We start from the raw sequence: 57,671 nt of genomic DNA on the forward strand, positions 1-57,671 counted from the left end.
AATTCCCCAAGCTAGAGAAAATTATTGGGATGAGCCTCAAAGATATTATTGATGCGTTACCTGCGGGTTTTTGCACCCGACAAGAGCGGTGATCGTACTATCCTTATAGTTGGTATCCTAATGTTATCAACACAACATCTTCTAGTTGAGCTATTGTTTCAGTCCTAAGTAGTCCTAACCGCTGAATTAAACGGGTCTTATCTAACACTCTAATTTGAAAACAAAGTGCGACTGAATCCTGCGATAACCCGCCATCTCCCTGTCTAATCAACATACAGATTGGTAATAAAGCACGGCGTTGGTTTGTCGTTAGGGGAATAGCAATGGTTGTTGTGGAAAATTGAGAAACAATATCATTTTGAAAAATAATGATGGGACGAATACCTGCCTGCTCAGAACCTTGAGCAGGATTGAGGTTTGCTAACCAAACTTCCCCACGTTTAAGCTGTTCAGTCATTGATGATCTTCCTGAGCAAGCATCACTGCATAATCATCCATTCCAGCTTCGGCAAAGATACGGTCTTCCTCGGCGAAATCAGTCGCAAGGGAAACAAGTTGACTAGGATCGAGAATGATCCGGCGGCGTTTATCTTGGAACTTGAGAAAGGCAATGAAGTCAGCAACTTGCTGAAGTTGATCATTAGTTAGTTGGTCAAGGTCTTGCTTAAGAGCTTGGCGAGTGACTGGCATAGCAGCGAGTTAGAAGATTGTAAGCTTTTAATTTATTTTACCTTTTTCGTCCCTGAAACTGAACCTCTCTATTTTAACTTAAGCGATCGCATTTTCAGAAATTCATAGTTCTAGAGTAGCCCAAGTCAAAAAAGCCAAACATCTTCAACTTTTGATAACTGCTCTGAGTCCAGTTCACCTAATACCAATCGATTTTAGTTTTGATCCCCCCTGCCCCCCTTGATAAGGGGGGTTTGATCCCCCCTGCCCCCCTTGATAAGGGGGGTTTGATCCCCCCTGCCCCCCTTGATAAGGGGGGTTTGATCCCCCCTTACTCCCCCCTTGATAAGGGGGGTTTGATCCCCCCTGCCCCCCTTGATAAGGGGGGTTTGATCCCCCCTGCCCCCCTTGATAAGGGGGGTTTGATCCCCCCTTACTCCCCCCTTGATAAGGGGGGTTTGATCCCCCCTGCCCCCCTTGATAAGGGGGGAATCTGATAATTTTTAACGACTACCTACTTAACTCTAGGAAATGACAGGTTTCAATCATTTAATTAAAAAGAATACACGGCTGTTTTGATATTTTGGTAGTTATCATCTAGATCTGATTCTAGGAGAATAATCGCAGTAATTCTTCTCGTCATCTCGCTTACTTCCTGCACTTCTGCGATAGTTAATCCCCGTCCTAATAATTTTTCCTCGCGATAACTTAGCCATTTTTTAATGACTTGATAACCCCCGATAGTATATTCCCAAACCCGGGCCGGTATATTTTGCCAATAGGCTCGATCATTGAGATAAATATCATAGGTGGTCGTTCCTAATAATTTTCGCATTTCTGGGCTAATTACGCTCATTTCTGCGGTTGTATATTGTCTGGCGATCGCTTTTCCTTTACCCGGCATTGTCACACCATTTTTACCCCCATGTCCCCAACCGACGTTAATAATTAAATCCCCCTTATCTGGGTTTAAATTTCCCCCATCAGTGCAGGAAATCAAGGCGATTTTTTGCAGTGCAGGGGTCGGTTTTTTGGTGACTCCTATAACTGGGTTTTCTGTGTCTAAAAGAGAGGCGATCGCTTGTCCTAGTTGGGCAGATTTAATTAATAATTCTTGGCTATTAGGAAGGGGAATTCGTGGGAAGTCTTGACGAATACCGTCGGCATTTTCCCCAAGATACAAGGGAGAGTACCCAATCGCTAATGCGTGCAGCCAAATTAAGGAAGCATTCTCGATATTTTCATCAAGATTATTAATACCCAGTTGATTTAAGTATTGACGAGATTTTTCTGAGAGATTGGCTTTTGTTTTAACAGTTGTATAACTTTCAACATTAAATAATTTATCTTGTTTTTTTGCTTCATGTTTCGCAGAAGGATAAATTAACATGGGAAATGCAACTGCATGACCTCTCATACAATCCCTAGCAAAAAGACTTTGAGTAAATAGAAATGGAATTCCTTCTGGTTGAGCAACTCCTTTAGAACGACTTAATAAAAATAAATTTTTATATGTGTATTGTACATATAAATCTGGCCTTACTCTTTTCCAAACATTAGGGGCTAAAGTAATATAACACCATCTTGTATCATAGGGACGGAAATTATATCTTTTCAGGTTATTTTCTTTAAACGAATCTAATTGATGTGCTTTTTTTCGTACAGTTTTAGCATCAAAAGACGCACTATCTCGACTTAACCCAGTTTTTAAAGTTAAAAATTCATCCCAGTCAGTTGTTTTATCAAAATACTTTTGCATTCTTAATGATAAAATATCTTGATCATAATCTATCAGTGCATTTGCACGATCTTCATCCATACCCTGTAATGGAATAATTAATGATGAATCTTGACAAGATAAATCTGTTAACTTTGGCCATGCTAAATAGTGAGAAGAAACATCGGAGGGACGGAAAGAATAACGATTAGATTGTTCTGGGTTAGAGACTTGATAAAAAGCATCAAAATCTTGATTATTTAAACTATCTAATAACTGTTCTCGTTTAGCAACTCCCCAGAAATGGCGAAAATAGACATCAACATTTTTATTCCTTACTTCCTTTCTTACCATTAGTCCGATAGTTGTCCCGACTCGAATTCCTTCCTTATTGTATTGAGTAGAAAAAACACTAGGATCTGGATTACCTTCAGGGGTTAACTTTCCCGTTTCGCGACTATCCCCATTGAGACAATCAAACCAAAGACGATCAAATTCTTGTAAAAATCTTTGTCGCATCACCACAAAAGAAGGATCACCGAGATAGGAAAAATTAGAAATATAACAAACAACCCCTTTACCAGTATTTTCTGAAATACATCTTTCCGCTAAACGAAAAAAGCGCACATATAACTCATCCAAATTAAACTTTTTAATCCCCCAATCGGAGATTAAACCCTGTTTATACACTTCCACTAAACCTGCTTCTTCCGCGGGACTGGTTCCAGCAAAAGCATTGTAGGGAGGATTACCGAGAATAACTAAAATCGGTTTACCGCGCTTAACTTCATCGGCTGCTTCTCGTTCCTTATTTAACTCTGGAAAACTCAATTGTAGCTGTTGAATTTTCTGTTTACTTTCCTCATCGGGAGGTTGCCAACCGGTTAAAGCATTAGTCAGATAAATCCCCACCCGTTCACTATCTTCTATTAAAGGTACACCCAAACTTTGCAGGAATAAACCTAATTGTAGATGAGCGACGACAAAAGGAGCGGTTAAAATCTCGAAACCGAAAATTCTTTCTATGGCTGCTTTTTTCACCAAAGCCATGGCTAAAGCACCCGCCCCATTTTCCTGTAAAGTATCGGTAATATAGCGCAAAACCTCGACTAAATAAGCACCAGTTCCACAGCAAGGATCGAGAATATAAACATCGGGATTAGCTAAACCGTCCTCGATATTTAATTCTTCTCGTAAAACTCGATCGACTCGCGCTACCATATAGCGAACAATTTCCGGAGGAGTGTACCAAACTCCCAATTCTTTGCGTAAATCAGGATCAAAAGCTTGCAAAAATGGTTCATAGAAATACTGTACCGCTTGTCCCTCATCGAATTGACGAAAAAATTCCTCCCGTCGCACTCGATTTAAAGCTGCACCGGTCCAATTCAAAACTTCTACTAATCCCAAAGACTTTAACTTACTCGGTGCGGCGATCTGCTCGAATAGGATCGCTAACATGGGAACATGGAGATGGTGGGCTGCGGATTTCCAATCGAACTTATCCTCTTTATCCTCGCGATTGAGGTTTTGCTTGTGCCATAATACCCAAGCAGAAAATAAACCATAAAAGAGGGTTTGCACGAGGGTAGAACGAAAAAATTTATTCCCCTGTTCCCGTTCAAATTTGATACCGAGGGCATTTTCTAAAGCTTGACGAATATTGGCCAGAGCGGGAAGATCGGAATGATGTTCTAAGCGTGCTTTTGCGTCCCGCGCATAGGAAGCAAGAAACCAAGCAACATCGGCCGGTGAGGTGATAGGAGCCGCCTGTAAAAGCACTCTCTTTAGGTATTCTAAGAGGCTATCACCGTGTTCGGCGGCAAATTTGGATGGATTTGAGGTTTTTAGCCAAAACTCGGCTTCTGACGGGGCTAAACTATAGGCTTCTAATTCTACCGGTTGACCTTGGCTATTGCGACCGATGAGCAGAAAATCGCGATAATTGCTGACTAATACTTGACCGTATTTTTGCCAGTATTTTTGTACTTGTTCGCTGGCGGCGATTTTTTTGATATCTTCTTTGGTTCCCTTAATCTCGATCGCACCTCTTTCGGGAAAAATCGCCGTAAAAGGTTCTAATTCTTGATTTTTGGGGAATTGATCGACGTTAAAAAGTCCCCCGTCCGGCAATCCCGCACCCTGATTTCTGAGGTTGATAATGCAGCGCACTCGCGGTTTTAGGGTTTTACCGATTTCGTTGAGGAGAGTTTCAAGAGTGCCGTAGTAAGAGGTTTCTTTTACTGCTGCTTGGGAGGAGTGGATTTCTTGCAGGTTGCGAAAATAATTGACGAGGGGATTCATTAGGAGTGTTGTAAAAATCAAAAATTGTTGTTAGGGTTAGGAGTCAGGAGTCGGTCGTCAGGAGTCAGGAGAATTAAGAATGAATAATAATTAACTAAATAGTCTATTTGCATATTTTATGCCATTTAATCCTTATTTTTGCCATTTTTGAACTCTCAAAAATTAATTATCGGTCGCAACTAGCTTCTGAAGCCTAATCCTGGTCAGGCGTTTGCTTACTGGCCCTCTCTACTCGCACTTAGAAATTAATTGAATGGAAAGAGCTTCTACAGTACAGTGAAAGTTAACGTTACTGTTGGAAAAAACCTAATCCCATGAATCGTCGTGAATTTGTTGCCCTCGTTGGTGTTGGCGGAGCCATGGCCTGCGCCCCAGAAATCCTAGGGACGGCTACCGACCAAGAGATGACCCCGGCCCAAGCGGCGGATGGCTTTGTGAAAGTGACGGGCATTACCCTCAAAGAATTGGAAGCCAAAGGCAGTTTTCTGGATAAAAAATCCCCGGTCGGCTCCTTGCTCTTGATCTGGGAGAAAAAGACGAAAAAGATCAGTGCAGTAAACCCGACTTGTACCCATGAAGGCTGTACGGTGAAATGGAATACTGGCGCACAGATTTTAGCTTGTCCCTGCCATCCGGGGAAATTTACCGCCACTGGAGTCGTCACGAATAAACCCCCAAAAGGCAATCTAACCACCTATCAAGTCAAGGTCGAAAAAGACGTTATTTTCGTGAAAAAAGCTTAACGGGGTTGACGGAATACCATGCCTTTGGTGACACGGGTAGAATTAGTGACTCTCTACTCGCACTTAGAAATTAATTAAATGGAAAGCCTCCATAAGGGAGAGGGACAAGTAATTTAGCTTCACTCTCGCCTCTAAGAAGAAATTAAGCCGGGGATTTAGTCAATTTGGTCAAGAATAATCAGTTAGAGATGAGAAATCAGACCCCGAATTTCTTCCCTGCCTGAAATTTCTCAATTTCTCAGACTAAATTTGAGTACCAAAATCAGGGTAAATAGCCCAAATATAAACTTAATAAAGTTTTAATAGACATTTAAGCCCTAATAGATTAATCTTAGTTTTTTTTAAGCCGATATGCTGCCTCGCTAATCCTTTTCAGACTTGAAAACTGGCTATTCTGTTAGGGGTTGGCCGTCAGAGAGGTCAATTTTCAAGGATAATTTGTAACAGAGTGTTGAAAATTCCCTTAATCTTAGTCATGAGCGATCGCCCACCAGAACTAACCCTAGCCGACCAGGCCCCTGCCAACCACGAATGTCGCTCCTGCGGCTACGTTTACGACCCCAGCAAGGGAGATAGTAAAACCAACACTCCCGCTGGAACCCCCTTCGAGGAATTGCCAGAAACGTGGCGCTGTCCCGTGTGTGGTGTGCGTCGTTCCCAATTTATCAACATCGGAGCTAAAGATGCTCCTTCGGGATTCCAAGAAAATCTTAGCTATGGTTTTGGAGTCAACCGTCTGACTCCCGCACAAAAAAATATTTTGATTTTCGGGGCTTTAGCGCTAGGATTTGTTTTCTTTATTAGTTTGTATGGTTTAAACTAACTCAAGCACTCATTATCTTTAAATCTAACGGCTCTTATGAGCCTGTAACTCATCGGGTACAAACCTTAATCCGTCCCGATTCCTTGACCAATACCTCTGAACCATTGATGAGAAAACTGAAACAATTTGTAATAGTTCTAGCTGTAGCCTTTTTCTGCTTTAGCTGTAGTAGTGTGCCATCCCTGAGCAATAGTCCTTGGCAAATCCTCACCCTCGACACTGACTCCACTTTTGCCGATATCGCCTTTACCGACGACCTGCAGCACGGTTGGTTAGTGGGAACCAAATCTACCCTCTTTGAAACCAGCGATGGGGGGAACAGTTGGCAGCAAAAAGTCCTCAACCTTGGCGACGAAAAAGTTAGCTTTAGCGCCGTCAGTTTCCACGACCAAGAGGGTTGGATTGTCGGTAAACCCTCAATTCTTCTCCATAGCGAAGACGGGGGCAGCAGCTGGTCCCGTATCTCCTTAAGTGAAAAATTACCCGGTTCTCCCTACGGAATTATCGCTCTGAACGACAAAACCGCCGAAATGGTCACGGATTTAGGCGCTATCTACCGCACCAAAGACGGAGGCAAAACTTGGCAAGCTTTAGTGGAAGGTGCTGTGGGTGTGGCCCGGACAATTGTTCGTTCCCATGATGGTAAATATGTGGCCGTTTCCGCACGCGGGAACTTTTATTCCACTTGGGAACCGGGGTCAACAGAATGGCAACCCCACAATCGTCTTTCTTCCCGCCGTTTACAAAAAGTCGGTTATGGTGAAAAAGGGGAATTGTGGGCCCTGGCCCGGGGTGGTCAACTACAATTTACTAGCCCCAATGATCTCGATACATGGGAAGATAAGGTATTCCCCGAGTTTTCCACCAGTTGGGGACTTTTGGACCTCAACTACCGCACCCCCGAAGAAATTTGGGTCGCTGGTGGTAGCGGCAATCTCTTGGTCAGTCATGACAACGGCCAGTCTTGGCAAAAAGATCGCGCGGTGGAAAGTGTCCCCTCCAATCTCTATCGAATTGTTTTTATCAATTCCGACAAGGGTTTTGTCTTGGGACAAGATGGGGTTTTACTGAAATATAATCCCCCCAGCGAGCCGGCCTAAAACTTGTCTCAGGGTCAACAAAGTCTCTATTATAGAGATTGAATTTTTCAAGTCCTATCATTCCGAGGAGAACCATCCATGTCAGGTAGTACCGGCGAACGTCCTTTTGGCGATATCGTTACCAGTATTCGTTACTGGATTATCCATAGCATCACCATCCCCATGCTCTTTGTCGCAGGTTGGTTATTCGTGAGTACCGGTTTAGCTTACGATGTTTTTGGCACTCCCCGTCCCGATGAGTATTACACTCAAGAGCGTCAAGAATTACCGATCATTAATGATCGCTTTGAGGCCAAAAATCAAATCGAGCAGTTTAATCAGTAGTTTACTTTAATTAAGGATAAAAACAATGGCTAGTGGTAATCCCAATCAACCCATTTCTTACCCCATTTTCACCGTTCGCTGGTTGGCAGTTCATACCTTAGCGGTCCCCACTGTCTTCTTTATCGGTGCAATTGCGGCAATGCAGTTTATTCAACGCTAGGAGAACAATTATGGAAAGAACACCTAATCCGAATCGGCAAGCCGTCGAGTTAAATCGTACTTCTCTTTATCTAGGTTTACTCCTAGTTGCTGTCTTGGGAATTTTATTTTCCAGCTATTTCTTTAACTAATTAGTCCCGATTTATTGTCATCGCAATTAGGAGGTGTTATTCATGTTCGCAGAAGGTCGTATTCCTTTGTGGTTAGTCGCCACCATCGCCGGTCTAGGCGTTATCGCTGTGCTTGGTCTTTTCTTCTACGGAGCTTACGCCGGTTTAGGTTCCTCTATGTAATTCCATTACGGGTAATTTCCCCCAGCAAAAAGCCGTTAGTTATAGAAATAACTAGCGGTTTTTTCAGTATTCGGTGAAAAGTAAAGCTCGATCGAACTTTAATACCAAATCCGTTTTTAATAGTGTGATTAACTCTCAAGTTATGAATTGTTTTTCCCTGCTCCCCACTCCCTGCTCCCTTCTCCCCACACCCTGCCCCCACGAAAAACTTTTTCAGCATACCCTAATTAAAAAAAGGAGTCAAAGACTTGACTCCTTTAGTTATAGGGATGATTTAGCTAAAACTAAACTTCTTGTTTACGAGTGCTAAGATCACCCAATTTTTGGAATAAACCGAATTCCACTTGTTCTTCCAGATCTGGATCGACCCCGGCGAATACGTCGCGGTAGATGGTACGAGAACCGTGCCAGATGTGACCAAAGAAGAATAGTAAAGCAAAGACAGCATGACCGAAAGTAAACCAACCTCTTGGAGAAGTGCGGAATACCCCGTCAGACTTCAGGGTTTCGGTGTCAAACTCGAAAGCTTCACCGAGTTGCGCTCTACGCGCAAATTTCTTCACATCAGCAGGATCGCTGAAGACCTGACCATCGAGAGAGCCACCGTAGAAAGAAACGGTAACACCACTTTGTTCGATACTCAGTTTCGATTCCGCACGACGGAAGGGAATATCAGCGCGAACGATACCTTCCGAGTCAGTCAGGACAACGGGGAAGGTTTCAAAGAAATTAGGCATCCGACGCACGCTGAGGACGCGACCTTCGCCATCTTTGAACACGGGGTGTCCTAACCAAGATTTAGCGATACCGTCACCGCTATCCATGGCACCAGTACGGAATAAACCACCTTTAGCGGGGCTATTACCGACATAATCATAGAAAGCCAGTTTTTCGGGGATTGCTTGGTAAGCTTCGGCGATGGTGGCTCCATTGGCGATGCTGGCCTCCACACGACGCTCAATTTCTTCTTGGAAATAGCCCTTATCCCATTGGTAACGGGTCGGGCCAAAGAGTTCGATCGGCGTGGTAGCATTACCGTACCACATGGTTCCAGCCACGACGAAAGCGGCAAAGAAAACGGCGGCGATACTGCTAGAAAGCACCGTTTCGATATTACCCATTCTCAGGGCTTTATAGAGTCTTTCGGGGGGACGAACGGTTAAATGGAATAAACCGGCGATAATCCCGACGATACCCGCAGCAATGTGGTGAGCTACCACACCCCCGGGGTTAAAGGGGTTAAAACCAGCAGGTCCCCATTCCGGAGCTACGGGCTGCACATGACCGGTTAAACCGTAGGCATCGGAAACCCACATCCCGGGACCCCAAAGGCCTGTTTGATGGAAAGCACCGAAACCAAAGCAAAGTAAACCAGATAAGAACAGGTGAATACCGAACATTTTCGGCAAATCGAGCGCAGATTCGCCCGTGCGGGGATCGACGAATAATTCTAAATCCCAGAAAACCCAGTGCCAAACCGCCGCTAGGAATAGCAGACCGGATAAGACGATATGAGCGGCGGCAACGCCTTCAAAAGACCAGAAACCGGGGTCAACACCAGTTTCGCCGGTGACGCTCCAGCCACCCCAAGAACCAGTGACACCTAAACGGGCCATGAAGGGCAGCACGAACATTCCTTGCCGCCACATCGGGTTTAATACGGGGTCGCTGGGGTCGAAAATAGCAAGCTCATAGAGGGCCATGGAGCCAGCCCAACCCGCTACCAGTGCGGTGTGCATCAGGTGAACGGAAATTAAACGGCCCGGGTCGTTGAGAACGACTGTGTGTACTCGATACCAAGGTAGTCCCATTGACTACGCTCCTCCTATTGACAATTTAGTGTCCACTTAGACGCTTTTTATATTCAGGGTCAAAATATAAGCCCAACAATCTCGACTGTTAAGTGCAAGAGTTAGCCAACCTACATTATCCCTTGAAAAGTGTATCTATTCTAAAGAAGTGTAACTATTGTTAGAACAGATTTCAAGTGCTTGCGATCGGTCTTCCGCCAGAATATTCCAGATCAGGGTGTAGGGTGTAGGGTGTAGGGTGTGGGCTGTCGGGTGTGGGCTGTCGGGTGTGGGCTGTGGGGAGATGGGGAATTATGACTGATAACTGATAACTGATAACTGATAACTGATTACTTCCTCAGTAGTTCTTCGGCATTTTGCAGGATTTCGAGGACTTGTTCGGCACTAATCAAGCGTTTTAGCACCACTTGCCCGATGGTGGGGACAGTATCAGCAATTTCGGCACTCTTGGGGGCAACTTCCACCATAATCACGGCTTCTTCCACCTTATAAAGCCATAAAACCTGTTCTCCTTCCAAAATACCGATATTTAATCGCTCTATCTGCGGTGGTCGTCGCCAACTACTCGCATGGTCCCACAAACCCCCAAATTCCCACACCCGTCCTATTGTCCAACCTGCCGTTAAGAAAAAATATTTCACTTTGTTACTCAATCTAGAATCAATCTCTAGCTTTCTGGCTTAATTAGTTTTCAGCCGTCAAATTTTATCAGCTTTTTAGCCCCCAGCCATCAGTCAGAAAAGGCAATAGGCAATAGGCAATAGGCAATAGGCAATAGGCAATGGGCAATGGGCAGCTTTGTTCTCCCTGGGTGCATCCCACATTTGCAGAAATACCGACAATCAGTAATTATCAGTTGGATGAAACGGACTATCTGCTTTCCACAGAAGCTAACCGTCAACATCTCCAAGAGGCAATAGAATCTCTTAAAAATCCTGATAGTTATATTTATGTAGATGCTGCTAACTTATGAGGAAAGTCGCCTTTCTAACCCGAAGTTTTGATGAGTTTAACCAATGGCGATCGCAGACAAGAAAGTTTACGCTAAAATTGTCAGCCTTATTAAAGATGTTCAAAGAGAGCCTTTTTCTGGACTAGGAAAATCAGAAGCATTAAAACATAAACTATCAGGATTATGGTCACGACGCATTACAAAAGAACATCGCCTAGTTTATAGCGTGTCTGATTATGACACAAAAGCTAGAACCTCTGGAAATGCGTTGCAAGGGAGTTCCTTGCAACGAGATAGAAATGAGAAGAACCCTTTACTGATTAATTTTCCACAAAAGTAAATTTACCATTTTTACCATCGGCATCCATTTTAATTTGTGCCACGGAGAATTTATCCTGAATGATTTCCCCTTCGGGAGTAAAAGCAATATCTCCCAGGACAGTCACATACTTACCCGCTAAAATTTCCTGATTTAATTGTTGGCGAATTTGTTCGAGGGAAAGTGTACTGAGTTTATTTTTATCATCTACCCGTTTTAGGGCCTCGACAAAAACTTGAATTCCCGTAAAAGCTTGAGCGGTAAATTGGGGCGGTGCTTTTTTATTTTCTGCTGTATAATCGGCGACAAAATCCCGATTAATAGGATTATCTAATTCCGGGTTATAAGCTTGAGCGATGAGAATACCATCACATTGAGCTTGACAAACCGGGAAAATATTAGAAGTATTTAAACCATTGCCCCCAATAATTAACCCCTGATAGCCTAATTGTCGCAACTGTTTGACCAAATTGCCCCCGTCAGCAACCAAACCAGAAATAATCACTAAATCCGGTTTAATATTAATAGCGGCGGTGGCTTGGTTTTGAAAATCTGTATCGGTGGTTTGGAATTTCTGCACGGTGACAATATCAAGATTTAAACTTTTTAGGGTTTCTTGAAAAGTTTCCGTTTCCGATTTACTAAAAGCATCATTTTGGGCAAAAAAGACAGCCACTTTTTTAATCTTGGGATCGATTTTTAAAGCGGTTTTAACTGCATTGGGGGCGACCACAGCCACAGGAGCGGACACCCTACCCACATATTCACCGATCTGGGGAATACCTTTAGCCGTGTTAGACGGGCCGAGAATGGGAACTTTAGCTCGATCGGCGATCGGACTAGCGGCAAAAGCTTGCTGGGACAAGGACGGACCAAGAATACCCACCACCTTATCTTGAGTGATTAGGGTATTAATGGCGTTGATTGCGCCCTGTTCATCCCCGGCCACATCCTGGATAATAACTTTAATCGGTGTTCCATTAACTCCGCCCTTTTTATTAAAATATGTTTCAGCCATCTTGACACCGATCACCTGTTCCTGTCCCAATAGGGCGAGATTGCTGGTTTGAGCTAAAGCTGCACCGATGGGAATAGCAGCAGTGGCGGCGTTTTCTGCGGGACTGGGGTTAGTTTGACTGGTGGGAGTGCCGGAATTGCAGGCCACCACTAGACCGAAAGTGACTAGGGATAGTATTAAGGGGATTAATAAACGTTTTCTGAGCATCTTAACTCTCCGGGGACTGATATTGTTGATGACACTATTATTTCGCTAATCGGGTTGATTTCAGCGATAATTCTCGACGAGATCGAAGCAGATTTTGCTCCCTTAGCGCCTTTTGTTTCCCCTAATTTTGTCGATTAACCTCCCCGTCTCACCTCCCTTTTCAGAAAAACGATTTGCCTTTTCTGGTTCTGTCGCCTAACCTAGTAGTTAGGGAATTTATTATCGCCTTTCCCGTCCACAAACCCCGAAGCGAAAACATCCATTTAAGATTATGACTAACCCGGTTATTCACGCCTTTTTCCTCGGACGAGCGATCGCTGAAGTAGTCAGTGAACAGCTAGAAGATGCGTTTACCAACGCTTTAAGCGAATTAGGCAAATTTGATGCCGAACAACGGGAAAACCTGCGGCAATTCGTCGAAGAAGTGCAAATGAGAGCCGATCGAGCCATGGAAAAGGGAGTATATGCTGAGACAGACTCCAGTGGTTCCTCCAGTGCCGATGTGCAGGAAAACATCGACGAAATGCGGGCTGAAATCGCCCAATTGCGCTCGGAACTAAAAAACTACCGAAATTAACCAAAAACCCTCTTTTAGTCGCTTTAAAGCCCCAAAAATTGCGTGTCAGCCCTTCTACCCGTCCCCGTTACCCTAGAGTTAAACCCAGCAATGCCGGCCCTTCAAGTCGCCAAAAATAGCTATCGTTGGAATCAAGAAAACTATTCCATCAATCGTCGTCGTCTAGATATTTGGCGATTCGTTCTGACTGTACTTTATCAATTCTGGCTCAACGGTAAAAAATGGAGCTATAACGGCAGCTATAGCGAGGAAAAACTCGCCAGCAGACGCAGAAAACAAGCCGCTTGGATTCGGGAAACCATGCTAGAATTGGGACCGACTTTTATTAAAGTCGGTCAACTGTTCTCCACCCGGGCCGATCTTTTTCCCCTCGAATATGTGGAAGAACTCTCGAAACTACAGGATCAGGTTCCCGCATTTACCTACGAACAGGCCAGCAAAATTATCGAGGTATCCCTCGGTAAACCCCTCAATCAACTCTTTAAAAGCTTTGATCCTATTCCCCTGGCAGCCGCTAGTTTAGGGCAAGTTCACCGGGCCCAACTGAAGAGCGGGGAAGATGTGGTGGTCAAAGTCCAACGGCCCGGATTAAAAAAATTATTTAGTATCGATCTGACCATCCTAAAAAAAATCGCCCAATACTTCCAAAATCATCCCAAATGGGGTAAAGGTCGCGATTGGACGGGTATTTATGAAGAATGCTGTAAAATCCTCTGGGAAGAAACCGATTATCTCAATGAAGGTCGTAACGCTGACACTTTTCGCCGTAATTTTCGCGGGGAAGATTGGGTGAAAGTACCGAAAGTCTATTGGCGCTACACCGCTCCCCGGGTTTTAACCCTAGAATACCTCCCCGGCATCAAAATCAGTCATTATGAAGCCCTAGAAGCGGCCGGACTCGATCGCAAATTGTTGGCTAAACTAGGGGCAAAAGCCTATCTAATTCAACTACTCAATAACGGCTTTTTTCACGCAGATCCTCACCCTGGCAATATTGCCGTTGATAGTGATGGCTCCTTAATTTTCTACGATTTCGGCATGATGGGACAAATTAAAACCAACGTGCGCGAAAAATTAATGCAAACTCTCTTGGGAATTGCCCAAAAAGATGCCGATCGCGTGGTCACTTCTCTGGTGGATTTAGGAGCATTAACTGCTAATGGTGATATGGGAGCAGTGCGGCGATCGATCCAGTATATGCTCGATAACTTCATGGATAAACCCTTTGAGGAGCAATCCGTGGCCTCTATCAGCGATGATCTCTATGAAATCGCCTACGATCAGCCTTTTCGCTTTCCCGCTACCTTTACCTTCGTCATGCGAGCATTTTCTACCCTAGAAGGGGTAGGCAAAGGACTCGATCCCGAATTTAACTTTATGGAAGTGGCCCAACCTTTTGCCCTGCAATTAGTAAATGATATGACAGGAAATAATGGCAGTAATATCCTCGATGAGTTAGGACGACAAGCAGCCCAAGTGAGCAGCACCGCCCTGAGTTTACCCCGACGCATCGATGATACGATCGAAAAATTAGAACGGGGTGATATCCGTGTCCGGGTACGTTCCAGCGAATCCGATCGACTTTTGCGGCGATTGGGTATGATTCAAATGGGAACTAACTACACTTTACTGATCAGTGCTTTGCTGATCTCAGCGACGCTTCTATTCGTCAGTGGTTTTGGTTGGTTAACTCTAATACCGATGGCGATTTCCCTGCTGCCGGGGATAGCTCTTGTGAGACTTTGGCGAAAAATTGAACGTCAGGATCGTATGATGTAATTGATTGCGGGATAATAAATATTGTGTTAGCACCAAAAATTTCCATGAACAATCTTTCTTTTGGAGGAATGACTGATCCAGGTGTAGTGCGATCGGTTAATCAGGATAGTTATTATATTGACCCCGAGCAGCGCTTTTTTATCGTTGCTGATGGCATGGGAGGTCATGCGGGGGGCCAGGAAGCTAGTCAAATCGCCACTGAAACTATCCAAGCTCATCTAGAAGAACACTGGAATTCGCCCCTGACTGCTGGGGAATTGCTGCAGGAGGCAATTACTGCCGCTAACGAGAAGATTATTGAAGATCAACTAAAACATCCCGAAAGACAGGACATGGGGACAACCCTAGTCATGGCTATCGTCCGAGATGATGGCTCTTGGTACACGCATATTGGTGATTCCCGTCTCTATCGCTTTCGTGAGCAAAAATTAGAACAGGTGACGGAAGATCATACTTGGATAGCTAGGGCGATAAAAATGGGCGATCTGTCCAAAGAAGATGCGAAAAACCACTCTTGGCGACATATTTTATTTCAATGTCTTGGTCGTCGCGATTTGCCCCCAGTGACGGTATCTCCCCTCGATCTGCAATCCGGCGATAGTTTAATTCTCTGTAGTGATGGTTTGACGGAAGAACTGTCCGACCAGGAAATTAGCGATTATTTGCAAACTGGTGCTGATTGTCAGGAAATTGTCAAGAATTTAGTGGCAGCGGCCAAAGAAGCCGGCGGTTCTGATAATATCACCGTGGTCATGGTAACGCAGAATTGAGAGGAAATAGCGATCGCTGATCGCTAAACTTGCACTTCTACTCGATCGCTCCTGCTTGTTGTAATAAAGAAACGATCGCCTGATGGTGATTAAATTTAGCTAACATTAAAGCGGTCATTCCCCCTTGATTTTTCTGATTTAAGTTCACCTTTCCCCCGTCTAACAAAACTTTAACCGTGTCGAGACAACCGTGATAACTGGCCCACATTAACGGGGAAGCACCGCTAAAATCGAGTTTATTGACATCAGCGCCGATATCGATTAACCAGCGCACCAATTGACTATTATTGCCCTCACAAGCTTTCATGAGGACGGTTTTGCCATCGGGATAAACGGCGTTGGCATTGGCCCCGTATTCGAGGAGATAACGGCAGATTTCCGTAAATTGGCGCTGTAGAGCTAAAGTTAACGGTGTTTCTCCCTGCTGAGTTAGGTTAGGCTCCGCCCCCTGTTTTAACAATTCTAAAACGATCGCTTCGTATCCCTGCACCGTGGCGATAAGCAAGGGTGTATCCCCAAAATGGTTGCGGTGATTGACAAAAGCACCGGCTTGTAGTAGGGCCTGAACGATCTCTAAATGTCCTTCGATCGTGGCTAAATGCAGGGCCGTTTCTCCGGCCTGATTTTGATTGTCAACACTGGCCGCCTGAGCGAGTAAAAGTCGGACAATATCGAAATATCCCTCAGCAGCGGCGAGCATCAGGGCAGTTTCTCCCTCCTCCGTGCTGATATTCGGATTTGCTCCCGCTTGCAGTAAAGTTTGTACGCTGCCGAGATTTCCCCTCTCTACAGCCAAAATGAGGGGAGTTTCCCCGGATAAAGTGGGAGCATCGAGAGGCATACCACGGTTAATAAAAAATTGGAGGATTTCTGGACGATTAGCGTTGAGAGCCTCTAACCAAGCTTCTTGACGGATTTCTTCATCTACACCACTATCGAGCAGTAAACCGACAATTGCATCGTAATTTTGGCTAATTGCTACAGATAAAGCCGTATCTCCATCCCGATCGCGCATATTGACCCAAGCGCCGGCGGTTAATAACTGTTCTGCGATCGCTGTATAACCCTTATAAGTGGCGATCATTAGTGCTGGTGTACCATCTTGATTAACCTGATTGACATTAGCACCGGCGGCGATTAATTGAGCGAGGATTTCACTGTGATTGAGGGCAGCCGCTAACATGAGAGGGCTTAAACCTTGAGGTTGTTTACTTTTGTTGATATCTGCCCCAAATTCTCGCAAAATTGCCACAATTTCCCGATGACCCCCCTGCACGGCATAGATTAAAGCCGTCGTATTTTGGCCATCGGTGGCGTTGACATTTGCCCCCTGACTCAGTAAAGCTTGAACCCGCGCCAGATTGCCCTGACGTGCCGCTTGTATTAACAAGATATCCCAATTAGAAGCCATTAACAGTGACCGATCGGCAGAAAGTATTTTTTCTATTATCGATCGTTATAGGCGGGTAAACGGACAGAAAAGCTACTACCCCGTTCTAATTCTGAGGTAAGGTAATTCTACTAGCTGTGGTACTTAGGGTTTGCTGAAAAAGTTTTTCCTGGGGGTAGGAGTCAGGAGTCAGGAGTCAGTAGCCGGTCGTTTCAGGCTTTGTTGCCCTTGTTTTTTGTACCAATTGATGTACTACAAGAAGGATAATGCAAGGTTTTTGAAAGTCCCAATCCTATTTTCGCAGCATGAACATCGGATTTTAACAGGTCAAAAGCCTTATTTTAAAAGGGTTTTACCATTATTCAGTAAGCCCTACTTAAGTGTTCTGATAATTAGAATAGCGATCGCAATATATTCGATATGCTATAATCTTGAACAGTTTCGTTAGTAGTTAAATCCATGCTAGTTTTAGCCGGTGATATTGGTGGCACTAACACCAGGTTGTGTTTGGTAGAAACGGACGGAAAAAATGAATCAACTCTCCGAGAAGAAATTTATCCGAGCGGCAATGAGGGTTTAGTTCCTTTAGTGCGACAATTCCTAGGTGATGAGTCTAATGTTTATAAGGCTTGTTTTGCTTTGGCTGGCCCTGTTCTGAACAACAAATGTAAAATCACTAATTTACCTTGGCCAGAATTAGATGCGGCCCGGTTACAAGAAGAATTGAACATTGCTAAAGTGAGTCTTATTAATGATTTTGTAGCAATTGGCTACAATATTGTCTTAGAAAAAAATAAATCTTTAGTTACTTTACAGGAAGGTGAATTTTTGCCTGATGCGCCGATCGCTATTATTGGGGCGGGTACGGGTCTGGGAAAGGCGTTTGCAGTTCCTGAAGGTGATAGCTATCGAGTGTTTCCAACGGAAGGAGGCCACGAAAGTTTTGCTCCTGATAATTTGTTAGCTCAGGAGTTATTGGCATATCTTCGGGCCGACGGCAAGGTTGATGTGGAACGGGTGGTTTCTGGCCCAGGAATTGTTGATATTTTTCGTTTTTTGCAGGATCGCAAGTTTGCTTCTGAAGATGTGGGTGATTTTTTAAGTCAATTTGATCCTGGGGCAGCAATCGCTAAAGGAGCAGCAGCAGGTCATTTTCTTTGTCAGCAAACAATGGCAATTTTTGTAGAAGCTTTTGGGGCTGCGGCAGGGGATATGGCGGTGAGTTTTTTACCGTTTGGCGGTTTATATATTGCGGGGGGAATTGCAGCCCAAAATATTGAATTGATGCGGAATGGCAGTTTTATTAAGGCATTTACAGATAAGGCACGGGTTAATCCTGTTTTGCTAGAAAAAGTTCCTGTCCATATTGTTTTGAATACCCTGGAGGGATTAAGAGGTGCAGTAAAATACGCTGCTACAAAAATGTAGAAGCATAGGATAGACAATCCTAGAAGTTGTCTTGATTGTGAGGGTATTCAATGCCCTTTTTGTTGATTTGCCCTCATAATTGCAAATCTACCATTAGTTACAAAACCCGCCTCAATAGCGTGTCGAGCTGCCCCCCACATGACAATGCTGTTATCTTGAAAAACTTTAACAGAAATGCCTTCGTTATAAGCTTTGAAATTTCCCTCTTTATCAATAAAGGCATTGATAAATTTGCCTTCTTTCAAGATTTCAATGGGAATATCAATACCGCCAATATAAACTCCGCCACTGGCTTTATAGGTAAGAGCCAAATTCCCTGCTTGCGCTCCCCAAATAGAGATAAAAAAATCCAAAACTTCTTTACATAATGGATTCCCTTCCTGGGCAGCTTGAATGATAGCATCAGCATCATTGATATTTGGCTGATTTTCCCATTCAGAAAGACTTTGAAAAAAATGATAAATTCTGGTTAAACCAGGAGCAGATAGAACATACTCATAACTAACGGGGCTATTATCCCCCTGCTCTTGTTTCAGTTCTTTCAGAAATTGTAAAAGTTCCCAATCTTTATCTATTCTAGCACCGAAGTCCGCATGACCACCTTCCGAGGAGATTGGTTTTAACCCTTTTTTTTCATCATGGCTATACCATAATGCTTGACCTAAACCTCCACTCACTAGCATTAATACTCGGCGATCTTCAGGATTTGGGTGAGATTTACCAGGATAAAGTTCTTTTAGCTGATCTTCTCCATTTCCCAAAAAAATACCATAGCCAATTGCTTCCATATCATTGATAAAAGAGACAGGAACATTGTTATAGGGAAGTTTTTGTCTGAATTCATGCTCTGTAAAAGTTGCTTTAAATTCCTTGCGATCAACTCTAGCCTCGCCATGATCAACAGGTCCTGCTATACCAAAACAAGCACCATAAATATCTTCATTATCACTATATTGCCCATAATAATATTGCTCTAAAAATGTCTCTATCATGTTTTCCAAGCCTTGAGCATAATCCTTAGTTGTATAAGTTTCATGGGCAATTAAGGCATCCAGCATCACTTTTTTTTGAGAGTCATCTTTTTTGTGAGTAAAAAGACCGAATTCGCTTTTATCACCTGCAATTTTGCCAGCGAGAATGACCATAAAATTGACTCCTTTATAGTAAATATATCTAAATGAAAACAGCAACCAAAAAAAGACTAAAAACCTAATTCTTCTAGCTCATTTTTAATCTCCTTAATTTTTGCTTGTGAGCGTGTTACAACCAGTCCTAAATTAATTCCATCAGGAGCGATAAAGCAAATAGCAAAAGGTGTTGTTAGTTCGACAAAATAAACCATCATCGTTCCCCCCGCCAATTTAAAAATTGAGTATGTGAGATTGCCAAAGGCAGTTACCTTGCCAAAATTATCTAAAGCTTCTTGAATCTTGCTGAGGGATTCAAATCCTTCAATTGCTTCTCCTACTGCATCACCACCGTCTGCAAAAAGAGCACGATAAAGCTCTGGATCATCAGATTTGAGTCGTTTATTGTGATACAGTGGTAGTCCATTCTCTAGATTAAAAATAAGGATTGATTTTAGGTGTCCTTTTGAGGTGGTAACAGTCTCGTCCAGAAGAACATCAAGTTTTTCTTGTTCGGGTCGTTGTTGTGTCATAAGAGAGATTCTCGCAATTTTAGTCTTGAGGAAGTTAAATACTAATTCCTGAAAATAATTTTCGTTTAAATTTTGATATTTGTCAAGTATTTTTCCGCATTCTTTTAGGGGTTCTTGGATTTGAGATTGGTCTATTTCCCCAAGACAGTATTGGTCGAAGGTAATAAAAATTCTTTGTTCTCTCTCAGGGTAAGAGCTATGGGGAGCAAGAGCAAAGTCAAATAGTTCTTGATAACTCCAGTTTTTGATCTGCGATCTAACAAGAAATTCTAGGTATTTACGGATATTTTCGACAGGAATATCAGACTCATTTACCCATTCTAAAAGCTTTTTTAAGGCAGCAGTTTGAGAGGTTGTCCATTGTAAAATCTCTCGGAGTAGAAAGTCAGAGTAGTTATTTTTCCCTTGTAATGATGGTCGAGAAGTTGTGATCAATGAAACAGCTTCAGATTGAACAGAAGGTGAAGCAGTTGTCCAGACTTCCGCCACTAAACTGGTCATTACAAATTTAATCTCTCCCTCCTCTAATGTCGGTGTAGGCTTTTTCCCTAGCCATTCTAGGGCCAGTTTTAGATCATTATTTTGTAATAAATAAGATGATTCTTGACGATCCGAATGTTGCCAATCTCGAAAAGCTTTTGTATAGGGACGGAGTCCCGCCATGACTTCCTTGATCCAGTTTTGATCTAGAATTTTTTCGTAAATCTTGTTGAGTATTCTTAAATTATGCTCCTTATCTAGAATTATAAAACACATATCTTTTAGTTTACGATGTTGTGGATTTTTTTCATCGAAGAGAATCGGCTCGTTTTGAGTAATTTTTTCAAAGAGAGAAATTAACTCAAAACTGTCGTCCTGATTTAAAAATTGGTCTCGATCTTTCTGAAACTGATCATATTCCTCAAAAAGATTGAGATGTGAGAAAACTAAATCTTCTAGCCGACCGTGAACTTCATTCTGTTGTAAATCTACAACGTTATTGTTTTTAGCAATAATATCAAAAATAATATTACTAAATTGATAAAATCCCCCTGTAAGGTTATTAATCGCTTTAACAATTGTTTCCCATTTATCCTCAGATTCGTTAGGAAAAATGTCCTGAACTTTATTCCAAAATTGCCTAGATTCTTCAAAAAATCTATTTTCTAAATGTCTAACGATGTTTTCATGGTCTTTTGCCCATTCTAAAGTACGTTTTAATATTTTTCCAGTAAGTAAATAAAGTTCTTTTTGCCGTTCATCAGCGTTATGGTAATTATCATAATCGTCTCTATAAAAAATAAATTCTCTTTGTTGAAGTTCAATCCAATTTAGATTGAAGATTTGTTTGTATATCTCACAATAAGGCTTAAGAACATGATCTTCTTCTAACACTAATCCCAAAAGCTTAAGCTCAATTTGCAGCATATCACTACTTTTTGAACGTACTGTAGAACAATTATTCAAGCTACTTAGCACGATTTCCTTGTATAAATCTAATAAATCCATAGACCTTTTGTTTGGTTCTGATAGAAATCTTATTATTCTCTGAAAATGCTCTTCACAATCTAAATTTCGCCAACCTCTGATAATTTTTTCTTCAACTAATTGATCAATATTGGTATCAGTACCAGTATTGGTGTTGGTACTTTCCTCAATAACTAATTTACAAAGGCAATGTGTTAAGTATGGGTGTCCATTTGTAAATGATAAAATTTTTACCATTGCCTCTGTAGCTTTAGCTTCAGAATAGTTAATCTCTTTGACTAATTTATCTTTCAAGGGAGTTATTTCGTGAGGTTGAAAGGGCCTCAATTTAATATTTTTGCCAACGTCAAAAGGACTAATCCTTTCATTTGGACATAGCTCTGAAGGAGTAGCAATACCAAAAAGTGCAAAAGTCAGACGTTTGTAATCGGCTGTCATCTCGCGACGGTTATAAAATAAGCGAATTAATTTAAAAAAATCACTCCGAGACTCGAAATTTAAAGTACAATTAATTTCATCAACAAAAATGACTAATTTTTGAGAAGTTTCTTGCAGTATAATATCAGTAATAAAACTTTTCAGACGATAAAGAGGACCTAGGCTACTCTTTGTCAGCCACCAGTTGTCTAGATCAAAACTCGATAAAATTTTATTTTCTGTTAAATTGTTTAATAATTCTTGACTAAAATCTCTATAAAATTCATCAGAAGTATAATTTATCTTTTCTACAAAAGTTAAATCTATTGATATACAAAGAAAGCCCTCTTTTTTCAAATCATTAAATATTTGAACCATAAGACTGCTTTTCCCAGTCTTCGGAGAATTTAGAACACAACAAAAATCCCCATTTCTAAGGGATCCGAGCAATTCTTCATCCGCATTGCGCTTGATATAATCAGGATGCTTATAAGGTAACGCAGAAGGTATAGAGGAAGTTGAAGGGTTTTGGGCGTTCATGCTCTTCTAATTGTATTTTGAAAGAAAATTCTATATAGCTCACAAGAAGGATCAGCATAATGGCTTCCCAACTTAATTAATCCCATCTCCTCTAATTCCTCCGCAATCAGGGGGCTTATGTAAATTGGTTTCGGTGTAGATATAACCCTATATAGTGCCTCTTCTAATGATTGATCACGGATAACTTGAATTTTTCTGAGTAATTTATTTAGATGCGGTGTATAAATACCTTCCAGTTCTTTATGCACTGCATCTAGTAATGATTGCTCACCTGGTGATGATTGCTCACTTTGAATTTTTCTGAGTAATTTATTTAGGTGATTTGGGTTTTTTAGATGTTCAAAAGATAAACTGATCAAATAAGGGTGTCCCCCAACTAATCGCATGATTAGGGAAATGGTTGTGAAATCCATCTGAATTTCATACTGACTGGCAAGAGATTGTACCTCATCAACAGTGAATTCAGGTAATCGAATTACTTTTCCCACACTAAAAGGAGATTCGTTCTCGTTCAGGACTGGCATTCTTGAGTGTGCAATAATTAATCCAAGCCTGCTCCAACTTCCGTGATCTTGAGTACTACTTCTTGCACATCTATTGTAAAACGCTCTTAGCATTGAACAAAACTCTTTATAGGTTGGATCCTTGTCAAGTTTGTTCAGATCGTCGATAACTATAACGATGGGAGAGTTTTTAGAAGGTAATAAAAACCTTTCAAAATATTGAATACATTTTAATTTATATCCTGAACTCCTTATGCTTTTCCAATCGTCTATAAAATTGTGGTGTAAATCTACTTTATTACTAATTTCTTGACAAAAACGATAGAAAAGCCTTCCCGCCTCAGCTTGGTCTTGTATATCGAATTCCTCCATGCTTAATAGAACCTTTCGATAATTGTTGGAATTGAAAGAATTAAAAATATGATTAACTAGCCGAGTCTTTCCCATTTTATCTGGGGCTTTTATATGGATCAAAGAATGTTCTTGGAGAAGTGATTGGTAGTTTTCTAAATAAGGAGCCGTGTTTATGTGGGGGCGGCAAATTACTGTTACTTTGTTGGCTGCTTCGATGACATCAGGCATTTTGTCTATGCCCGCTTCTTTCAATAGCGCTTCTAAAAGAGGTTTATTTTGCTCATCAGGATTATCCACTAAATCTACCGCTTCGTTGTGATCTTTTTCCTTAAGCTTTTTCTTAAGCAAACCCTTGAAGTAATCATAAGCATCCTTTGCCGCCATCTTGACAGGTTCCTGAACTGCGGAAGTTACCCCAGCCGCCAATGCTGTCAAAATAAGAGCTATGGGTTCCATTGCATTAACACCTCGACTTAACAAACGCTATTTTGAGTTATGGGTTTCAGTATAGCAAAATTGGGCAGTTCAGCAATTCCCCCTTGAAATACAGTTCTTCTCCAGAGCAACTGATCTTTACACCGGTTGCTTTATTACTTTGGCACAGCCAATTCCCTATTCGATAAACTTTTTGATCGCTGTGGACGAATCTGGTTAGAAGCGGGTAAATTTAGCTAATATAAACAAAATTTGGGAGCATCTCACCTTTGTAACCTTTAAATCAGGTTTTTATGTCAAGCTATTTTGAAAGCCTTGCTAGAAAACAGTTTTAGTGACAAGTATAATTACTCACCTGGATAAATGAGATGCTCCCCAAAATTTTGCCCGAAAAGGAGTTATAGATTTAGCTAAACAGGTTTTATTACTGTAACTGATGACCACAGCTACTACAAAAGCGATCGGTTGCCGCTACTTTTGCCCCGCATTGACTACAAAATCGCGTTTTACTGACGGTTTTTGCGTCTCCCATACTCATTTTCATATCTCCCATTTGCATTTCCATGGGGGTAAAATTCATCGACATATTACCCATTTTCATGGGTTGCATCGGTTGCATTGGTTGCATTGGTTGCATCGGTTGCATCGGTGAGGAGGAGAAACTGGTAGCAGTGGTCGATTGAGAGGACTGAGAAACTCCAGAGGTATGAGGAGAGGAAAAACCGATACTGCTTCCTTGAATTTGGATTCTGTGGGGTCCGGTTTCAGTGATAATTTCAATAATTGCCCCTTGGGGAATTATCTCTATTTGGGGTTCTTGTGTCCAAACTCCGGTGGCAAAACTACTGCTAGACTGCTGTTGTTGTCCCACTGCACCACTAGCGAGGGTTACAATCGTCTGCAGCCCTTGATTATCGAGATAGAGACGTTGTCCTGTGGGTAATTCACTATAAATAGCCATATTTTTGACAGTGAAAACTAAAAAGTAAAAAGCTAGTTAACACCCCTAGGATCCAGTCTAGCGAGGATAAAAATGTTAGAGGATTTTCTTAAGAATTTTATCGACAAAAAAAGGGTGGTTTTACCCACCCTCACCATGTCTCAAGAAAACAAACTTTTTAACGGACGCTACCGGCTAATTTATCGACCCGAATCGGTTTCATCAGGTACAATTTGAGGAATTGCCAAGCGTTAGAGGCGAAGATAGGCAATTTCTTCAGGAATTTAACTGGTGCGGCACTGTTTTCGCTATCGATCGCCCGTAATCCCTCGTTATTGCGAACACAAATCTCTAGGCGATCATAAAATTCAGGACTATCCACATCAAGAACAATCGGGAAGACGCGGCCGGCGGTTTCATTGGTCTTCTCGATTACATACTTATCGTACTCGCGAGCGTCCAAACCGAGAATGGCGTAGAAACCGGAACGCTGAGTATCATTGAGATACATCGTAGCGAAGACCGAAAGCAGGAAGAAACGACACCAGAGACGAGCGCGCCAATCATTAAGAATATCAGGCTGCGCACGCATGATCGCATCAAAGAAGTCCCCGTGACGGTTTTCGTCTTGACACCAATTCTCGAAGAAGTTAAAAATCGGATAAACCCGATCTTCGGGATGTTGTTCGAGATGACGATAAATGGTGATATAGCGCCAATAACCGATTTTTTCGGAAAGATAGGTGGCGTAGAAGATAAATTTCGGTTTAAAGAAGGTGTAGTTACGGCTTTTGGTTAAAAATCCCAAGTCAAGGGAGAGGTTAAAATCCGATAAAGCCTTATTAAGGAACCCAGCATGACGCGCTTCGTCCCGGGACATGAGGTTAAAGCATTCTGCGAGGACGGGATTTCTGTTTTTTAAACGTCTGCCGAGTTCTTTGTAGAGAAGAAAGCCAGAAAATTCAGCCGTGCAGGATCTTTCCAGAAATTCCACGAATAAGCGGCGAGTTTCGCCATCAATATGCTCCCAAGAGCGATCGAATTCTTGATTGCGAACGAAGTGATGCCGGTTATAATCGGTACGGAATTCCTCTAAAATCGCTTTCAGTTCTTCCTCGTTAGCGGCGATCGACATTTCCGCCATCGCTTCAAAATCAGTGGTATAGAAGCGGGGAGTGAGGATCGTTTCTTTAGCGGGAACTTTTATACCCGGACGGATTTCCTCGAATTCTGGTTTTTGGATCGTGCTGACCATAGGGATTATTGATTTTACTCTGGGATGATGATTGAGACGAGTAAAGGCTCTGAGATGATAATGACCAGCCGTGAAAAAACGGCTAGGATTCACTATAGCAAGCTCTCAGCCCTAGACTCCCTTCCTGTTCATTAAAAGTTACAACTCTTAATTAAGCTGTGTGAACAAACGCGGATTTTTCGCTGGGAGTCTTGACAAATGTTCGGGGGTGTGGGGTTTGTTCGGTGATTGGTAAACAGTCATGGCTCTCTTATTCTTTGTGTGATCAGTTTAACTTACATCGGATCGATCAATCTTTGTGTCCTTTGTGTCTTTGTGGTTCCTTCCACCCCCTCACTAGGAGGAATGTATCTTAGAATACATTTTACCCACCAAATCCAAGAGAGCCTTTAAACCTCTAGCTTGATCATGACTTTTCTGATAAATATCTTTTTCTGGCTTCTGTCTGGCTTACTGAAATATCAGTCTAGCACCGAACAAAATCCCCCCTTCACCTCTATTCCCCTGTCCTAATTGTGGTTCTCATTATATGATTAAGAATGGTTCTATTCATAATGGAAAACCCAAACGTCAATGTAAAGAGTGTGGTCAACCGTTTGTAATCAATCCCACTAATAAAACCGTCTCTGACGAAACCAAACAATTAATTGATAAACTCTTGCTCGAACGAATTTCCTTGCGAGGAATTGCTAGAGTAACAGGGGTAAGTTGGTCATTGTTACAAAATTATGTCAACAATAAACTGGCGGCTGTACCCCGTCAAATAAAGGTTTCGGACAAACTAAAAGGTAAATTAGTTATAGAATATGATGAGATGTGGTCTTTTGTTTTTTCTAAGACGATAAATATTTATATTTGGCGGTTAATTGATAGAAAAACAAGGGAAATTATTGGTTGCTATGCGCGGAGATAGGAGTTGTCAATCAGCTAAAAAACTTTGGGGCTAGTTTACCAGGTGTTTACCGACAATGCGCGGTTGCTTACACAGACTTTTGGGAGTCCTATAAGACAGTAATTCCTAGTAAACGTCATCGACCAGTCGGAAAAGAAACTGGTAAAACTAATCCTATTGAAAGATTAAATAATACCTTTCGACAAAGGATTTCTCGGCTGGTGAGAGAGAGTCTATCTTTCTCTAAAAAAATGGAGAATCACCTTGGGGAACCCTTTGGTATTTTATCCATGACTACAATGCACAGCAAAGCAAAGGATTAAGCCGCCATCACTACTACCGAATCACCACCAATAATCAGTCTTTAATAACCAGATTTAGTATTATCGCTCTTCCTGGACTTCTGGAAGGGCGATAACCCGAAACTCTCAACCACGGACAAAACCCTTTCAAGTCTATCAATGGCTAGGTGAGGTGAAGAGAATCAAACCCGACAGCAACCCCGAAAATCGTGTCAGAATAGATCAGTGTAGTCACTGATTATCTTTGAGAAAAATATTTATATGTTAGGACGGGACAACTACGATTTAATCATTGTCGGGGGTGGTATAGTCGGAACCACCCTAGCGGTGGCTTTAAAAAATACAGGATTAAATATCGCTATGATCGAGGAACGTCCCCTAGAGGTGGCCGCCTCCCGTCGTCAAGCTTATGCCCTCTCCTTGATGTCCAGCCGGATTTTTACAGGCTTGGGTATCTGGGATAAAATATCGCCCAGTATCGGTAAATTTCGTCATATTCGCCTTTCTGATGCCGATTTTCCGATTTTTGTCCCCTTTGTGGTCGATGAGCTAAAAACCGATTATTTGGGCTATGTGGGCGAACATCAAGTGATTTTAACCGCCCTGCACAATGCCAGCCAAGATTGCGATCGCATTGATTGGTTATCCCCTGCTAAAGTGTTAGAAGTGGAGTACGGAGCAGAAACAGCCACTGTCACCTTGGAAGAAGCTGGTCAAACCCGAAAAATCACCGCAAAATTAGTTATCGGGGCTGATGGAGCCAAATCCGCTATCCGGCAAGGGGCGCAAATTAAAACCAAAGGTTGGAAATATTGGCAATCCTGTGTCGCTTTCACCATTAAACATCAACTCGATCGCAACGATACCGCCTTTGAAAGATTTTGGCCCACCGGTCCGATGGGCATTTTACCGCTCCAGGGTAATCGCTGTCAGATCGTTTGGACCAATCCCCATGAAGAAGCGAAAAAACTGCAAGAAATGCCCGAAGCGGAATTTATCGACAAATTAGAAGCATATACAGGGGGATTACTGGGAAAAATAGCATTAGTTAGTCCCCGCGCTCTCTTTCCCGTACAGTTAATGCAGAGTGATACTTATGTTAAACCCCGACTGGCTTTAATTGGTGATGCCGCTCACTGTTGTCATCCCGTCGGTGGTCAAGGTTTAAATTTAGGCATTCGCGACGCAGCCGCTTTAGCGCAGGTATTAAAGGAAGCAGCGGAAAAGCAAGAAGATATAGGAGCGCTTTCTACCCTAAAATCCTACGAAAAATGGCGTATATCGGAGAATTTAGCGATTTTAGGCTTCACAGATTTTCTAGATCGCCTGTTCTCCAATAACTGGCCGCCTATCGTTCTCATCCGTCGTCTCGGATTGGCAATTATGCGCGGTTTCCCCCCGTTGAAATTGTTTGCCCTGCAATTAATGACGGGATTAAAAGGACGTATTCCCCAATTAGCTAGATAGCTGGCCGCTAATTCCGGGGATGGGGGAGAAAGGAAGAAAAAAAAAGCTTGCAAAATGCCGCGATTATCGCTATGATGGTTAAGGTTCAATATCGGGGCGTAGCGCAGCTTGGTAGCGCACTACTTTGGGGTAGTAGGGGTCGTGGGTTCGAATCCCGCCGCTCCGATTGCAGGAAAACAGAGAGTCAGGTAGGGATGCACCTAATCCCTACTTTGTTCTGTTTACTCGGAATTTTCTTAATTTATCAGCGTTTCTGATCAAGTTAGTTCACCATTAGAATCACTGCTTTAGTCGAAAATGTCTCATCAAATATCAGCTTACGGTTCCTGGAAATCACCGATTACCTCCGATCTAATTGTGGCAGCATCGATTAGTCTTGGTGGTGTAACTGTAGATGGAGAAGATATTTATTGGTTAGAAGGCAGACCACAGGAAAAGGGGCGAAATGTTTTAGTTAAATTAAACCCCGACGGCACAACTACAGACATCACTCCAGTGCCTTTTAATGTGCGAACTCGTGTCCATGAATACGGGGGAGGTTCCTATCTAATTGTTGCCGGAATTATCTATTTTTGTAATTTTGCTGACCAAAGAATTTATCGCCAAACTGCTGATAGTTTACCCCAACCTCTGACCCCAGAAAATTCCTGTCGTTATGCGGATTTAATTCTCGATAAATTTGGCAATCGTTTAATCTGTGTTTGTGAAGATCATAGCCAAAAAGATCGAGAACCAGTTAATAGTATTGTCAGCATCGATGTGGATACAGGAGAAATAAAAACTTTAGTATCAGGCGACGATTTTTATACCTCTCCTCGCTTAAGTGCCGACGGTTCTCGATTAGCTTGGATTAGTTGGAATCATCCTAATATGCCCTGGGATAGTTCTTTTCTCTGGGTGGCCGATATTAATAATCTTTATTTGAGTAATATTCGGGTCATTGCTGGTGGTGAAAATGAGTCAGTATGTGAACCGCGCTGGTCTGCCGATGAACAGTTATATTTTACCAGCGATCGCAATGATTTCTGGAACTTTTATTGCTTTAACCATGATGAACAAATCGAACCAGTTCTCGAACCAATAGAGGCTGAATTTGCCTATCCTCATTGGGTTTTTGGTTTATCTAACTACGGCTTTGCTGGGGAATCAAAGATTATTTGTAGCTATACAAAAGATGGTCGTTGGTATTTAGGAAGTATCGATACTGTTAATCGAGAATTTCAAGAAATTATTACTGATGATACTAACATTTCTTCCCTACAAGTTAGCGAGAACAAAATAGTTTTTATTGGCGGTTCTTTCAGGGAAGTAACAGCAGTTATCTCACTGGATTTAGTGACAGGAATGAGAGAAATTCTCAAATCTTCCAGTAATTTAACTATTTCTAGCGATTATTTCTCGATTCCAGAAATGCTCGCTTTTCCCACCAGTCAGGGACTAACGGCCTATGCTTGGTATTATCCCCCCAAAAACCCCGATTATACCGCCCCCAATGGCGAATTACCGCCCCTTTTAGTCAAAAGTCACGGTGGACCGACGGCTGCGGCGACCTCTAGTTTAAGTCTGCGGGTGCAATACTGGACCAGTCGCGGTTTTGGCTATCTAGATGTCAATTATGGCGGTAGTACGGGTTATGGTCGTCAATATCGTCAGCGTTTGCTGGGAAATTGGGGAATTGTCGATGTGGAAGACTGCATCAACGGGGCAAAATATTTGGTTAATCAGGGATTAGTCGATGGGGAAAGATTGGCAATTTCTGGAGGCAGCGCCGGTGGTTATACAACTTTAGCAGCCTTAACTTTTCATGATACTTTTAAAGCAGGAGCTAGTTATTACGGAGTTAGTGATTTAGAGGTTTTAGCCACCGATACCCATAAATTCGAGTCGAGATATTTAGATAAATTGGTGGGACGCTATCCTGAAGAAAAGGAAATTTACTATCAGCGATCGCCCATTCATTTTACCAGTCAGTTATCCTGTCCGGTGATCTTTTTCCAAGGTTTAGAAGACCGAGTGGTTCCACCCAATCAAGCGGAAATGATGGTAGAAGCTTTAAAAGCGAAAGGTTTACCCGTTGCTTACGTTCCCTTTGCTGGAGAACAACATGGATTTCGTCAAGCTGAATCGATAAAACGAGCATTAGATGCAGAATTTTATTTTTATTCCCGTCTCTTTGGTTTTACTCCTGCTGATAATTTAGAACCCGTAGAAATTAAGTAATCGTGCAAAGTTAATTTCCTAGGTCAGTAATCGGTGAACAGCAGCTCTAGACGTAATATTATCTAAAGACTAAAAGTCTTTTTAGTTAAGAAACTTCCCCGAATAGAAATAATTTTAATTGTCCCATGTTTTTCTTAGAGGATGTTTGAAAAGTCAGGAGACCACCAGGGGTAGTGTAGTGATATATAGCGGTTCTCACACCTGTGTGGCACAGTTAAACCTTTGCTAATTAAGCTTTTTAACATCGATAATATACCTCTTGCGAACAGGAAACGCTATAGGCGCTTTTAGGCTTCTGTTATTGAAAAGAGAGGCAATTTTTCGAGGTTGCTTATATTACAATGTTTCATTATACAGCTTTAAATACTTAGATGCTTGAATCTCAAGAGTAAATTCTTGCTCCACTTTTTGCCTTGCCCGAATGCACAATTGGTTATACCTTTCTGTATCTTCTAATACCCAATTAATTCCCTGTGCCAAGTCTTCCACCTACAAGGGTTTGGCCAGATAGCGTAGCCACTTAAAATGGAAAAGTCATAATCTGATTGATCCATTCCTCAGCCGTAGATGCTTCCCACACTAAGATAATTGCATCGATCGCTTCGCCGATTGGAAGATTCTGAGAAAGAATTAGAACACCAGAACTCGTTTGCGACAAGATGAATTGACCAAACTCAGTCGGCATGGTTTTGCGATCGTGCGTGACCAGCACCCTACCATCCCGTGCTGCAATGGTTAAAACTTCTGGATCTTTTATTCCTTCAAGCCCTGCTTCATTGGCTGACTGAAAATCCAGATTTGGTTGTCCGCGGATTGCGCCAGTCACAATTGCCTGTCTGAGATCGGCATCAGCTTGAAAGCGAATTTTTGTCATGCTGCTTTCTACTTCTTGGCTTGAGCCGCCTTCAATTTTTGGTACAGCAAAGGACTCTTTTCTCTACAAGACTGTTGTAGTCGCTGAAACTCGGCTTCACCCTTTTTCAGATAGGCATCGACAAGCTCTCGATTGGCCAGATAGAAAGCGATCGCACCATAAACCTGTTCGAGGGAAAGGATTGGGAAATTTTGGGCAATGCTTTCGGGCGATTCTCCGTTTAAGAAAGAATAGACAACTGAATCAAGGGAGATACGAGTTCCTTCGAGCCAATATTCTTCGTCTCGTTGCTCGATGTACTGTTTTGTTGGGATGGGGGCTAATTTCATAGGAGCAATGTTGCTGTTTAGCTAAAGGGATAAGAAATCGCATTACCAAGTAGGAATACCATTGCTAGGACTGGAGCATAGATTTTTGGAGATGTCTATTTCTTATGATGATATTAGCGTCGAGAACGAGGAATTTGAGTCTCACCCGCCTAAATCCTTTCTCTGATTCGCTCTGTCCGCTTCACACATCTGACGAAACTCACGAACAATATCGTCCTCGGAAATTCCTTTTTGACTTAACAGGTACTCAAATTGAGCGGCCACCGCTTGTAAGGCAGCGATATCGGCGCTTTTACTCCCCTGTTTAACGGGGAAATAGAACCCAACAGTATGACCGTGACGTAGTACCTCAACGGGAGTCTCACCGTATATGTATTTAGGGAGTTCGCTCCGAAATTCTCGCACCCCAATTTTCTCAATGTCATGCTTATCCATAGTCTCTCTCGTTGTGTACACATTGTGTACATAGGGTAGCACTATTTGAGAAAGGATATCAACAAACAACTTTACTCATGTTTTACCAGATTAAATTTTTAATCTGGTTTAAAGAAAATGCCATCCATTTGCAACATCCTTCCAAATTTTATTATTTTCATTTATTACTTATAATCTTTTTGATTAAGAGCTTCATTTTTGCTTTAGTTGCTTGAACAAGGTTTCCAATATAATAAAAATCTCTTAATTGTTTATAATACAGAAATCTCATCACGCTTTTAGCCCTTCCCTGACAATGAATGCACAAAAATTTTATCTCTTTATTTAAATTTTTATTATATCCATAAGGAATTCCATTTTTGAATATAAGTTTTTTTAAACCAAATTGCATTTGGTATTCATCCTCTAAGTAATTAGTTGATGAATTAATATTGTGATCTAGTGTCATATTATTATTTATGACTGTAGTAAGATTAGCCACTTTGGGATTGTCTTTAGACCATAGATACAATAGAGTCATGTCTATAATTCCTCTTAGCTTATGATTATCAATATGCCATTGCCATTTAGCTTCTAGCTTATCTCGTATGTTTTTATTGCTGTATGCTTCAATACAAAAATCCGTAAAATCCTCCAATGCCTCAAGGGTTCAATATGAAAAATGAGGAGAAGATGCCCATCTAAAATTATCTTGATTTTTAGGAGTAGATGTCATTAAAGCAGCTATACAATCATTAGGTAAGATTGGATAAACTTCCTCTGAATAATTTGCAAAGGTCATGGCATCACTATCTACTAGAAATATTCATCTATGATCGTTCTCTTTCATCCATTTTCCCAACACAAACATACGTTTCCAAACGGGAATCTCATATTTTTTCGAGTAATCGGACATCTCAACGTAGCATTTCTGAAAATTTTCATATTTATCAAACTCTACTAGAGTGGTATCCCAATGATTTTGCCAAAAATCTTTATTAGTGTCATCTCCTATAAGCACAACTTTATTATTAAAGTTTGCCGCTGATTTCAAGGCAAATTTTAAATAATTTGGCTTACCACCAAAATGGGCAATAATTACAGGAATTTCTAAGGTTTCTATTGATTTCACGGTTTAATAACCTCCATTTTTTGAATTAAGTTCTGAGTTCTGGAATCTGGTCGTTGCGCTGTTAGGACACTTCAAGGAATCAAGGTTATTGAGAATGATCGAGGAATTTATGCGCTTTTAGGCTTCTGTTATTGAAAAGAGAGGCAATTTTTCGAGGTTGCTTATATTACAATATCTCATTATACAGCTTCAAATACTTAGATGCTTGAATCTCAAGAGTAAATTCTTGCTCCACTTTTTGCCTTGCTCGAATGCACAATTGGTTATACCTTTCTGTATCTTCTAATACCCAATTAATTCCCCGTGTCAAGTCTTCCACCTCGAAGGGTTTGGCCAGATAACCATTCTCTTGATGTTTGATCATATCGCTCTTCTGGAACTTTCGGAAATCCCTGACCGAATCCAGATTCTGAAACCCTTGGTTGACGAGTGATCGCTAACTTTTTTTCTAATAAAAACTCAAATTTCGGGTTTCTGTTAGTTAGCGATAGCTTGAAGGTGGGTCTATTGGACTGATGGTGATCGGACTGGCTTGACTGGCAGCATGAATGATAAAATCTATTTTCAAGTCTAAACAAATCGGACTAGAAACATCCTGCTCAATTAACTCTAAATCGGTTCTATTCTGGTAAAACTCCAATCGTTTTAATGCTTTCTCCTTATTTCTGACTAAGCCAATAACTTTGATAGAAGAATGTCTTTTTTGTTCATTCAAATAGAGCAAGGTTTCCACGATGTAAGCTGGTAAAAATCCATTGGCTCCCGAAATAAAAACTGTTTTCCCTGCCAAAGTTTGCCAAGGTAAATCAGCTGCAATAATTTGCCTCAAATCTTGTTCAACAATTTTATGTCTCATAATTTTCTAACTCAGAAAAATATTGGTTTGTGATCCCGAATAATATCTAGTATCCCATCGAGGATAGATTTCCTTGTCGATGCTTTTAAGTCTAGCTGATCATTAGCCCAGATAAAACTTTCTAATAACCAACAGCCAAAAAAGCCTGTACCTCCGGTAATAAATATCCGCTGTCCCCGCAATTCTTCCCAGAGGTCTTTAGTGTGGGCAAGAATGTGATTTAAGTCATTTGTTAGGTTAGGTTGCATCTTTAGCCAATCCATTTCGTAGAAAAAGACAAATCGACACAAAAATCAAAAGCAATAGATTTTTACATTCACTTTATCCAATGGGATAAGAAAAGGGTAACTCAAAAAAGAGATAACAAACAAGTCCATTATATTGTCTAATCATAAAAAACATCCAAAAAAATAAAAATGTTCCAAAAAATGCCAACAATGCAAATTTACCTACTCTAACATCTCCTCCGTTAATCCTAGAAATACCCCGATCCAGAAGATACATTCTATGATTTTATCAGCATTTGACAAGTATGCTACAAGGTTTCCGGTTCAACGCCTAATTCTCTTAATTTTTCAGCTAATTTTTGTCGTAACATTCGCTCCTGTTCGAGTTGATATTCAGTTTGTGTGACTCGTTCACTCCCCCATAATAACAGATTTCCAGACTTATCCCACCAGCGCAACCAATTAGTAGTAAATTCAGCTTTGCTTCCTTGCCAGATACCGATAAACAAATTAAGTTCTTTTATCCAGTAACGATTATTCTCATCTGGCAACTGCTGCTCATACTTTCCTGCCACTAAACAATAAACATCTAATTCTCCTGTTTTTGGCTGAAAAATTCCATAGACAGGTACTTGTAAGATTTGCTCGTAAAAATACCATTTTCCATAGGGATAGTGAGGGTTGATGGAATATTCACCCTCTTCGGTTTCCGAGATAAACTCTAGGACGATGGTAGGAATTTCTCCTTCAATGTGGGGAGTATAACTGCGCCGAATTGTTCCGCTAGGAATCGGTTTTACCGAGGGAATATAAACCCAATCAGGCGCTTTGACAACAGTTTGAGTTTTAACGGTAGCACACAAGCCAAAATTAGAGGCAATTAGCATCGATTCTAGAATTAATCCTGCTAATTCTAGGGATTCTCGTAAAGCTGCTGCTAAGAGAGGTTGCAGGTTATTGTCCACAGGTTCGTCAGGTAGAATAAAATCATCTGGCAGTTTTTCCCAAGTAATAGTTGGTAAGGAGTTTGACTGAAGTAGTTGCATGGCTGTCATAAGTAATTTTACTAATTCAAATATCTAAAATGGGCTATAGATTCTCAGGATTAACTCCCAACTCTTTTAACTTTTGCACCAAACGTTGGCGAGAAATTTGTTCTCGCTCAAGTTCTAACTCAGCTTGTTCGGCTCGTTGCTTTTCTTGTTCGGCTCGTTGCTTTTCCTGCTCTACTAACTCATTGCCCCATAATAACAGATTTCCCGACTTATCCCACCAGCGCAACCAATTAGTAGTAAATTCAGCTTTGCTTCCTTGCCAGATACCGATAAACAAATTAAGTTCTTTTATCCAGTAACGATTATTCTCATCTGGCAACTGCTGCTCATACTTTCCTGCCACTAAACAATAAACATCTAATTCTCCTGTTTTTGGCTGAAAAATTCCATAGACAGGTACTTGTAAGATTTGCTCGTAAAAATACCATTTTCCATAGGGATAGTGAGGGTTGATGGAATATTCACCCTCTTCGGTTTCCGAGATAAACTCTAGGACGATGGTAGGAATTTCTCCTTCAATGTGGGGAGTGTAACTGCGCCGAATTGTTCCGCTAGGAATCGGTTTTACCGAGGGAATATAAACCCAATCAGGCGCTTTGACAACAGTTTGAGTTTTAACGGTAGCACACAAGCCAAAATTAGAGGCAATTAGCATCGATTCTAGAATTAATCCTGCTAATTCTAGGGATTCGCGTAAAGCTGCTGCTAAGAGAGGTTGCAAGTTGTTGTCCACAGGTTCGTCAGGTAGAATAAAATCATCTGGCAGTTTTTCCCAGGTGATTATCGTTGATTTTGTCGGTAAATCAATAGCAGATGGTGTCATGTTTATCTCTTTTTCATTAAGAAAAGCCAAGAATACTTAAAAAGTCGGTTTTCCCTTAATCACCCTTGTCAAATGGTTTATCTAGGCAATCAAGTGTTTTTTTGAATGACAATATATCGATTTTCAATGTCGTAGTTTCGGCTATTTTTTTTCGGCATTTCTCTATACATAGTCATCAAAAAATATCGAGGCAATAAAACAATGATCGGCTTTTTTGCGATTACTTGGATAATTTTTATCTACGCTTCCTCTAATTATCCTGATGAGCATTTTTATTCCCATCGTAAAATCTTACTCTGGTTTGCTTCTATACTTCTGGCGATCGCCAGCCTAGCCTATCTAAACTTGACTAAGACTTTCCACAGGATCCTCGCTCTAGTTCTAGCAATTATCATCGGCTATTCTATCGCAACTAATCTGTATTTTAATCAACGTTATCTTGCTAGTAAATACGGTTCCGAAAGACTCCTATCCGTGGCCGATACAGTGGAAATTATCAATCAGATTCCGGTCGGTTCAACCCTTTGCGATCCAGCTAAGAAAGGCAAAAGAAAAGAGCATGGTCAGTATGATTATATCGATACCTTTATGACCAAAAGAGAGCTAATGATCACCAATGCCTGCCCATCGGGTAGTTATTACATACAGCCGAAATTTAAAATGGCTATGCAAATGAACGATTTATTTCCAATTTTTACCCTCGTCAAAACTCCCCCTATCGCCCGATGACTTCCCTTCTGGAAACCCCAGAAGCCTATCTCTATAAAATCGAGTAGAAATACCTCAACCATGATAGCGGAATTTGCTTGGGATATTCTTAGGAAGTTTTCCTTTTAGGGAGTCGGTTGTCAGCAATTTCATAGCCAAGACGAAAAGTCCATTAAAAAGGGTGCATCTCAATAAACTCACTGACCACGATGCGCCCCTACCATAATATTATGGTAAGGGCGCATTGCATTCGCCCTCTTTTAATAACTGCTGCTGATCACTACAAGTACGAGAGAGCCACAAATATGAGATGCAGCCGATTAAAATGGACTAAAGTTCTTTTACCTAGTCGGTGACTGACTAGAGCCATCGGACAAAAAATAAATTCCCTAACTGCGGATGATTAGCTCACCTTGGCGGCGTATTATTGACAATATTGAGCGCATAAAGGCGAAAACGCTCTAGATCAGCTTGCAGGGTTGATTCCACCACTCGACCGAGGAAAAGATTATCCATCAATTTTCCTAACCAACCCGGTATAGCATAGGCTGCTGTCAGTCGCACAATACTCCTACCATGACGGTCATAAAAACGAATCGCCCCGCGGTTAGGCAACCCGTCCACGGATTCCCATTGAATCATCTGATGGGGGACAATTTTCATTATCCGTGACAACCAAGTAAATTCTAGACCACCACTGGCTAACTTCCAACGGGAAAGTTCTGGCTCCTCCTCGAGAATTTTCACCGATTCGATCCATTTCATCCAGTGGGGCATTTGTTCTAAATCTGACCAGAGTTCCCAAACCAGATCGATCGGCGCGTCCACTTCTACCTGTACACTATGTTCTAACCAAGTCATTCGTTAATTCTGGCGATGCTGAATATTTCTATGATAACGGCTATTAGTCTTTAGCTTTTCACTCAATGATAAAATAAAAACAATCTTCGAGGTTTAATTTTACTATGTTAATCAGAAAACTGCTCGAATGTGAGGAATTCATCGCCGGTGATCATACCCGATTGCGTGAGTTATTGCATCCCGATAAACAGCCGTTAAATCTACGTTATAGTTTAGCCCACGCGCGGGTAGATGTGGGGGAAACTTCTACTCCCCACGCTTTAAAAACTGCGGAAGTTTATTATATTCTCCAAGGACAAGGAGAAATGCACATCGATGAGGAAGTGCAATTAGTGACTGTCGGTGCTGCCATTTATATACCTCCTCTAGCTAAACAATATATTCATAATTGTGGAGAGGAACCCTTAATTTTCCTGTGCATTGTTGATCCAGCTTGGCGACTGGAAGACGAAATTATCTTTGAGTAAAAATAATGAATATTGGGATTATTGGACTGGGTTTAATTGGTGGTTCCTTGGGGTTAGATTTCCGCGCACAAGGTTATAAGGTTTTGGGAGTTTCCCGTCAACCATCCACCTGTGATATCGCTGTACAAAAAGGAGTGGTAGATGAATCTAGTATCAATTTAGAATTATTAGCCACTGCCGATTTAATCTTTATTTGTACTCCCATACATTTAATTGTGCCAACTTTGGAAAAATTAACTCCCTATTTAAAAACCGAAGCCATTGTCACCGATGTGGGATCAGTTAAAGGGGCAATTGTGGACAATTGTAGTCAATTATGGCCGAATTTTGTCGGTAGTCATCCCATGGCTGGGAAAACCGAACAGGGAATTAATGCTGCACAATCGGGTTTATTTGTCAATACCCCATATCTGATTACTCCCCTTGAATCTACTCCTAACTGTGCCGTGGAAATCTTAACCGAAATAGTACGACAATTAGGCTGTAAAATTTATTATTCCTCCCCCGAAGAACACGATCAAGCCGTGGCATGGATTTCCCATCTGCCAGTAATGATTAGTACCAGTTTAATCCAGGCTTGTGGGAAAGAACAAGATCCGAATATTCGCCAATTAGCGGAAAATTTAGCTAGTTCTGGTTTTCGCGATACCAGTCGCGTCGGTGCTGGCAATCCCGAATTAGGTTTAATGATGGCTAAATACAATCGTCAAGCTTTATTGATATCCTTGAAAAATTATCGTCAAAATCTTGATCAAATTATTGACTATATTGCAGGAGAAACATGGCAGGAACTAGAAGAAATTCTCATATCGAGTCATCAATATCGAGCCAATTTTCTTCAATCAAAATAACATTTTTTCTAACAATTATACCCCAGCACTGTATTATAGATTTATCCTCAGTAAATCAATGAAATAATATGAACACCTTTTTTGACTTTGAAGCCGAATTTGTTGAATCCTTACGTTGCATACCGATGGCCGTGAGAATGAAACTAGATACCTGTGGAGTTAAATTAAAATTATCCCATTGGATGCAGTTGAGTCAACCAGAAAGAATGGTGTTAGTTAATATGGCTTGTACGACGGCAGCAGAAGCTGCAATTTATCGAGATTTTCTACAAAAATTAATCACGGAAAAAACTGGCAATCCCGCAGGAGAACTAGCAATAGATCCCCATCCTCCTTGGCTAAATGATAGCCAGATTCCTGATACAGTCCGAGAAAAAGCTAGAGAATTACAGATTGAAATTAGTTTAGAACAATGGCAAAAATTGCAACCATTCCAACGTTTTGCCCTGATTAAACTCAGTCGTCCCAGTCACGAAAATCTCAACTTTTATCCAGCCCTCAAAGAGTTCCATATAGTCGATGTCTAACTCAAGAACCTATGCCAGATTAATTAAGTCCCTTCCTATCTTACTATCATGACAAGCAAAAAGGCGATCGAGTCGATAAATTAGTATTTTAGACCAGATCGATCTCGATTATACCGTTTCCATCCAGTCAAAAACTTGATTCAATTGCGACAAATCAATTAAACCGTACTGCCATAAAACCATCGGCAAAGAACCCACCGATGCTTCACAGAGACGCACAGCCATATCGAGGGAACGGGGGGAAATTGCTAATTTTTCCAAGAGGAAAGTGCGGAGTTGTTTTTGTTGATGAGCTTCCATGATTAAAGATCATTTATAATGACAATCTGATTATTGAATAACTTATCCTCTATTAAAAAGAGATGCTTCCCTCACGGGGATCACCCAATTGGGTGATTTTGTCCAGCAATCACAATAATTTAAGAATTTATCCATAATATGTCCTACTATCCCGAAATTGCTAGTGGGGATATCAACACTTTATTTACTTAGAAAAACGATAAAGGGGAACTTTTGGGATAAGCTATTGATAACCTAGTTTTTGCTCGAGTAGGAGAGAATTGCCCCCAATGAGTCATGCTCCTCAAGTTTCCGTGATTATTCCTTGCTATAATCACGGTCGCTATCTTGATGATGCGATCGCATCTGTTTTAGTGCAAACATACCAAAACCTTGAAGTCCTTGTCATTGATGATGGATCCACAGAACCAGAAACCATCGAGGTTTTACAAAATTATCAACAGCCAAAAACTAGGATCATCCGCACAGAAAATCAAGGGGTTGCCGCAGCCAGAAATCTAGGAATTGCCCAAGCGCAAGGAACTTATATTCTTCCTCTCGATGCCGATGATAAAATTGCCGATTCCTATCTAGAAAAAGCGGTTACTTTGCTAGAAAGTAATCAGCAATTAGGTATAGTTTATTGCGAAGCGGAGTATTTTGGGGATAGACAAGGAACTTGGCCGCTGCCTGAGTATAAATTTCCCGATATATTAGTAGATAATATGATATTTTGCTCCGGTTTGTTTCGGAAATCCGATTGGGAAACTGTGGGGGGATATAATAGCAATTTAATTTATGGTTGGGAAGATCACGATTTCTGGCTATCGCTGATCGAATTAGGTCGAGAAGTCTATCGTATCCCAGAAGTGTTATTTTTCTATCGACAAAAAGCTGATTCTATGAGTCGCTCAATGACCGCAGAACACTATATCTATTCCTACACCCAACTTTTTTATAATCATCCCCAACTTTACTCCCAAAATATCCAAGCCATTTTTGCTGCTTTAGTCACCTTAAAAGTTGATATATTCGCTCAGTTGGAACAGGCTAGAGAACGAATTAAACAATTAGAAATTCATGAACAAGAATTGCAACAAGACTTGCAAAAAAACCAATTAGATTATCGAGAAAGAGACGAGGAATTACAAAAAGCTGAGAGTAAAATAGCCGCCATGGAAAAAAGTAAATTCTGGCAAATGAGAAGGGCTTGGATTAAAATGCAAAAATTGCTAGGTTTGCTGGAAAAAGACCCGATTTACTCCTAAAAGTCAGGTAAAAATGGCCATGGATCAAGACGGGGGTGGGTTGCCCTTCCCTAACCCACCCGACTTTGTTAATCGACGGCAATTAAGGAACGATTGCGAAGATAAGCCAAATCTTTTAATAACTGTCCGCTATCACCACCGTTATTAAGATTAATCCCCAAAGCCGCTAAATCCGCATCTACCATTAATTTTACCAGTCCCTCGAACGTCACCGACGGCTGCCAGCCTAATTTCTCTCTGGCTTTTGTAGAATCTCCTATCAATAAATCCACTTCCGCTGGACGCAAATAACGTTGATCAAACTCCACATAATCCTGCCAATTTAAATTAACGTATTGGAAAGAAATATCGAGAAACTCCCGGATAGAATAGGTTTCATTGGTCGCCACCACATAATCATCAGGTTCTTGCTGTTGTAACATTAACCACATCGCCCGCACATAATCCTTAGCATAACCCCAATCCCGTTTAGAATCGAGATTTCCTAGATAGAGTTTTTTCTGTTGTCCGGCAATAATTCGGGCCAAAGCGCGGGTAATTTTGCGCGTGACAAAAGTTTCTCCCCGACGGGGGGATTCATGGTTAAATAAAATGCCGTTACAGGCAAATAAGTCGTAGGATTCCCGATAGTTGATTGTTTGCCAGTGACCGTAAACTTTGGCGCAAGCGTAGGGACTGCGAGGATAAAATGGCGTGGTTTCTTTTTGGGGAACTTCCATGACTTTCCCGAACATTTCCGAGGAACCTGCTTGATAGAAACGCACTTCGATGCCGGTTCTTTTTTGGTAATCCCGAATTGCTTCTAGTAATCTTAAAACTCCCACCCCCACAGCATCAACGGTGTATTCTGGAGCATCAAAACTAACTCGCACATGGGATTGGGCCCCTAAATTATACACTTCTACCGGTTGCACTTGTTCGAGGATACGCCGCAGGGTTGTCCCGTCGGTGAGGTCGCCATAATGAAGAAATAATTTAGCATCCGGCTGGTGGGGGTCAATGTAGATATGATCGATGCGATCGGTGTTAAAAGTTGAAGTACGACGGATGATACCGTGGACTTCGTAACCTTTTTCTAATAATAATTCGCTCAGATAGGAACCATCTTGACCGGTGATGCCGGTAATGAGGGCGCGTTTAGCTTCAGTCATCAGTAATTTACCTAATCGGAAAGAATAAAGACCATGGCACGGTCTGACTGCTTATAGCACACTTTAGTCACTGGGGACAAGTTTGGCGATAGTTATCGGCACAGTCACGGCAAAATCCCCTAAACCTGAATTCAGGTGTGGCAGTCCCCTTAACCCTCAATCCTTCCCTGTCTGTGGGAACCTCATCCTGAAAGTATCTTTGGGGTTGCCCCACTCTTGTCCGGAAAACTCTTGCAACAAATAGCACAAATCTGTTATGATGGTTTGTCTGTGTCCCGATCAACCATACCAGTATTGAGAACAAGAAACGACTGTGGCTAATACAAAGTCTGCACTCAAACGAGTCCAAATCTCCGAAAGAAATCGACTACGCAACAAAGCGTACAAGTCAGCCGTAAGAACCCTGATCAAAAAATGTCTTGTCGCTGTCTCGGCCTACGGAGCCAACCCCAGCCCAGAAGGGCTAGAAAGCGCCCAACAAGCTCTATCAGAAGCTTACAGTAAAATCGATAAAGCCGTCAAGCGCAACGTCTTGCACCGGAACAACGGTGCTAGAAAAAAAGCCGGTTTAGCCAAAGCTTTGCAAAAAGTTAGCCAAGCTTCCTAAGGAACAAGTAAGCTGTAATCAGGACAGACGCAACAAGCGATCGGGGGTCGATGCAATTAATAGATACGCACGTTCATCTGAACTTTGACGTTTTGCAAGCCGACTTGCCCGCTATCTCCGAACGTTGGCGAAGTGTGGGAGTCGTTCATCTGGTTCACTCCTGTGTTGAACCAGAGGAATTTGCGGCGATTAAAGCCATTGCTGATCAATTTGAGGAAATTTCCTTCGCCGTCGGTTTACATCCCCTAGATGCCCAAAAATGGCGAGATAATAGTGCCGAGCAGATCGAATCCCTAGCCCGATCTGATCGGCGCGTCGTGGCGATCGGGGAAATGGGGTTAGACTTCTATAAAGCGGATAACCAAGAGCAGCAAAAACGGGTGTTTTGGACGCAATTGGAAATCGCCCATCGTCTCGATAAACCCGTGATTATCCATTGTCGAGATGCGGCTAAGGAAATGCGGGAGGAAATCAGTGCCTTTCGGCAACAAGTGGGCAAAATTCGCGGCGTGATGCACTGCTGGACTGGCAACCCCGAAGAAACTCAATGGTTTTTAGATTTGGGTTTTTACATCAGCTTTAGCGGCATTGTCACCTTCAAAAACAGTAAAACCGTGCAAGCTGCCGCCCAAATTGTCCCCAGCGATCGCCTACTGATCGAAACCGATTGCCCCTTTCTCTCACCCAATCCCCACCGAGGTAAACCTTGTGAACCCTCTTTCGTCTTCCATGTAGCCGAAACCGTCGCCCGTCTGCGCGGCTATCCGGTCGAAACCCTAGCCGAACAAACCACCCACAACGCCCGCAAATTATTTCAACTCCCCAGTTAAAAAACATAGTTTATTAGACAGGAGAAAGGAGTCAGGAGTCAGGAGTCAGGAGAAAGCTTTCATTTATTCTCCGGTGTTCCCCTACTCCCCCATCACCCATCCCCTCACCGCTCACTGATATCCGACCGTCGCTATCGTGTCATCAGCCCTTGTAACCATAATGAACAATCTTACCTTTAACCTCTTACCCGACCTCATCGAAATCCAACACTCCAGTTTTCGGTGGTTTTTGGAAGAAGGACTAATCGAGGAACTGAACAGCTTTTCCCCCATCAGCGACTATACAGGTAAATTAGAACTACATTTCCTCGGCCAGGACTACAGACTCAAAGAACCGAAATACAACGTCGATGAAGCCAAACGACGTGATAGCACCTATTCCGTTCAGATGTACGTTCCTACCCGTCTAATCAACAAAGAAACGGGAGAAAACATCGAACAGGAAGTGTTTATCGGCGATTTACCCCTGATGACCGAACGGGGAACCTTTATCATTAACGGGGCCGAACGAGTCATCGTCAATCAGATCGTCCGTTCCCCCGGTGTTTACTACAAAGCCGAAATCGACAAAAACGGTCGCCGTACCTACTCCGCTTCCCTGATTCCCAACCGAGGAGCTTGGTTAAAATTTGAAACCGACAAAAACGGCTTAGTCTGGGTCAGAATCGACAAAACCCGCAAATTATCCGCCCAAGTTCTCCTGAAAGCGATCGGATTGAGCGATAACGAAATCTTTGACTCCCTACGCCATCCCGAATTTTACCAAAAAACCCTCGACAAAGAAGGCAATCCCACCGAAGAAGAGGCACTCCTCGACCTGTACCGCAAACTACGCCCCGGGGAACCTCCCACCGTCACCGGCGGACAACAACTGCTCGAATCGCGCTTTTTTGACAATAAACGCTACGATCTCGGTCGCGTTGGTCGTTATAAACTCAACAAAAAACTACGCCTCAACGTCCCCGATAACCAGCGCGTTCTCACCACCACCGACATCTTATCGGCGATCGACTACCTAATTAACCTCGAATTTGACATCGGCAACACCGACGACATCGACCACCTCGGCAACCGTCGCGTCCGTTCCGTGGGTGAACTGCTCCAAAACCAAGTGCGAGTAGGTTTAAACCGCTTAGAAAGAATCATTCGGGAACGGATGACCGTCAGCGAATCCCAAAACCTCACCCCCGCTTCCCTAGTCAACCCGAAACCCCTAGTAGCGGCGATTAAAGAATTCTTTGGTTCCTCGCAACTCTCCCAGTTCATGGATCAAACCAACCCCCTAGCGGAATTGACCCATAAACGCCGCATTTCCGCCCTTGGACCTGGCGGTCTGACCCGGGAACGGGCCGGTTTTGCCGTGCGCGACATCCACCCCTCCCACCACGGTCGCATTTGTCCGGTGGAAACCCCAGAAGGTCCCAACGCCGGTTTAATCGGTTCCCTGGCCACCTACGCTCGCGTCAACGACTACGGTTTTATTGAAACCCCCTGTTATGCGGTGGAAAATGGCCGAGTACGCTATGATCTCCCCGTTAAATACCTCACCGCCGACGAAGAAGACGATCTCAGAGTCGCACCGGGAGACGTGGCCACCGATGAAAATGGTTATATCCTCGGCGAAACTATCCCAGTGCGCTATCGGCAGGAATTCTCCACCACCTCCCCCGAACAAGTGGACTACGTTTGTGTTTCCCCCGTGCAAATTGTCTCGGTGGCCACTTCCCTGATTCCCTTCCTCGAACACGACGACGCTAACCGCGCCCTCATGGGTTCTAATATGCAACGACAAGCGGTTCCCCTGCTGCGTCCCGAACGTCCCCTGGTGGGTACCGGATTGGAAGCACAGGCCGCTCGCGACTCCGGCATGGTCATCGTTTCGCGTACTAATGGGGTCGTTTCCTACGTCGATGCTAACCGGATTCGCATCAAAGTGGCGGATGAAGACAAAGAGATTTTTGGCAAGAGCGAGATCGAGTACGAAATTCAGAAATATCAACGCTCTAACCAAGATACCTGCCTAAATCAGCGTCCTTTAGTCTATCAAGGCGAACAAGTTGTCCCCGGACAGATCCTCGCCGATGGTTCCGCCACCGAAGGAGGAGAAATCGCCCTCGGACAGAATATCCTCGTCGCCTATATGCCCTGGGAAGGCTATAACTACGAAGACGCGATTTTAATCAGTGAACGACTGGTGGCACAAGATGTCTATACCAGTATCCACATTGAAAAATACGAAATCGAAGCCCGTCAAACTAAACTTGGGCCAGAGGAAATCACCAGGGAAATTCCCAACGTCGGTGAAGATGCCCTGCGAAACCTCGATGAACGCGGCATTATTCGCATCGGTGCCTGGGTAGAAGCCAGCGATATCCTCGTCGGGAAAGTCACCCCGAAAGGCGAATCGGATCAACCACCCGAAGAAAAACTACTGCGGGCAATTTTCGGCGAAAAGGCCCGGGATGTACGCGATAACTCCCTGCGCGTTCCCAACGGCGAAAAAGGCCGGGTAGTGGATGTGCGCGTATTTACCCGCGAACAGGGAGATGAATTACCCCCTGGGGCCAATATGGTGGTAAGGGTTTACGTTGCCCAAAAACGCAAAATCCAAGTGGGCGATAAAATGGCGGGTCGTCACGGCAATAAAGGGATTATTTCTCGGATTCTGCCCCTAGAAGATATGCCCTACCTCCCCGATGGTCGTCCCGTCGATATCGTTCTCAATCCCCTAGGGGTTCCCAGTCGCATGAACGTCGGTCAGGTGTTTGAATGTTTACTGGGTTGGGCCGGCGAAAATCTGGGCGTGCGCTTTAAGATTACTCCCTTTGACGAAATGTACGGGGAAGAAGCCAGCCGTTTAACCGTCCACGGATTGCTAGAAAATGCCTCGAAAAAACCCAATCGCGATTGGGTGTTCAAGGAAGAACACGCCGGCAAAGTCACGGTTTACGATGGTCGCACCGGCGAACCCTTTGACCGTCCCGTTACCGTCGGTATGGCCTATATGTTAAAACTGGTTCACCTGGTTGATGATAAAATTCACGCCCGTTCTACTGGTCCCTACTCCTTGGTTACTCAGCAACCCTTGGGCGGTAAAGCTCAACAGGGAGGCCAGCGCTTCGGAGAAATGGAAGTCTGGGCCCTAGAAGCCTACGGGGCGGCCTATACTTTGCAGGAATTGCTAACGGTAAAATCCGATGATATGCAAGGACGGAATGAGGCTTTAAATGCGATCGTAAAAGGCAAGCCGATTCCCCGCCCGGGTACGCCAGAATCCTTTAAGGTTTTGATGCGAGAATTGCAATCCCTCGGTCTCGATATCGCCGTTCACAAGGTGGAAAATGCCCCCGATGGTACTTCCCGCGATGTGGAGGTGGATCTGATGGTCGATGTCGGTCGTCGCGCCCCCTCTCGCCCCACCTACGAATCCTTAACCACAGAAGACCTTGAGGAAGAAGAATCGGAAGTGTAATTTCAGTTATCAGTGAGCAGTAATCAGTAATCAGTGAGAAGTCAGGAGTCAGTAGTCAGGAGACAGGAGAGAATTTTCCAGGAAAAAGCAAAAAAAAGGACAGTAAAGTAAAAATTTGCCTATTCCCTATTCCCCGTTCCCTATTCCCTGTTCCCTTTTCTAACTGAATGCTGAATGCTGAATGCTGATAGCTAATAGCTGTTTACTTGTTACCCGGATCGAGATGTTTTATAACCAAACTGTTGACAAAGGAAAACTGAAAAAACTGATCGCTTGGGCCTATCAAAACTACGGTTCGGCGCGCTGTTCACAAATGGCCGATGAATTGAAAAACCTCGGTTTTCGTTTCGCTACCAAAGCAGGGGTTTCCATTAGTGTGGATGATTTAACCGTACCGCCGGCTAAACGACAAATGATCGAAAGTGCCGAACAGGAAATCCGGCAAACCGAACAGCGTTATGTGCGCGGGGAAATCACCGAAGTGGAACGCTTCCAAAAAGTAATCGATACTTGGAATAGTACATCTGAATCACTTAAAGATGAAGTAATTCGCAACTTCCAAGTTACCGATCCCCTCAACTCCGTCTATATGATGGCTTTCTCTGGAGCGCGGGGCAATATGAGCCAAGTGCGTCAGTTAGTGGGAATGCGGGGATTAATGGCTAATCCCCAAGGGGAAATTATCGACCTCCCGATTAAGACTAACTTCCGGGAAGGATTGACCGTTACCGAATACGTTATTTCCTCCTACGGGGCCCGCAAAGGTTTAGTTGATACAGCCTTACGGACGGCAGATTCCGGTTATCTGACCCGTCGTCTCGTCGATGTGTCCCAAGATGTCATCGTCCGCGAGGCCGATTGTGGCACCAATCGTTACATCGAATTAACCGCCATGACCGATGGCGATCGCGTGTTAATTCCCTTAAGCGATCGCCTATTAGGTCGTTCCCTGGCCGAAGATGTGGTGGTCAATGGAGAAGTGATCGCCACCCGCAACCAGATTATCGATGACGAAACCGCCGAAAAACTAGGGCGACTCGTCGATAAAATCAAAGTCCGCAGCCCCTTAACCTGTGAAGCGGCCCGCTCGGTTTGTCAAACCTGTTACGGTTGGAGTCTGGCCCACGGTCATCCGGTGGATATGGGGGAAGCAGTGGGAATTATTGCCGCCCAATCGATCGGGGAACCGGGGACTCAGTTAACCATGCGTACCTTCCACACCGGGGGTGTATTTACCGGAGAAGTGGCCCGGCAAGTGCGGAGTCCCTTCGAGGGAAGCGTGCGTTTTCTGCCGGGGTTAAGTATCCGTAACGTGCGAACTCGCCACGGAGATGAACGGGACCAGGTGGAGGCACCGGGGGAAATTAAATTAACACCCAAGGATAAAACTAAAGAAACTGTCACCTACTCTTTAACTCCGGGATCACTGCTATTTGTCACCGATGGCGCAACGGTAAGCGAGGAACAGTTACTAGCGGAAATAACCTCCGATAAAGTCCAAAAATCCACAGAAAAAGCCACAAAAGACGTAACCAGTGACTTAGCCGGCGAGGTGCTATTCTCCCAATTAGTCCCAGAGGAAAAAACCGATCGCCAAGGCAATACCACCCGCATCGCCCAACGGGGGGGATTACTATGGATTCTCTCCGGAGAAGTGTATAACTTGCCAACCGGGGCCGAACCTGTGGTCAGTAACGGCGATCAAGTACAAGTGGGGGATGTTTTAGCAGAAACTAAGCTGGTATCCACTAACGGCGGTTTGGTGCGTTTAGCCCCCAATAGCCGGGAAATCGATATCGTCACCGCTTCCGTGTCCTTGGATCAGGCCGAAGTAAAAGTAGAAAGTAGTGCCGGTCGGGAACAGTTTATTATTCATACGGGAGATGGTCAAAGCTTCCTACTGAAAACCACTCCGGGGACAAAAGTACAGAATCATGCCATTGTCGCCGAGTTAATCGATGATCGCTATCAAACCCACACCGGCGGCATGATTAAATACGTCGATATCGAAGTCGCCAAAGGCAGCCGTAAACAGGGTTATGAAATCACCAAAGGCGGCACGATCCTCTGGATTCCCGAAGAAACCCACGAAGTCAATAAAGATATTTCCCTCTTACAGGTGGAAGATGGGCAGTATGTGGAAGCAGGGGAAGAAGTGGTTAAAGACATCTTCTGTAACTGTAGCGGTGTGGTGGAAGTGATCCAGAAAAATGACATCCTCCGGGAGATTATTGTCAAACCAGGGCTGTTATTTATGGATCTCGAACCGGAATCCTCCGGAATTGCCCAAGAACAGTTAATTTACCCCGGGACACAGTTGACTCCCGAAGTGACGATCGAGGAGTTACGGCAAGCGGAATGGGTGGAAACTAACGAGGGTTTGGGATTACTGCTGCGACCAGTACAGGAGTTCGCCGTAGAAGACCAATCCACTTCTCCCACCCAAGGTTCCGCTAACCAAGAAGGAGGACGACATATCGAACTGCGATCGGTGCAGCGCATTTTCTTTAAAGACGGGGAAAGAGTTAAATCCGTCGAGGGTTGTCAACTGATCAGCACCCAATTAGTCCTCGAAATTTCCAGCGAAGAACCAGAATCAGTCTCCCATCTGACGGCCGATATCGAGTTAGAACCGATTGAGGACAGGGATTGTCAGCGTTTACAGTTAGTTATTCTCGAATCTCTGGTGCTGCGTCGGGATAGTGATAATGATCCTTTAGGGGGTAATATTCAGACTCGCGTTCTCGTCCAAGATGGCGATGAAATTCCACCGGGGGCAGTGGTGGCCCGGACTGAGATTCAGTGTAAGGAAGCTGGAGAAATTCGCGGGATTCGCAAGGGTAGCGAACCGGTACGCCGTCTTTTAATTGTCAGTGACCGTGACGAGTTTATTCTCCCGCTCGCTGTTGCTCCCACCGTCAAAGCTGGGGATCTGGTAATCGCCGAAACCGAGATCGGCGCTGGAGTTTTAGCCCCCAATTCCGGTCAAGTGCTGGCCATTGACCAAACCACCACCGGCTATGAAATCCGTCTGCGTAAGGCCCGACCCTACCGAGTATCGGCGGGGGCGATTCTGCACATCGATGAGGGAGATCTGCTCCAACGGGGCGATAATTTGGTGCTGTTGGTGTTTGAGCGCTCGAAAACCGGGGATATCATTCAAGGTTTACCCAGAATCGAAGAACTGCTCGAAGCACGCAAACCGAAGGAGGCTTGTGTACTAGCACGCAAACCGGGAGTTTGTCAAGTGGAGTATCAAGATTCTGAGATCGTCGATATTAAGGTGGTCGAGGATGACGGCACGATCAGTGAATATCCGCTTTTAGGCAGTCAAAACCCCCTGGTGAGCGATAATCAGCGTATCGATGTGGGTCAGGCGTTAACCGATGGTCAGGCTAATCCCCACGAGATTTTAGAGGTGTTCTTTAATTATTATGTGGATAGCTTGGGCAGTTACGAAGCGGCCTTAAAAGCCTTGGAAAAAACCCAGATGTTCCTCGTTGATCAGGTACAGTCGGTTTACCAATCCCAGGGGATCGATATTGCCGATAAACACATCGAAGTGATCGTGCGTCAGATGACTTCTAAGGTGCGGATCGATGACGGTGGTGATACCAGTATGTTACCCGGGGAATTGTTGGAATTGCGACAGGTGGAGACGGTAAATGAAGCCATGTCAATCACCGGTGGGGCGGCAGCTAAATATACGCCTGTACTACTGGGAATCACCAAGGCTTCCTTGAATACCGATAGCTTTATCAGTGCCGCCTCCTTCCAAGAAACCACCCGCGTCCTCACGGAAGCGGCGATCGAAGGCAAGTCCGACTGGTTACGCGGTCTCAAGGAAAACGTGATTATCGGTCGTCTGATTCCGGCGGGTACTGGCTTCAATGCCCACGAAAACATGGCGGGGGTCAGCGATTACACCCCCCCGGAGGAGGAATATAACTACAACAACAATCGTGGTTATTACGCTCCTCCCGGCGGCCTCGGTTTCCCCCCTCGTCCCGGTTTCGGCGACAGTAGTGAGGATAGCGATATGATTCTTGACGATCAAACCGCTCGCGCCTACGCTGAGGGTGATGTGGTCGATTTAGAGGATGATGAAATGGCTTTCCTATCTTCCCGCGGCAGCAGTCGCTTTAGTCGCCAACCCATCAGCGACAGCTGGTCAGAAGTCGATGAGGAAGGGGGAGAGGACGATTTCGAGGGGGATTACGAAGAAGAATAATCGTCTGTAGATATCTTAAAAGGAGGAGTGGCAGGAAAAACCCTTGTTATTCCCCAAAAACCTCCTCCTTTTCCCGACAAACTCCCTAATTTTTTAGCTAACTCACCAGAGTTTGGCAATAAAAGAAGGCAGAATTTTTTGTCAACCAGAAAGGGTACAAGGTTGAGATTTGAAGAATTTTCTCTCAAGTCGGGATGACAGGATTTGAACCTGCGGCATCCTGCTCCCAAAGCAGGCGCGCTACCAAGCTGCGCTACATCCCGAAGTAAACTCTTTTTTTAGTATAGCCTAAGAGCCGCATTATTAATCGGGATACCAAAACATCCCTTTGATACCTTCGGGATCGAGAACAAAACCGAGACGACGATAGAAATCCACCACCTGCGGATCGGCGAAAAGAGTTATATTACTGATGTCCTCACCCCGCAACTTCCTGATCATAAATTTCATTAATGCTTTACCAAAGCCTTTACTTTGATAGTGAGGATGAACAACCACATCCCAGACCGTAGCATTAAAAGCGTGATCGGAAGTGGCACGAGCAAAACCCACTAAACGACGGCGATTACCTCGCACTTCCCACATCGACACCACTAAAAAACTACATTCGATCGCTTTTTTAACCTTGCGTAAAGGACGACGGGCCCAACCTACCGAGTCACAAAGTTCTTCTAACTCATATAGATCTAGCTCTCGATCGGTACTAAAAAATACTCGCGTCTGTCCGAGGTCATTCTGGGCAACCTCTACCAAGTCTCCCGAATAGTCAGGTGATGCAGTGACTTCCGAGCTATTAAATAATCTCTTCCAAAAAACCATGCCGGGGGGCTACTGCCTCAATATTATCCTTTTAGCCTAGTATATTTTATTTTCCCCTCTCTAAGAACAATCGGGCAACCGGAGTCCAAATGTGATTGGGTGAGTACGGAGAGGGTGGGATTTGAACCCACGAACCATTGCTGGTTACTCGATTTCAAGTCGAGCGCGATCGACCACTCTGCCACCTCTCCAAGGCAGCTAGACCTATATCCTATCATTAGATTCCTTGCATAAATCAAAAAATTTTCCGCAAATGAAAGGAAAAGGTGTGCATATTAGACCTCTTGCAGAAATCAAAAATCGTTGTTAGGGTTAGGAGTCAGTAGCCAGTAGTCAGTAGTCAGGAGAATTAAGAATGAATAATAATCAATTAAATGGTCTATTTACAGATTTTTAGCGTTGGCTGAATAAATCTGTTGGTAGAGTCAGTAGCCGGTCGTCAGGAGTCAGTAGCCGGTCGTCAGGAGTCAGGAGATAGGAGTCAGGAGATAGGAGATTATTTTATTTATTCTCCCCACACCCCACACCCCACTTCCCACTTCCCACTTCCCACACCCCACACCCTGTCCCCACGAAAAACTTTTTCAGCAGACCTTGATTATGCAAGAGGTTTACTATCGGGTTAAAGATTAAAATTTCCCCTTTCCCCCTTCCCCGACTTCTGCAAGAGGTCTATTCTAGTACATTAGAAGTGTGATTAGGGGTTTCTGAGCAGGATGTTGGGCGGAGGCCGATAGGCCCGACTACTTCCCCTCACTACCCCCGCCGGGATGACCGACTTATTCCTTTAATTTCTGTAATTTTCGGCTTTCAAAGGGGAAAACTCAAATTAGAATAGGGAGGGGTGCCTTAAAATTGCTGTTTTGGCGTATAATCACCTCAATAAAATTTAGAAGCTCCTAGAGTTGATAGTTTTAAACATTTCTGTGAGGAAAATGTATTTATTATGAGTTCAATTATTGAAATCGGCGACCAAAAAATTAGCGAGTCAGAGGTATTGCCTCTTTTGGCAAAATATGGTATGTTACCCCAGTTAATCCGGGAAGTAATTATCGAACAAGCGATCGCCAATATCACCTGCAATCCCGAAGAAAGAAACGCGGCCTATTCCCGTTTCTATCAAAATAATCAAATTGCCAACGATGAGCAAATGAAATCTTGGTTACAACAAAACGGGATGGATTCCGAGCAACTAGAATATCTAATTCTGCGGGACATTAAATTAGAAAAATTTAAACAGGAGACTTGGGATAACAAAGTAGAATCCTACTTCTTGCAAGTCAAAAGTCAATTGGATAAAGTGGTTTATTCCCTGATTCGGACAAAAAATATCGGCATTGCCCAAGAACTATTTTTCCGGATACAGGATCGAGAAAATAGCTTCGCTGAACTGGCCAAAAAATACTCCCAAGGATCAGAAGCGGAAACCGGAGGACTGCTTGGACCCGTGGAACTGAGCACTCCCCATCCCCAGATCGGGCAAATTCTCAAAGCAAGTAAACCGGGGCAACTGTGGCCACCGACGCAAGTGGGAGAATGGGTCGTGATTGTCCGGTTAGAAAAATATTTATCCTGTGAATTGGACCCTCCCACCCGTCAACGCTTACGGAATGATTTATTCCAACAATGGTTAATGACTCAAATGCAAACAGTGAAATCTATCCCCGAATCAACCCCAGTCAATAGCGAGCAGGTATCGATTACATAGCATTTCCTTGCAAAACTGGGTAAACCCAGTCTTTTCGCTTAATTATTTGTCAACTTAGTCAATTTTCGCCTAGCTAATGAGTTATACCACTTTAGATTTTACCGCCTTTCTGGAGACTGTACAGCCCTTTGATCGCCTGCCCGTAGAGGTTAGACGTTCCCTCGGTCAGAAATTACAACCCTTTCGCTATGAGATGGGCAATGCCATACTCAAGTGCGATCGCTTACCCTCTCACCTCGTTCTTCTCTACGAGGGAGAGGCCAGACTTTTGGGTTACGATGCTAGGGTTAACAATTCGCTGCCGGTTACTTTGGCTAAATTACAGCCCGGGGATTTATTCGGGTGGATGAGTCTTCTGCGCGGTACCCCCTGTGAAACGGTGATCGCTTCTTCGGAAGTCACGATCTGTTTAACCTTAAAAGAAGAGGATTTTTGGTCTTTAATCAATAATTACCCCGAATTTAAGCAATATTTCTTTAAAGAAACCTCGATCGCTGAAGTTTATGCGACCCTAGGCTCCTATCTTAATCAACAGGCCTGGGGTGGGGGAGACCTGAAAGAAATTGCACAGGCTCTTTTAAACAGAGCTTGTGTGTCCTACAACCAGATTAACGATGATTATCTCTGGTTAGTCAGCGAAAATACCGACAATTATCCTATCGGCACAGTCATTACCCAAAATAATCCGACTAACACCCGTTTATTAGGTCTTTTCTCCAATCAGTTAGATGAATTCTTCGACGTAGCTCAGGGCAAGTTCTTGACAGTTGCAGCCGAATCGGCTGCGGAAACAAAAACCGATGATATCTGGGAAACCCAAGTCATTAAGGGAAATAAACCCACCCAGGTATTAGATATCCCTCAAGGAAAAATAAGCGACATCACCAGCGATATCGACCTTGACAAAACTCTCCAGAAAAACCGCAAATCCTATCCCTTTTTCAGGGGAAAAACGGAACTAGAGGCGGTGAGTGCCTGTTTTCAGATGATCTGCAAATATTTTAATATCCCCTTTCGCAAGGACGTGATCCAACGCATACTAGGGGATCAACTGCAAAGAACTGGCAGCCTTTCCCTGCCCCTGTGTGGGGCTGTGGCCGAGGTAGTGGGACTCCATAGTCAATTAGTGCCTTTACCTGCTACTTCCTTGCCCAATATCAACCCTCCTGCCCTAATTCGCTGGCAAGACAGCATCGTTATCCTCTACGAAATTAATCAACGGGAAACCACGATCGCTGTTCCCGAACGGGGGATAATTAAACGCAAAACCAGCGAATTTCTGGAATCTTGGGGCGAAAAAGGGGAAGTAATTCTGCTCAAACCCACCAAACACACCCAGCAACAGCGTTTTGGCCTATCATGGTTTTGGCCTTCTGTCAAGAAACATAAACGAGTCTTAATAGAAGTTTTTATTGCTTCTTTCTTCGTGCAGTTATTTGCCCTGGCCAATCCCTTGATGATTCAGGTGATCATCGATAAAGTGATCGTGCAGAATAGCCCAGAAACTCTGAATACCCTCGGGGTTTTCCTGTTAGTAATTGCCGTTTTTGAGGGAATTTTAACCTTTTTGAGGACATCCCTGTTTGTCGACACCACTAACCGCATCGACATGACCCTCGGTTCAGAAATTATCGATCACCTGCTGCGCTTACCCCTGAAATACTTTGAACGGCGACCTGTGGGGGAAATTTCGACAAGAATCAATGAATTAGAGAATATTCGGCAATTTTTAACGGGTACAGCCCTAACGGTGGTGTTAGATGCCATTTTCTCGGTTATCTACATCGTGGTTATGTTGATCTATAGCCCGATTCTAACCGTTTGGGCCCTGGGAGTCGTACCGATTTTAGTTCTGTCCACAGCTATTTTCGCACCAATCGTGCGGCGACAACTGCGAGCAAAAGCGGAACGAAACGCCGAAACCCAATCCTATCTGGTGGAGGTGATGACGGGAATCCAAACAGTAAAAGCACAGAATATCGAATTGCGTTCCCGTTGGCAGTGGCAAGAACGTTATGCTCGCTATGTGGCCGAAGGTTTTCAAACGGTAATGACCTCAACTTTGGCCGGTTCCTTTAGTCACTTCTTTAACCAATTATCGGGTTTATTAGTGCTGTGGGTGGGAGCAGCCTTAGTTTTAGACGGACAACTCACTCTTGGTCAATTAATTGCCTTCCGGATTATCTCTTCCTACGTTACCTCGCCGATTCTGCGTTTGACCCAACTCTGGCAAAACTTCCAAGAAACCGGCTTATCCCTGGAAAGATTAGCCGATATCGTCGATACTCCCCAAGAAGCGGAACTCGATCGCCAAAACATCCCCATGCCCTTAATTAAAGGCACTGTCACCTACGAAAACCTCGCTTTCCGCTTCAATCCCCACGGTGCCCTGCAACTATACAACATCAATTTAGAATTCCCCGCTGGCACTTTTGTCGCTTTGGTGGGAGAAAGTGGCGCTGGGAAAAGTACCATCACTAAACTATTAGCCCGTCTCTACGAACCAGAATCGGGACGGATTCTCATCGATGGCTATGATATCAACAAAGTGGAACTCTATTCCCTGCGTCGTCAAATCGGCATGGTTCCCCAAGAAACCCTATTATTTGACGGTACGGTACAGGAAAATATCGCCCTGACTAACCCCGATGCGACTGTGGAGGAAATTGTCTCGGCAGCAAAAGCAGCCGCAGCCCACGAATTTATTATGACCCTGCCCAATGGCTATAATACCCGCGTCGGTGAACGGGGGGCATCCCTATCGGGGGGACAACGACAACGGGTTGCGATCGCTCGTTCCGTCCTGCAAAGACCGCAAATTCTCATTCTTGATGAGGCCACCAGCGCCCTCGACTATAACACCGAACGGCAAGTGTTTCTGAATCTCAAGGAAGTTTTCAAGGATCACACGGTCTTCTTTATTACCCATCGTTTAGCTTCGATCAAATCCGCCGATATTATTGTCATGATGGATAAAGGGACAGTAGCGGAGGAAGGCACCCACGAGGAATTAATGGCCAAAAAAGGCCTTTACTATACTCTCTATAAACAACAGGATTCGCAAATCTAGTTAGTCAGTTATCAGTTATCAGTTATCAGTTATCAGTCATCAGTTATCAGTAAACGGTTATCGGTTCACTGATTACTGTTTACTGTTCACTGCTCACTGAAAAAATAAATATAGGAGAATCCCCATGAACAGCAATTCTAATAACGGTCAAAACGGCAAGGGCAATGGTAAAAGCGATGAACTGACCCAAGCGGGTAAAAACGTGGCCACTACCACGAAAAATAAAAGTATTACCCCTTCTTTACCCACTTTCAGCCCACCGGAACAATCGGTGATT

The 57,671-nt window shown here is 43.4% G+C and carries 53 protein-coding genes, 3 tRNA genes and 2 pseudogenes (1 of these 58 running past the window's edge); 30 read left to right on the forward strand and 28 right to left on the reverse strand.

The window, feature by feature from the left end; translation table 11 throughout:
• Positions 1-103: 103 nt before the first annotated feature.
• The 3 genes from ACQY1Y_RS15900 to ACQY1Y_RS15910 form a co-directional block, all read right to left on the reverse strand.
• On the reverse strand, positions 104-457 hold the full coding sequence (locus ACQY1Y_RS15900; protein ID WP_002735534.1) for a type II toxin-antitoxin system PemK/MazF family toxin: 354 nt from the start codon (positions 455-457) through the stop codon (positions 104-106).
• A complete protein-coding gene (locus ACQY1Y_RS15905) occupies positions 454-690 on the reverse strand; it encodes a hypothetical protein (protein WP_002737182.1) in 237 nt (78 codons plus the stop codon). Before ACQY1Y_RS15905 ends, ACQY1Y_RS15900 begins: the two co-directional genes overlap by 4 nt.
• A 532-nt stretch (positions 691-1,222) precedes the next feature.
• On the reverse strand, positions 1,223-4,690 hold the full coding sequence (locus tag ACQY1Y_RS15910; RefSeq protein WP_430013121.1) for a type ISP restriction/modification enzyme: 3,468 nt from the start codon (positions 4,688-4,690) through the stop codon (positions 1,223-1,225).
• A gap of 314 nt (positions 4,691-5,004) precedes the next feature.
• Here ACQY1Y_RS15910 and ACQY1Y_RS15915 point away from each other — a divergent pair, with 314 nt between their 5' ends.
• From ACQY1Y_RS15915 to ACQY1Y_RS15945, 7 genes are all read left to right on the forward strand, one after another.
• Complete coding sequence (locus tag ACQY1Y_RS15915; RefSeq protein WP_002737943.1) at positions 5,005-5,433, forward strand: ubiquinol-cytochrome c reductase iron-sulfur subunit; 429 nt, start codon at positions 5,005-5,007, stop codon at positions 5,431-5,433.
• Positions 5,434-5,908: 475 nt separating this feature from the next.
• Positions 5,909-6,256, forward strand: a complete 348-nt coding sequence (locus ACQY1Y_RS15920; protein ID WP_002736293.1) for a rubredoxin — start codon at positions 5,909-5,911, stop codon at positions 6,254-6,256.
• A gap of 107 nt (positions 6,257-6,363) precedes the next feature.
• Positions 6,364-7,356 (forward strand): photosynthesis system II assembly factor Ycf48, encoded by a 993-nt coding sequence (locus ACQY1Y_RS15925; protein WP_016516685.1) that lies wholly within the window; start codon positions 6,364-6,366, stop codon positions 7,354-7,356.
• 78 nt (positions 7,357-7,434) lie between these two features.
• The gene (psbE, locus tag ACQY1Y_RS15930) at positions 7,435-7,680 is read left to right on the forward strand and encodes a cytochrome b559 subunit alpha (protein WP_002737435.1); all 246 of its coding nucleotides are present in this window, start codon (positions 7,435-7,437) and stop codon (positions 7,678-7,680) included.
• A gap of 25 nt (positions 7,681-7,705) precedes the next feature.
• Entirely contained in the window at positions 7,706-7,840 is a 135-nt protein-coding gene (psbF, locus tag ACQY1Y_RS15935) for a cytochrome b559 subunit beta (protein WP_002736175.1), read from the forward strand.
• 10 nt (positions 7,841-7,850) lie between these two features.
• Positions 7,851-7,970, forward strand: a complete 120-nt coding sequence (locus ACQY1Y_RS15940; RefSeq protein ID WP_002735805.1) for a photosystem II reaction center protein L — start codon at positions 7,851-7,853, stop codon at positions 7,968-7,970.
• Positions 7,971-8,012: 42 nt separating this feature from the next.
• Entirely contained in the window at positions 8,013-8,132 is a 120-nt protein-coding gene (locus tag ACQY1Y_RS15945) for a photosystem II reaction center protein J (RefSeq protein ID WP_002736108.1), read from the forward strand.
• Positions 8,133-8,416: 284 nt separating this feature from the next.
• Here the strand turns inward: ACQY1Y_RS15945 and psbB are convergent, their stop codons facing one another.
• Both psbB and ACQY1Y_RS15955 read right to left on the reverse strand, forming a co-directional pair.
• On the reverse strand, positions 8,417-9,943 hold the full coding sequence (gene psbB / locus ACQY1Y_RS15950) for a photosystem II chlorophyll-binding protein CP47 (protein WP_002735904.1): 1,527 nt from the start codon (positions 9,941-9,943) through the stop codon (positions 8,417-8,419).
• Positions 9,944-10,272: 329 nt separating this feature from the next.
• Complete coding sequence (locus tag ACQY1Y_RS15955) at positions 10,273-10,584, reverse strand: hypothetical protein (RefSeq protein ID WP_002749272.1); 312 nt, start codon at positions 10,582-10,584, stop codon at positions 10,273-10,275.
• A 140-nt stretch (positions 10,585-10,724) separates the two neighbouring features.
• Between ACQY1Y_RS15955 and ACQY1Y_RS15960 the strand changes: the two genes are divergently transcribed.
• Positions 10,725-10,916: a hypothetical protein gene (locus ACQY1Y_RS15960; protein ID WP_036397255.1), complete on the forward strand. Its 192-nt coding sequence runs from the start codon at positions 10,725-10,727 to the stop codon at positions 10,914-10,916.
• A pseudogene (locus ACQY1Y_RS15965) lies at positions 10,913-11,235 on the forward strand (Txe/YoeB family addiction module toxin). The gene ACQY1Y_RS15960 and the pseudogene ACQY1Y_RS15965 overlap by 4 nt, the downstream one beginning before the upstream one ends.
• On the opposite strand, the gene ACQY1Y_RS15970 reads toward ACQY1Y_RS15965, so the two are convergent.
• Positions 11,216-12,439, reverse strand: a complete 1,224-nt coding sequence (locus tag ACQY1Y_RS15970; protein ID WP_002774664.1) for an ABC transporter substrate-binding protein — start codon at positions 12,437-12,439, stop codon at positions 11,216-11,218. The pseudogene ACQY1Y_RS15965 and the gene ACQY1Y_RS15970 overlap by 20 nt on opposite strands.
• Positions 12,440-12,710: 271 nt before the next feature.
• Here ACQY1Y_RS15970 and ACQY1Y_RS15975 point away from each other — a divergent pair, with 271 nt between their 5' ends.
• From ACQY1Y_RS15975 to ACQY1Y_RS15985, 3 genes are all read left to right on the forward strand, one after another.
• Positions 12,711-13,016: a DUF6825 family protein gene (locus ACQY1Y_RS15975; RefSeq protein ID WP_002792886.1), complete on the forward strand. Its 306-nt coding sequence runs from the start codon at positions 12,711-12,713 to the stop codon at positions 13,014-13,016.
• Between the two features lie 90 nt (positions 13,017-13,106).
• Positions 13,107-14,795: an ABC1 kinase family protein gene (locus tag ACQY1Y_RS15980; RefSeq protein ID WP_042790838.1), complete on the forward strand. Its 1,689-nt coding sequence runs from the start codon at positions 13,107-13,109 to the stop codon at positions 14,793-14,795.
• A 44-nt stretch (positions 14,796-14,839) separates the two neighbouring features.
• Complete coding sequence (locus ACQY1Y_RS15985; protein ID WP_430013122.1) at positions 14,840-15,565, forward strand: Stp1/IreP family PP2C-type Ser/Thr phosphatase; 726 nt, start codon at positions 14,840-14,842, stop codon at positions 15,563-15,565.
• Between the two features lie 37 nt (positions 15,566-15,602).
• Here the strand turns inward: ACQY1Y_RS15985 and ACQY1Y_RS15990 are convergent, their stop codons facing one another.
• A complete protein-coding gene (locus ACQY1Y_RS15990; protein ID WP_430013123.1) occupies positions 15,603-16,976 on the reverse strand; it encodes an ankyrin repeat domain-containing protein in 1,374 nt (457 codons plus the stop codon).
• A 438-nt stretch (positions 16,977-17,414) separates the two neighbouring features.
• Between ACQY1Y_RS15990 and glk the strand changes: the two genes are divergently transcribed.
• Positions 17,415-18,383, forward strand: a complete 969-nt coding sequence (glk, locus tag ACQY1Y_RS15995; protein ID WP_430013124.1) for a glucokinase — start codon at positions 17,415-17,417, stop codon at positions 18,381-18,383.
• 47 nt (positions 18,384-18,430) lie between these two features.
• Here the strand turns inward: glk and ACQY1Y_RS16000 are convergent, their stop codons facing one another.
• The 5 genes from ACQY1Y_RS16000 to acsF all read right to left on the reverse strand — a co-directional run bounded on the left by ACQY1Y_RS16000 (position 18,431) and on the right by acsF (position 25,954).
• Positions 18,431-19,528: a glucokinase gene (locus ACQY1Y_RS16000; RefSeq protein WP_287700705.1), complete on the reverse strand. Its 1,098-nt coding sequence runs from the start codon at positions 19,526-19,528 to the stop codon at positions 18,431-18,433.
• 56 nt (positions 19,529-19,584) lie between these two features.
• On the reverse strand, positions 19,585-22,467 hold the full coding sequence (locus ACQY1Y_RS16005; protein ID WP_430013125.1) for an AAA-like domain-containing protein: 2,883 nt from the start codon (positions 22,465-22,467) through the stop codon (positions 19,585-19,587).
• On the reverse strand, positions 22,464-23,780 hold the full coding sequence (locus ACQY1Y_RS16010) for an AAA-like domain-containing protein (RefSeq protein WP_430013126.1): 1,317 nt from the start codon (positions 23,778-23,780) through the stop codon (positions 22,464-22,466). Before ACQY1Y_RS16010 ends, ACQY1Y_RS16005 begins: the two co-directional genes overlap by 4 nt.
• Positions 23,781-24,183: 403 nt before the next feature.
• Entirely contained in the window at positions 24,184-24,720 is a 537-nt protein-coding gene (locus ACQY1Y_RS16015) for a zinc ribbon domain-containing protein (protein WP_430013127.1), read from the reverse strand.
• A 157-nt stretch (positions 24,721-24,877) separates the two neighbouring features.
• Positions 24,878-25,954 carry a magnesium-protoporphyrin IX monomethyl ester (oxidative) cyclase gene (gene acsF, locus ACQY1Y_RS16020; protein WP_002752007.1) on the reverse strand — a complete coding sequence of 359 codons (1,077 nt, stop codon included), beginning with the start codon at positions 25,952-25,954 and terminating at the stop codon, positions 24,878-24,880.
• Between the two features lie 529 nt (positions 25,955-26,483).
• Between acsF and ACQY1Y_RS16025 the strand changes: the two are divergent.
• The 4 genes and pseudogenes from ACQY1Y_RS16025 to ACQY1Y_RS16040 form a co-directional block, all read left to right on the forward strand.
• Positions 26,484-27,150: pseudogene (locus ACQY1Y_RS16025) on the forward strand (IS1 family transposase); the annotation flags it as partial.
• A 259-nt stretch (positions 27,151-27,409) separates the two neighbouring features.
• On the forward strand, positions 27,410-28,615 hold the full coding sequence (locus tag ACQY1Y_RS16030; protein WP_430013128.1) for an FAD-dependent hydroxylase: 1,206 nt from the start codon (positions 27,410-27,412) through the stop codon (positions 28,613-28,615).
• Positions 28,616-28,707: 92 nt separating this feature from the next.
• Positions 28,708-28,781: transfer RNA gene (locus ACQY1Y_RS16035), tRNA-Pro, on the forward strand.
• A 131-nt stretch (positions 28,782-28,912) separates the two neighbouring features.
• Entirely contained in the window at positions 28,913-30,835 is a 1,923-nt protein-coding gene (locus ACQY1Y_RS16040; protein ID WP_430013129.1) for a S9 family peptidase, read from the forward strand.
• Positions 30,836-31,355: 520 nt separating this feature from the next.
• Here ACQY1Y_RS16040 and ACQY1Y_RS16045 read toward each other — a convergent pair.
• The 10 genes from ACQY1Y_RS16045 to ACQY1Y_RS16090 form a co-directional block, all read right to left on the reverse strand.
• Positions 31,356-31,709 (reverse strand): DUF5615 family PIN-like protein, encoded by a 354-nt coding sequence (locus ACQY1Y_RS16045; RefSeq protein WP_002774633.1) that lies wholly within the window; start codon positions 31,707-31,709, stop codon positions 31,356-31,358.
• A gap of 8 nt (positions 31,710-31,717) precedes the next feature.
• Positions 31,718-32,038 carry a DUF433 domain-containing protein gene (locus ACQY1Y_RS16050; RefSeq protein WP_002738186.1) on the reverse strand — a complete coding sequence of 107 codons (321 nt, stop codon included), beginning with the start codon at positions 32,036-32,038 and terminating at the stop codon, positions 31,718-31,720.
• A 141-nt stretch (positions 32,039-32,179) separates the two neighbouring features.
• Complete coding sequence (locus ACQY1Y_RS16055; protein ID WP_002737674.1) at positions 32,180-32,473, reverse strand: hypothetical protein; 294 nt, start codon at positions 32,471-32,473, stop codon at positions 32,180-32,182.
• A gap of 157 nt (positions 32,474-32,630) precedes the next feature.
• Positions 32,631-33,110, reverse strand: a complete 480-nt coding sequence (locus tag ACQY1Y_RS16060) for a hypothetical protein (protein WP_287636607.1) — start codon at positions 33,108-33,110, stop codon at positions 32,631-32,633.
• 168 nt (positions 33,111-33,278) lie between these two features.
• Positions 33,279-33,584 (reverse strand): hypothetical protein, encoded by a 306-nt coding sequence (locus ACQY1Y_RS16065; protein ID WP_002774627.1) that lies wholly within the window; start codon positions 33,582-33,584, stop codon positions 33,279-33,281.
• 166 nt (positions 33,585-33,750) lie between these two features.
• Positions 33,751-33,948 (reverse strand): hypothetical protein, encoded by a 198-nt coding sequence (locus ACQY1Y_RS16070; protein ID WP_002736812.1) that lies wholly within the window; start codon positions 33,946-33,948, stop codon positions 33,751-33,753.
• A 117-nt stretch (positions 33,949-34,065) separates the two neighbouring features.
• Positions 34,066-34,440, reverse strand: coding sequence for an SDR family oxidoreductase (locus ACQY1Y_RS16075; protein ID WP_002774625.1), 375 nt, complete (start codon positions 34,438-34,440; stop codon positions 34,066-34,068).
• 11 nt (positions 34,441-34,451) lie between these two features.
• Positions 34,452-34,688: a hypothetical protein gene (locus ACQY1Y_RS16080; protein ID WP_002736310.1), complete on the reverse strand. Its 237-nt coding sequence runs from the start codon at positions 34,686-34,688 to the stop codon at positions 34,452-34,454.
• Between the two features lie 287 nt (positions 34,689-34,975).
• Positions 34,976-35,722, reverse strand: coding sequence for a Uma2 family endonuclease (locus ACQY1Y_RS16085; RefSeq protein WP_430013130.1), 747 nt, complete (start codon positions 35,720-35,722; stop codon positions 34,976-34,978).
• Between the two features lie 34 nt (positions 35,723-35,756).
• Complete coding sequence (locus ACQY1Y_RS16090) at positions 35,757-36,545, reverse strand: Uma2 family endonuclease (protein WP_430013131.1); 789 nt, start codon at positions 36,543-36,545, stop codon at positions 35,757-35,759.
• 201 nt (positions 36,546-36,746) lie between these two features.
• Between ACQY1Y_RS16090 and ACQY1Y_RS16095 the strand changes: the two genes are divergently transcribed.
• Entirely contained in the window at positions 36,747-37,274 is a 528-nt protein-coding gene (locus tag ACQY1Y_RS16095; RefSeq protein WP_002774313.1) for a hypothetical protein, read from the forward strand.
• A 387-nt stretch (positions 37,275-37,661) separates the two neighbouring features.
• On the opposite strand, the gene ACQY1Y_RS16100 is transcribed toward ACQY1Y_RS16095, so the two are convergent.
• Entirely contained in the window at positions 37,662-38,114 is a 453-nt protein-coding gene (locus ACQY1Y_RS16100; protein ID WP_002774315.1) for an SRPBCC family protein, read from the reverse strand.
• Positions 38,115-38,218: 104 nt separating this feature from the next.
• Between ACQY1Y_RS16100 and ACQY1Y_RS16105 the strand changes: the two genes are divergently transcribed.
• From ACQY1Y_RS16105 to ACQY1Y_RS16115, 3 genes are all read left to right on the forward strand, one after another.
• Positions 38,219-38,581, forward strand: a complete 363-nt coding sequence (locus tag ACQY1Y_RS16105; RefSeq protein ID WP_002744462.1) for a cupin domain-containing protein — start codon at positions 38,219-38,221, stop codon at positions 38,579-38,581.
• 5 nt (positions 38,582-38,586) lie between these two features.
• Positions 38,587-39,432: a prephenate/arogenate dehydrogenase gene (locus tag ACQY1Y_RS16110; protein ID WP_430013132.1), complete on the forward strand. Its 846-nt coding sequence runs from the start codon at positions 38,587-38,589 to the stop codon at positions 39,430-39,432.
• Between the two features lie 68 nt (positions 39,433-39,500).
• A complete protein-coding gene (locus ACQY1Y_RS16115) occupies positions 39,501-39,959 on the forward strand; it encodes a nitrate reductase associated protein (RefSeq protein ID WP_103113360.1) in 459 nt (152 codons plus the stop codon).
• Positions 39,960-40,067: 108 nt separating this feature from the next.
• Here the strand turns inward: ACQY1Y_RS16115 and ACQY1Y_RS16120 are convergent, their stop codons facing one another.
• Positions 40,068-40,259: a DUF2949 domain-containing protein gene (locus ACQY1Y_RS16120; protein ID WP_002738067.1), complete on the reverse strand. Its 192-nt coding sequence runs from the start codon at positions 40,257-40,259 to the stop codon at positions 40,068-40,070.
• A 269-nt stretch (positions 40,260-40,528) separates the two neighbouring features.
• Between ACQY1Y_RS16120 and ACQY1Y_RS16125 the strand changes: the two genes are divergently transcribed.
• Positions 40,529-41,506, forward strand: a complete 978-nt coding sequence (locus ACQY1Y_RS16125) for a glycosyltransferase (RefSeq protein ID WP_430013133.1) — start codon at positions 40,529-40,531, stop codon at positions 41,504-41,506.
• Between the two features lie 68 nt (positions 41,507-41,574).
• Here ACQY1Y_RS16125 and gmd read toward each other — a convergent pair whose 3' ends face one another.
• Entirely contained in the window at positions 41,575-42,657 is a 1,083-nt protein-coding gene (gmd, locus tag ACQY1Y_RS16130) for a GDP-mannose 4,6-dehydratase (protein WP_002737034.1), read from the reverse strand.
• Between the two features lie 313 nt (positions 42,658-42,970).
• On the opposite strand from gmd, the gene rpsT reads away from it, so the two are divergent.
• The 4 genes from rpsT (at position 42,971) to ACQY1Y_RS16150 (ending at position 51,797) form a co-directional block, all read left to right on the forward strand.
• Positions 42,971-43,264: a 30S ribosomal protein S20 gene (gene rpsT, locus ACQY1Y_RS16135; RefSeq protein ID WP_002737368.1), complete on the forward strand. Its 294-nt coding sequence runs from the start codon at positions 42,971-42,973 to the stop codon at positions 43,262-43,264.
• 50 nt (positions 43,265-43,314) lie between these two features.
• Complete coding sequence (locus tag ACQY1Y_RS16140; protein WP_002736410.1) at positions 43,315-44,094, forward strand: TatD family hydrolase; 780 nt, start codon at positions 43,315-43,317, stop codon at positions 44,092-44,094.
• Positions 44,095-44,254: 160 nt separating this feature from the next.
• The gene (gene rpoB, locus ACQY1Y_RS16145; protein ID WP_194032601.1) at positions 44,255-47,566 is read left to right on the forward strand and encodes a DNA-directed RNA polymerase subunit beta; all 3,312 of its coding nucleotides are present in this window, start codon (positions 44,255-44,257) and stop codon (positions 47,564-47,566) included.
• A gap of 223 nt (positions 47,567-47,789) precedes the next feature.
• On the forward strand, positions 47,790-51,797 hold the full coding sequence (locus ACQY1Y_RS16150; protein WP_430014687.1) for a DNA-directed RNA polymerase subunit beta': 4,008 nt from the start codon (positions 47,790-47,792) through the stop codon (positions 51,795-51,797).
• Positions 51,798-51,986: 189 nt separating this feature from the next.
• On the opposite strand, the gene ACQY1Y_RS16155 is transcribed toward ACQY1Y_RS16150, so the two are convergent.
• The 3 genes from ACQY1Y_RS16155 to ACQY1Y_RS16165 form a co-directional block, all read right to left on the reverse strand.
• Positions 51,987-52,060 (reverse strand) — tRNA-Pro (locus tag ACQY1Y_RS16155).
• 40 nt (positions 52,061-52,100) lie between these two features.
• Positions 52,101-52,616: a GNAT family N-acetyltransferase gene (locus tag ACQY1Y_RS16160; protein ID WP_002736326.1), complete on the reverse strand. Its 516-nt coding sequence runs from the start codon at positions 52,614-52,616 to the stop codon at positions 52,101-52,103.
• 106 nt (positions 52,617-52,722) lie between these two features.
• A tRNA-Ser gene (locus ACQY1Y_RS16165) sits at positions 52,723-52,807 on the reverse strand.
• 225 nt (positions 52,808-53,032) lie between these two features.
• Here ACQY1Y_RS16165 and ACQY1Y_RS16170 point away from each other — a divergent pair.
• From ACQY1Y_RS16170 to ACQY1Y_RS16185, 4 genes are all read left to right on the forward strand, one after another.
• A complete protein-coding gene (locus ACQY1Y_RS16170) occupies positions 53,033-53,242 on the forward strand; it encodes a hypothetical protein (protein WP_430013134.1) in 210 nt (69 codons plus the stop codon).
• A gap of 320 nt (positions 53,243-53,562) precedes the next feature.
• The gene (locus ACQY1Y_RS16175; protein ID WP_002752328.1) at positions 53,563-54,324 is read left to right on the forward strand and encodes a peptidylprolyl isomerase; all 762 of its coding nucleotides are present in this window, start codon (positions 53,563-53,565) and stop codon (positions 54,322-54,324) included.
• A gap of 76 nt (positions 54,325-54,400) precedes the next feature.
• Positions 54,401-57,394 carry a peptidase domain-containing ABC transporter gene (locus ACQY1Y_RS16180; RefSeq protein WP_430013135.1) on the forward strand — a complete coding sequence of 998 codons (2,994 nt, stop codon included), beginning with the start codon at positions 54,401-54,403 and terminating at the stop codon, positions 57,392-57,394.
• Positions 57,395-57,518: 124 nt separating this feature from the next.
• Positions 57,519-57,671, forward strand: the 5' portion of a protein-coding gene (locus ACQY1Y_RS16185; protein ID WP_430013136.1) for an HlyD family efflux transporter periplasmic adaptor subunit. It continues 1,617 nt past the right edge of the window; the window shows 153 of its 1,770 coding nt (coding positions 1-153); the start codon lies at positions 57,519-57,521; its stop codon lies beyond the right edge, outside the window.

It is taken from the genome of Microcystis ichthyoblabe FBCC-A1114 (genome assembly GCF_050500245.1).
Taxonomy (GTDB): domain Bacteria; phylum Cyanobacteriota; class Cyanobacteriia; order Cyanobacteriales; family Microcystaceae; genus Microcystis; species Microcystis ichthyoblabe_A.

Excerpts from the sequence above, each read along its gene's own strand:
- ACQY1Y_RS15900 (WP_002735534.1), bottom strand. The coding sequence starts at position 457 with ATGACTGAACAGCTTAAACGTGGGGAAGTTTGGTTAGCAAACCTCAAT.
- ACQY1Y_RS15905 (WP_002737182.1), bottom strand. The coding sequence starts at position 690 with ATGCCAGTCACTCGCCAAGCTCTTAAGCAAGACCTTGACCAACTAACT.
- ACQY1Y_RS15910 (WP_430013121.1), bottom strand. The coding sequence starts at position 4,690 with ATGAATCCCCTCGTCAATTATTTTCGCAACCTGCAAGAAATCCACTCC.
- ACQY1Y_RS15915 (WP_002737943.1), top strand. The coding sequence starts at position 5,005 with ATGAATCGTCGTGAATTTGTTGCCCTCGTTGGTGTTGGCGGAGCCATG.
- ACQY1Y_RS15920 (WP_002736293.1), top strand. The coding sequence starts at position 5,909 with ATGAGCGATCGCCCACCAGAACTAACCCTAGCCGACCAGGCCCCTGCC.
- ACQY1Y_RS15925 (WP_016516685.1), top strand. The coding sequence starts at position 6,364 with ATGAGAAAACTGAAACAATTTGTAATAGTTCTAGCTGTAGCCTTTTTC.
- psbE (WP_002737435.1), top strand. The coding sequence starts at position 7,435 with ATGTCAGGTAGTACCGGCGAACGTCCTTTTGGCGATATCGTTACCAGT.
- psbF (WP_002736175.1), top strand. The coding sequence starts at position 7,706 with ATGGCTAGTGGTAATCCCAATCAACCCATTTCTTACCCCATTTTCACC.
- ACQY1Y_RS15940 (WP_002735805.1), top strand. The coding sequence starts at position 7,851 with ATGGAAAGAACACCTAATCCGAATCGGCAAGCCGTCGAGTTAAATCGT.
- ACQY1Y_RS15945 (WP_002736108.1), top strand. The coding sequence starts at position 8,013 with ATGTTCGCAGAAGGTCGTATTCCTTTGTGGTTAGTCGCCACCATCGCC.
- psbB (WP_002735904.1), bottom strand. The coding sequence starts at position 9,943 with ATGGGACTACCTTGGTATCGAGTACACACAGTCGTTCTCAACGACCCG.
- ACQY1Y_RS15960 (WP_036397255.1), top strand. The coding sequence starts at position 10,725 with ATGGGCAATGGGCAGCTTTGTTCTCCCTGGGTGCATCCCACATTTGCA.
- ACQY1Y_RS15970 (WP_002774664.1), bottom strand. The coding sequence starts at position 12,439 with ATGCTCAGAAAACGTTTATTAATCCCCTTAATACTATCCCTAGTCACT.
- ACQY1Y_RS15975 (WP_002792886.1), top strand. The coding sequence starts at position 12,711 with ATGACTAACCCGGTTATTCACGCCTTTTTCCTCGGACGAGCGATCGCT.
- ACQY1Y_RS15980 (WP_042790838.1), top strand. The coding sequence starts at position 13,107 with ATGCCGGCCCTTCAAGTCGCCAAAAATAGCTATCGTTGGAATCAAGAA.
- ACQY1Y_RS15985 (WP_430013122.1), top strand. The coding sequence starts at position 14,840 with ATGAACAATCTTTCTTTTGGAGGAATGACTGATCCAGGTGTAGTGCGA.
- ACQY1Y_RS15990 (WP_430013123.1), bottom strand. The coding sequence starts at position 16,976 with ATGGCTTCTAATTGGGATATCTTGTTAATACAAGCGGCACGTCAGGGC.
- glk (WP_430013124.1), top strand. The coding sequence starts at position 17,415 with ATGCTAGTTTTAGCCGGTGATATTGGTGGCACTAACACCAGGTTGTGT.
- ACQY1Y_RS16000 (WP_287700705.1), bottom strand. The coding sequence starts at position 19,528 with ATGGTCATTCTCGCTGGCAAAATTGCAGGTGATAAAAGCGAATTCGGT.
- ACQY1Y_RS16005 (WP_430013125.1), bottom strand. The coding sequence starts at position 22,467 with ATGAACGCCCAAAACCCTTCAACTTCCTCTATACCTTCTGCGTTACCT.
- ACQY1Y_RS16010 (WP_430013126.1), bottom strand. The coding sequence starts at position 23,780 with ATGGAACCCATAGCTCTTATTTTGACAGCATTGGCGGCTGGGGTAACT.
- ACQY1Y_RS16015 (WP_430013127.1), bottom strand. The coding sequence starts at position 24,720 with ATGGCTATTTATAGTGAATTACCCACAGGACAACGTCTCTATCTCGAT.
- acsF (WP_002752007.1), bottom strand. The coding sequence starts at position 25,954 with ATGGTCAGCACGATCCAAAAACCAGAATTCGAGGAAATCCGTCCGGGT.
- ACQY1Y_RS16030 (WP_430013128.1), top strand. The coding sequence starts at position 27,410 with ATGTTAGGACGGGACAACTACGATTTAATCATTGTCGGGGGTGGTATA.
- ACQY1Y_RS16040 (WP_430013129.1), top strand. The coding sequence starts at position 28,913 with ATGTCTCATCAAATATCAGCTTACGGTTCCTGGAAATCACCGATTACC.
- ACQY1Y_RS16045 (WP_002774633.1), bottom strand. The coding sequence starts at position 31,709 with ATGACAAAAATTCGCTTTCAAGCTGATGCCGATCTCAGACAGGCAATT.
- ACQY1Y_RS16050 (WP_002738186.1), bottom strand. The coding sequence starts at position 32,038 with ATGAAATTAGCCCCCATCCCAACAAAACAGTACATCGAGCAACGAGAC.
- ACQY1Y_RS16055 (WP_002737674.1), bottom strand. The coding sequence starts at position 32,473 with ATGGATAAGCATGACATTGAGAAAATTGGGGTGCGAGAATTTCGGAGC.
- ACQY1Y_RS16070 (WP_002736812.1), bottom strand. The coding sequence starts at position 33,948 with ATGATCAAACATCAAGAGAATGGTTATCTGGCCAAACCCTTCGAGGTG.
- ACQY1Y_RS16075 (WP_002774625.1), bottom strand. The coding sequence starts at position 34,440 with ATGAGACATAAAATTGTTGAACAAGATTTGAGGCAAATTATTGCAGCT.
- ACQY1Y_RS16080 (WP_002736310.1), bottom strand. The coding sequence starts at position 34,688 with ATGCAACCTAACCTAACAAATGACTTAAATCACATTCTTGCCCACACT.
- ACQY1Y_RS16085 (WP_430013130.1), bottom strand. The coding sequence starts at position 35,722 with ATGACAGCCATGCAACTACTTCAGTCAAACTCCTTACCAACTATTACT.
- ACQY1Y_RS16090 (WP_430013131.1), bottom strand. The coding sequence starts at position 36,545 with ATGACACCATCTGCTATTGATTTACCGACAAAATCAACGATAATCACC.
- ACQY1Y_RS16095 (WP_002774313.1), top strand. The coding sequence starts at position 36,747 with ATGATCGGCTTTTTTGCGATTACTTGGATAATTTTTATCTACGCTTCC.
- ACQY1Y_RS16100 (WP_002774315.1), bottom strand. The coding sequence starts at position 38,114 with ATGACTTGGTTAGAACATAGTGTACAGGTAGAAGTGGACGCGCCGATC.
- ACQY1Y_RS16105 (WP_002744462.1), top strand. The coding sequence starts at position 38,219 with ATGTTAATCAGAAAACTGCTCGAATGTGAGGAATTCATCGCCGGTGAT.
- ACQY1Y_RS16110 (WP_430013132.1), top strand. The coding sequence starts at position 38,587 with ATGAATATTGGGATTATTGGACTGGGTTTAATTGGTGGTTCCTTGGGG.
- ACQY1Y_RS16115 (WP_103113360.1), top strand. The coding sequence starts at position 39,501 with ATGAACACCTTTTTTGACTTTGAAGCCGAATTTGTTGAATCCTTACGT.
- ACQY1Y_RS16120 (WP_002738067.1), bottom strand. The coding sequence starts at position 40,259 with ATGGAAGCTCATCAACAAAAACAACTCCGCACTTTCCTCTTGGAAAAA.
- ACQY1Y_RS16125 (WP_430013133.1), top strand. The coding sequence starts at position 40,529 with ATGAGTCATGCTCCTCAAGTTTCCGTGATTATTCCTTGCTATAATCAC.
- gmd (WP_002737034.1), bottom strand. The coding sequence starts at position 42,657 with ATGACTGAAGCTAAACGCGCCCTCATTACCGGCATCACCGGTCAAGAT.
- ACQY1Y_RS16140 (WP_002736410.1), top strand. The coding sequence starts at position 43,315 with ATGCAATTAATAGATACGCACGTTCATCTGAACTTTGACGTTTTGCAA.
- rpoB (WP_194032601.1), top strand. The coding sequence starts at position 44,255 with ATGAACAATCTTACCTTTAACCTCTTACCCGACCTCATCGAAATCCAA.
- ACQY1Y_RS16150 (WP_430014687.1), top strand. The coding sequence starts at position 47,790 with ATGTTTTATAACCAAACTGTTGACAAAGGAAAACTGAAAAAACTGATC.
- ACQY1Y_RS16160 (WP_002736326.1), bottom strand. The coding sequence starts at position 52,616 with ATGGTTTTTTGGAAGAGATTATTTAATAGCTCGGAAGTCACTGCATCA.
- ACQY1Y_RS16175 (WP_002752328.1), top strand. The coding sequence starts at position 53,563 with ATGAGTTCAATTATTGAAATCGGCGACCAAAAAATTAGCGAGTCAGAG.
- ACQY1Y_RS16180 (WP_430013135.1), top strand. The coding sequence starts at position 54,401 with ATGAGTTATACCACTTTAGATTTTACCGCCTTTCTGGAGACTGTACAG.